The sequence below is a fragment of the Achromobacter sp. 1L-A-4-B-C2 genome, from assembly GCF_057291955.1.
In genome coordinates, this window is record NZ_JBXAWP010000004.1 from 739,948 (window position 1) to 787,484 (window position 47,537).

General features: G+C 62.1%; 42 protein-coding genes and 3 tRNA genes (1 of these 45 running past the window's edge). 31 read left to right on the top strand and 14 right to left on the bottom strand.

Annotation, left to right across the window (positions count from 1 at the left end; genetic code table 11):
* On the bottom strand, positions 1 to 189 hold the 5' end (the start) of the coding sequence (gene dnaA / locus AC0Z35_RS21930; protein WP_104142377.1) for a chromosomal replication initiator protein DnaA. The gene continues 1,269 nt to the left of window position 1, outside the view; the window shows 189 of its 1,458 coding nt (coding positions 1-189); its start codon is at positions 187 to 189; its stop codon lies off the left edge, out of view.
* A 405-nt stretch (positions 190 to 594) separates the two neighbouring features.
* On the opposite strand from dnaA, the gene rpmH reads away from it, so the two are divergent.
* From rpmH to AC0Z35_RS21955, 5 genes are all read left to right on the top strand, one after another.
* A complete protein-coding gene (gene rpmH, locus AC0Z35_RS21935) occupies positions 595 to 729 on the top strand; it encodes a 50S ribosomal protein L34 (RefSeq protein ID WP_003816025.1) in 135 nt (44 codons plus the stop codon).
* A 115-nt stretch (positions 730 to 844) separates the two neighbouring features.
* Positions 845 to 1,216, top strand: coding sequence for a ribonuclease P protein component (locus AC0Z35_RS21940; protein ID WP_046806088.1), 372 nt, complete (start codon positions 845 to 847; stop codon positions 1,214 to 1,216).
* Entirely contained in the window at positions 1,216 to 1,488 is a 273-nt protein-coding gene (gene yidD / locus AC0Z35_RS21945) for a membrane protein insertion efficiency factor YidD (RefSeq protein WP_485132723.1), read from the top strand. The genes AC0Z35_RS21940 and yidD overlap by 1 nt, the downstream gene beginning before the upstream one ends.
* Positions 1,489 to 1,536: 48 nt before the next feature.
* The gene (yidC, locus tag AC0Z35_RS21950; RefSeq protein ID WP_046806087.1) at positions 1,537 to 3,216 is read left to right on the top strand and encodes a membrane protein insertase YidC; all 1,680 of its coding nucleotides are present in this window, start codon (positions 1,537 to 1,539) and stop codon (positions 3,214 to 3,216) included.
* 281 nt (positions 3,217 to 3,497) lie between these two features.
* A complete protein-coding gene (locus tag AC0Z35_RS21955; RefSeq protein WP_485132694.1) occupies positions 3,498 to 4,943 on the top strand; it encodes a catalase in 1,446 nt (481 codons plus the stop codon).
* Positions 4,944 to 5,042: 99 nt separating this feature from the next.
* Here the strand turns inward: AC0Z35_RS21955 and AC0Z35_RS21960 are convergent, their stop codons facing one another.
* The 10 genes from AC0Z35_RS21960 to AC0Z35_RS22005 all read right to left on the bottom strand — a co-directional run bounded on the left by AC0Z35_RS21960 (position 5,043) and on the right by AC0Z35_RS22005 (position 15,844).
* Positions 5,043 to 5,921 (bottom strand): ABC transporter permease, encoded by an 879-nt coding sequence (locus tag AC0Z35_RS21960; protein WP_314355917.1) that lies wholly within the window; start codon positions 5,919 to 5,921, stop codon positions 5,043 to 5,045.
* Between the two features lie 14 nt (positions 5,922 to 5,935).
* The gene (locus AC0Z35_RS21965) at positions 5,936 to 6,772 is read right to left on the bottom strand and encodes an ABC transporter ATP-binding protein (RefSeq protein WP_046806084.1); all 837 of its coding nucleotides are present in this window, start codon (positions 6,770 to 6,772) and stop codon (positions 5,936 to 5,938) included.
* A 1-nt stretch (position 6,773) separates the two neighbouring features.
* Positions 6,774 to 7,742: an ABC transporter substrate-binding protein gene (locus tag AC0Z35_RS21970; RefSeq protein ID WP_255594223.1), complete on the bottom strand. Its 969-nt coding sequence runs from the start codon at positions 7,740 to 7,742 to the stop codon at positions 6,774 to 6,776.
* A 120-nt stretch (positions 7,743 to 7,862) separates the two neighbouring features.
* Positions 7,863 to 8,771, bottom strand: a complete 909-nt coding sequence (locus AC0Z35_RS21975; RefSeq protein WP_485132695.1) for a TauD/TfdA dioxygenase family protein — start codon at positions 8,769 to 8,771, stop codon at positions 7,863 to 7,865.
* Positions 8,772 to 8,958: 187 nt separating this feature from the next.
* Positions 8,959 to 10,158 carry a M20 aminoacylase family protein gene (locus tag AC0Z35_RS21980; RefSeq protein ID WP_485132696.1) on the bottom strand — a complete coding sequence of 400 codons (1,200 nt, stop codon included), beginning with the start codon at positions 10,156 to 10,158 and terminating at the stop codon, positions 8,959 to 8,961.
* A 138-nt stretch (positions 10,159 to 10,296) separates the two neighbouring features.
* A complete protein-coding gene (locus AC0Z35_RS21985) occupies positions 10,297 to 11,316 on the bottom strand; it encodes an ABC transporter ATP-binding protein (protein ID WP_319307209.1) in 1,020 nt (339 codons plus the stop codon).
* On the bottom strand, positions 11,313 to 12,323 hold the full coding sequence (locus AC0Z35_RS21990) for an ABC transporter ATP-binding protein (protein WP_046806079.1): 1,011 nt from the start codon (positions 12,321 to 12,323) through the stop codon (positions 11,313 to 11,315). Before AC0Z35_RS21990 ends, AC0Z35_RS21985 begins: the two co-directional genes overlap by 4 nt.
* 11 nt (positions 12,324 to 12,334) lie before the next feature.
* Entirely contained in the window at positions 12,335 to 13,264 is a 930-nt protein-coding gene (locus AC0Z35_RS21995) for an ABC transporter permease (RefSeq protein ID WP_046806078.1), read from the bottom strand.
* Positions 13,261 to 14,235 carry an ABC transporter permease gene (locus AC0Z35_RS22000; RefSeq protein ID WP_046806077.1) on the bottom strand — a complete coding sequence of 325 codons (975 nt, stop codon included), beginning with the start codon at positions 14,233 to 14,235 and terminating at the stop codon, positions 13,261 to 13,263. Before AC0Z35_RS22000 ends, AC0Z35_RS21995 begins: the two co-directional genes overlap by 4 nt.
* A 22-nt stretch (positions 14,236 to 14,257) precedes the next feature.
* Complete coding sequence (locus tag AC0Z35_RS22005; protein ID WP_485132697.1) at positions 14,258 to 15,844, bottom strand: ABC transporter substrate-binding protein; 1,587 nt, start codon at positions 15,842 to 15,844, stop codon at positions 14,258 to 14,260.
* Between the two features lie 115 nt (positions 15,845 to 15,959).
* Between AC0Z35_RS22005 and mnmE the strand changes: the two genes are divergently transcribed.
* Together mnmE and AC0Z35_RS22015 are read left to right on the top strand one after the other, a co-directional pair.
* The gene (gene mnmE, locus AC0Z35_RS22010; RefSeq protein WP_314355921.1) at positions 15,960 to 17,312 is read left to right on the top strand and encodes a tRNA uridine-5-carboxymethylaminomethyl(34) synthesis GTPase MnmE; all 1,353 of its coding nucleotides are present in this window, start codon (positions 15,960 to 15,962) and stop codon (positions 17,310 to 17,312) included.
* A gap of 368 nt (positions 17,313 to 17,680) precedes the next feature.
* Positions 17,681 to 17,875, top strand: a complete 195-nt coding sequence (locus tag AC0Z35_RS22015) for a hypothetical protein (RefSeq protein WP_485132698.1) — start codon at positions 17,681 to 17,683, stop codon at positions 17,873 to 17,875.
* 122 nt (positions 17,876 to 17,997) lie between these two features.
* Here AC0Z35_RS22015 and AC0Z35_RS22020 read toward each other — a convergent pair whose 3' ends face one another.
* A complete protein-coding gene (locus AC0Z35_RS22020; protein ID WP_485132699.1) occupies positions 17,998 to 19,392 on the bottom strand; it encodes a ClcB-like voltage-gated chloride channel protein in 1,395 nt (464 codons plus the stop codon).
* 489 nt (positions 19,393 to 19,881) lie between these two features.
* Here AC0Z35_RS22020 and AC0Z35_RS22025 point away from each other — a divergent pair, with 489 nt between their 5' ends.
* From AC0Z35_RS22025 to AC0Z35_RS22045, 5 genes are all read left to right on the top strand, one after another.
* Positions 19,882 to 20,559 carry a response regulator gene (locus AC0Z35_RS22025; RefSeq protein WP_046806072.1) on the top strand — a complete coding sequence of 226 codons (678 nt, stop codon included), beginning with the start codon at positions 19,882 to 19,884 and terminating at the stop codon, positions 20,557 to 20,559.
* A complete protein-coding gene (locus tag AC0Z35_RS22030) occupies positions 20,549 to 22,045 on the top strand; it encodes a sensor histidine kinase (protein ID WP_485132700.1) in 1,497 nt (498 codons plus the stop codon). Before AC0Z35_RS22025 ends, AC0Z35_RS22030 begins: the two co-directional genes overlap by 11 nt.
* 169 nt (positions 22,046 to 22,214) lie before the next feature.
* Positions 22,215 to 23,162, top strand: a complete 948-nt coding sequence (locus AC0Z35_RS22035; RefSeq protein ID WP_370512721.1) for a Bug family tripartite tricarboxylate transporter substrate binding protein — start codon at positions 22,215 to 22,217, stop codon at positions 23,160 to 23,162.
* Between the two features lie 118 nt (positions 23,163 to 23,280).
* Positions 23,281 to 23,718, top strand: a complete 438-nt coding sequence (locus AC0Z35_RS22040; protein ID WP_120157347.1) for a tripartite tricarboxylate transporter TctB family protein — start codon at positions 23,281 to 23,283, stop codon at positions 23,716 to 23,718.
* A complete protein-coding gene (locus AC0Z35_RS22045; protein WP_485132701.1) occupies positions 23,715 to 25,241 on the top strand; it encodes a tripartite tricarboxylate transporter permease in 1,527 nt (508 codons plus the stop codon). The genes AC0Z35_RS22040 and AC0Z35_RS22045 overlap by 4 nt, the downstream gene beginning before the upstream one ends.
* Before the next feature lie 99 nt (positions 25,242 to 25,340).
* Here AC0Z35_RS22045 and AC0Z35_RS22050 read toward each other — a convergent pair whose 3' ends face one another.
* The gene (locus AC0Z35_RS22050) at positions 25,341 to 26,507 is read right to left on the bottom strand and encodes a pyridoxal phosphate-dependent aminotransferase (protein WP_485132702.1); all 1,167 of its coding nucleotides are present in this window, start codon (positions 26,505 to 26,507) and stop codon (positions 25,341 to 25,343) included.
* Between the two features lie 122 nt (positions 26,508 to 26,629).
* Here AC0Z35_RS22050 and AC0Z35_RS22055 point away from each other — a divergent pair, with 122 nt between their 5' ends.
* The 8 genes from AC0Z35_RS22055 (at position 26,630) to AC0Z35_RS22090 (ending at position 36,646) form a co-directional block, all read left to right on the top strand.
* Positions 26,630 to 27,655: an AbrB family transcriptional regulator gene (locus AC0Z35_RS22055; protein WP_485132703.1), complete on the top strand. Its 1,026-nt coding sequence runs from the start codon at positions 26,630 to 26,632 to the stop codon at positions 27,653 to 27,655.
* A gap of 246 nt (positions 27,656 to 27,901) precedes the next feature.
* Positions 27,902 to 28,108 carry a cold-shock protein gene (locus tag AC0Z35_RS22060; protein ID WP_046806066.1) on the top strand — a complete coding sequence of 69 codons (207 nt, stop codon included), beginning with the start codon at positions 27,902 to 27,904 and terminating at the stop codon, positions 28,106 to 28,108.
* A 2,311-nt stretch (positions 28,109 to 30,419) separates the two neighbouring features.
* Positions 30,420 to 32,339: a tRNA uridine-5-carboxymethylaminomethyl(34) synthesis enzyme MnmG gene (gene mnmG / locus AC0Z35_RS22065; RefSeq protein ID WP_485132704.1), complete on the top strand. Its 1,920-nt coding sequence runs from the start codon at positions 30,420 to 30,422 to the stop codon at positions 32,337 to 32,339.
* The gene (gene rsmG / locus AC0Z35_RS22070; RefSeq protein ID WP_485132705.1) at positions 32,336 to 33,049 is read left to right on the top strand and encodes a 16S rRNA (guanine(527)-N(7))-methyltransferase RsmG; all 714 of its coding nucleotides are present in this window, start codon (positions 32,336 to 32,338) and stop codon (positions 33,047 to 33,049) included. Before mnmG ends, rsmG begins: the two co-directional genes overlap by 4 nt.
* Positions 33,046 to 33,846: a ParA family protein gene (locus tag AC0Z35_RS22075; RefSeq protein ID WP_046806063.1), complete on the top strand. Its 801-nt coding sequence runs from the start codon at positions 33,046 to 33,048 to the stop codon at positions 33,844 to 33,846. Before rsmG ends, AC0Z35_RS22075 begins: the two co-directional genes overlap by 4 nt.
* A gap of 10 nt (positions 33,847 to 33,856) precedes the next feature.
* Positions 33,857 to 34,681 (top strand): GNAT family N-acetyltransferase, encoded by an 825-nt coding sequence (locus AC0Z35_RS22080; RefSeq protein WP_485132706.1) that lies wholly within the window; start codon positions 33,857 to 33,859, stop codon positions 34,679 to 34,681.
* A gap of 44 nt (positions 34,682 to 34,725) precedes the next feature.
* Positions 34,726 to 35,649 (top strand): ParB/RepB/Spo0J family partition protein, encoded by a 924-nt coding sequence (locus tag AC0Z35_RS22085; protein WP_046806062.1) that lies wholly within the window; start codon positions 34,726 to 34,728, stop codon positions 35,647 to 35,649.
* The gene (locus AC0Z35_RS22090) at positions 35,642 to 36,646 is read left to right on the top strand and encodes an asparaginase (RefSeq protein WP_485132707.1); all 1,005 of its coding nucleotides are present in this window, start codon (positions 35,642 to 35,644) and stop codon (positions 36,644 to 36,646) included. The genes AC0Z35_RS22085 and AC0Z35_RS22090 overlap by 8 nt, the downstream gene beginning before the upstream one ends.
* Positions 36,647 to 36,657: 11 nt before the next feature.
* Here the strand turns inward: AC0Z35_RS22090 and AC0Z35_RS22095 are convergent, their stop codons facing one another.
* Positions 36,658 to 37,551, bottom strand: a complete 894-nt coding sequence (locus AC0Z35_RS22095; RefSeq protein ID WP_046806060.1) for a LysR substrate-binding domain-containing protein — start codon at positions 37,549 to 37,551, stop codon at positions 36,658 to 36,660.
* Between the two features lie 116 nt (positions 37,552 to 37,667).
* Between AC0Z35_RS22095 and AC0Z35_RS22100 the strand changes: the two genes are divergently transcribed.
* The 11 genes from AC0Z35_RS22100 to AC0Z35_RS22150 form a co-directional block, all read left to right on the top strand.
* Positions 37,668 to 38,255: a cysteine dioxygenase family protein gene (locus tag AC0Z35_RS22100; protein ID WP_485132708.1), complete on the top strand. Its 588-nt coding sequence runs from the start codon at positions 37,668 to 37,670 to the stop codon at positions 38,253 to 38,255.
* Between the two features lie 2 nt (positions 38,256 to 38,257).
* Positions 38,258 to 39,448, top strand: a complete 1,191-nt coding sequence (gene metC / locus AC0Z35_RS22105) for a cystathionine beta-lyase (protein ID WP_485132709.1) — start codon at positions 38,258 to 38,260, stop codon at positions 39,446 to 39,448.
* Entirely contained in the window at positions 39,448 to 41,043 is a 1,596-nt protein-coding gene (locus AC0Z35_RS22110) for a rhodanese-like domain-containing protein (RefSeq protein WP_485132724.1), read from the top strand. The genes metC and AC0Z35_RS22110 overlap by 1 nt, the downstream gene beginning before the upstream one ends.
* A 169-nt stretch (positions 41,044 to 41,212) precedes the next feature.
* Positions 41,213 to 42,253 carry a Bug family tripartite tricarboxylate transporter substrate binding protein gene (locus AC0Z35_RS22115; protein WP_120157338.1) on the top strand — a complete coding sequence of 347 codons (1,041 nt, stop codon included), beginning with the start codon at positions 41,213 to 41,215 and terminating at the stop codon, positions 42,251 to 42,253.
* Between the two features lie 194 nt (positions 42,254 to 42,447).
* On the top strand, positions 42,448 to 43,833 hold the full coding sequence (locus AC0Z35_RS22120) for a glutamine synthetase family protein (RefSeq protein WP_046806055.1): 1,386 nt from the start codon (positions 42,448 to 42,450) through the stop codon (positions 43,831 to 43,833).
* Between the two features lie 37 nt (positions 43,834 to 43,870).
* A complete protein-coding gene (locus AC0Z35_RS22125; protein ID WP_485132710.1) occupies positions 43,871 to 45,259 on the top strand; it encodes an aldehyde dehydrogenase family protein in 1,389 nt (462 codons plus the stop codon).
* Positions 45,260 to 45,314: 55 nt separating this feature from the next.
* Positions 45,315 to 46,478 carry an iron-containing alcohol dehydrogenase gene (locus tag AC0Z35_RS22130; RefSeq protein WP_485132711.1) on the top strand — a complete coding sequence of 388 codons (1,164 nt, stop codon included), beginning with the start codon at positions 45,315 to 45,317 and terminating at the stop codon, positions 46,476 to 46,478.
* A gap of 112 nt (positions 46,479 to 46,590) precedes the next feature.
* Positions 46,591 to 46,677 (top strand) — tRNA-Tyr (locus AC0Z35_RS22135).
* A 149-nt stretch (positions 46,678 to 46,826) separates the two neighbouring features.
* Positions 46,827 to 46,900: transfer RNA gene (locus tag AC0Z35_RS22140), tRNA-Gly, on the top strand.
* 12 nt (positions 46,901 to 46,912) lie between these two features.
* Positions 46,913 to 46,987: transfer RNA gene (locus tag AC0Z35_RS22145), tRNA-Thr, on the top strand.
* A 56-nt stretch (positions 46,988 to 47,043) separates the two neighbouring features.
* A partial coding sequence (locus AC0Z35_RS22150; RefSeq protein ID WP_485133316.1) for a GTP-binding protein occupies positions 47,044 to 47,537 on the top strand: 494 nt, incomplete at its 3' end.

A 47,537-nucleotide genomic window follows, 5' to 3' on the forward strand; every position in this document is an offset into this window, starting at 1 on the left:
CGCTTCGATCTGGTGGGAAAAATTCTTGCGCACCCAATCCAGCTTGAAGCGGTTGGGCGCGGCAACGCGCAGCACCGCCTGCGTTTCGTCGTACGCAAGCGGGACCAGCGGTCGTATCCACGCGCTGATTTGTTGGGGGGGGAGTTCCTGCTCAAGACGACTGACGCAGGTCTGCCAGAATTCTTTCATGTCGCTCTTATTCAAACCTCGATTCTACCTTGCCTGGGCTGGGGTTATCCACAGGGTAGGACATAAGCGTCTACACTGCCCTGGCTTAACTGTTTGACAAGACAGGGAAAACTTGCTGAAATGGTGGGCTTTTCCGAATTCTGTCTGTCAGAAGGTTTCACAGAGAGCTTAGCCGGAGTTGTGGCAAGTACCCTCCTTTCATAGGTTTGGGCGCTTACTGCACTGTCCGGTTTTTAGCTTTGCTGAATAGGTCGCCTGGGGAGAAATCCCTTGTCCAGAGCCCCGTCTATGCGTTGTTTTTTGCACATGTTGCAAAAATGCTCACTAGATACCCGCTTCTGAATCCGCGACCTGGAACCCTCCGGGCAGGTCCCTTCTGACTTTTGTTCTTTTTGTGGATCGTCCATGAAACGTACCTACCAACCTTCCGTCACCCGCCGCAAGCGCACCCATGGCTTTCGCGTGCGCATGAAAACCCGCGCTGGCCGCGCCATCCTGAACGCCCGCCGCGCCAAGGGCCGCAAGCGTCTGGCTGTCTAAGTTCTGGTTTTCCGGTTCCTTTCCGGAAAAACCTGACTATTTGCACGGACCGGCCATATTGCAAGACCTCTCGCAATCTCGTTCTGGTTCCGCGCAAACGCCTGACCCGCAGTCCATGCCGCGCTCCACGCTTCCCCCGGAGGCGCGGCTGCATCGCCCCTCCGAGTTCGCCGCTGCCCTGAAAGGCCGGCGTCTTGCTCGAGGGGCGTTATTCATTGTGACTTCGGCTCCCAATGATCTGCCCCCCGGCCAGGATGCCTGTGCACGACTGGGGCTGATCATCGCCAAGCGCTTCGCCGCCCACGCCAGTACGCGCAACGCCATCAAGCGGGTCATCCGCGAAGCGTTCCGCCACCGGCGTCTGGCGTTGCCGGCCAAGGACTACGTCGTGCGTTTGCATAGCAAAGTCGCGCCCACTTCGCTCACCTCGCTAAAACGCTTGGTCAGAGCCGAAGTGGACGCTCACTTTGAGCGGATCCTGCGATGATTTTCAAAGCACTGCTCATTCTTCCGATCCGGTTCTACAGGTTCTTCCTGAGTCCCTGGATCGGCAGGCAGTGCCGCTTTACCCCCACTTGCTCGGCGTACGCGATTGAAGCAATCGAACGCCATGGCGCCTGGCGCGGCTTTTGGTTGGCGGTCCGGCGCATAGGCCGTTGCCATCCATGGTCGCCCGGCGGCTGGGATCCGGTTCCGCAATCCAAGGGAACCAATGGCCCCGCGTGCTGCTCCCACAGCCACCGCACCGAGCACGATTGACGCTAAACTGGCGGGCTTTGCTGGCCCGTATTCACTTCAGTAGGCACCATGGATATCCGACGAACCGTCCTCTGGATGATTTTTTCCTTTTCGCTGTTGCTCCTCTGGAACAACTGGCAAATCCATAACGGCAAGCCGTCCCTGTTCGGGGGCCCGACGCCCGCGGCCAGCACGGCTGAACCGCAGGCCGGCGCCAATAACGCCACGCCTTCGGTGCCCAGCGCCCCCACATCCACGGCCACCGCGCCGTCGGCCGTGCCCGGCGCCACCGCACCCGCTGCCGCGCGTTCGGAAGAAGTCGTCATCACTACGGACGTGCTGCGCCTGACCTTCGACACCATGGGCGCCCAGTTGGTGCGCGCCGAGCTGCTGAAGTACCCGGCAACCGGCCAGGCCGACAAGCCCACCGTGCTGCTGGACCGTTCGGCTGGCTTGAACTACGTCGTGCAGTCCGGCGTTGTCGGCGCGCCCAATGGCCAGAGCTTCCCCACGCACCAGACGCCTTTCCGCGTCACGTCCACCGAACGCCAGATGACCGGCGACAACCTGGTCGTGTCGTTCGAAGGTGAATCGGGTGGCGTGAAGGTCACCAAGACGTTCACCCTGCACAAGGGCCGCTACGACATTGACGTGCGCCACGACCTGGCCAACGTCGGTTCTGCCCCCGTCACGCCCGCGCTGTACCTGCAGCTGGAACGCGACGGCAACGACCCGGCCGACACGTCCAGCTTCTATCACACGTTCACCGGTTTCGCCGTCTACTCCGAGCAGGACAAGTTCCAGAAGAGCACGTTCAGCGACATCGAGAAGAAAAAGGCCAACTACATCAAGCAGGCGGACAACGGCTGGATCGCTGTGGTGCAGCACTACTTCGCCACTGCCTGGGTGCCGCCGCAAGGCAAGCCGCGTACGAACGAACTGCTGGAAGTCCAGAAGAACCTGTACGCCGCCCGCAGCATTGAAGCCGTTGGCGAAATCGCCCCCGGTTCGGCCTCGCGCGTGGACTCGCACCTGTGGGTCGGTCCGCAAGACCAGAAAGCCATGGCGGCGCTCGCCCCCGGCCTGGAACTGGTGGTCGACTACGGTTGGCTGACCATCATCGCCAAGCCGCTGTTCACGCTGATGACCTGGCTGCACTCGTTGCTGGGCAACTGGGGCTGGACGATCGTGGCGCTGACCGTGCTGATCAAGGCCATCTTCTTCCCGCTGGCCGCCGCAAGCTACCGCTCGATGGCTCGCATGAAGCAAGTGGCTCCGCGCCTGCAAGCCCTGAAGGAAAAGTACGGCGACGACAAGCAAAAGCTGAACGCCGCCATGATGGAGATGTACCGCACCGAAAAGATCAACCCGCTGGGCGGCTGCTTGCCGATGGTGGTGCAGATCCCGGTGTTCATCTCGCTGTACTGGGTGCTGCTGGCCAGCGTAGAAATGCGCGGCGCGCCTTGGATTCTGTGGGTCCATGACCTGTCGATCCGTGACCCGTACTTCATTCTGCCCGCCATCATGATGGCCACCATGTTCCTGCAGATCAAACTGAACCCCACGCCGCCGGACCCCATCCAGGCCAAGGTCATGATGATCATGCCGCTGGTGTTTGGCGGGATGATGTTCTTCTTCCCGGCCGGCCTGGTGCTGTACTGGTGCGTGAACAACACCTTGTCGATCGCGCAGCAGTGGTCCATCACCCGCTCCATGCAGCGCAAGACCGAAGCGGCGGCAAACCGGTAAATCCGATCTGCCTGACCTTTGAAGTCTCAAAAAAACCGGTCCTTGTGGCCGGTTTTTTTTATGCGCCGGGCGTCCCGGCGCCACAGACCGTTCCTGGAGATGAGTCCATAGTCGATAGGTTTTAATAATCGACAATGCTGTTTCAATCAACTTCACAAACGCAACCTTGGCCCCTATGATGTGTCCCACATACTGCCCTGCGCCGCGCGCCGGGCGGTATCCACAACACGGCACGGGCCCGCACCGGCTCGCGCCTCCCAGAATTACGTACGGAGTGTGCTATGACCGACAAGAAGAATCTGACCACCGCCTCAGGCGCCCCGGTGGCAGACAATAACAACACGCTCACCGCCGGCCCGCGCGGCCCCGCGCTGTTGCAGGACTTCTGGCTGATTGAGAAACTGGCCCACTTCGACCGCGAACGCATCCCCGAACGCGTGGTTCACGCCAAGGGCTCCGGCGCCTACGGCACCTTCACCGTCACGCACGACATTTCGCGCTACACGCGCGCCAGCATCTTTTCGCAGGTCGGCAAGCAAACTCCGTTGTTCCTGCGCTTTTCGACCGTGGCCGGCGAACGCGGCGCGGCGGACGCCGAACGCGACGTGCGCGGCTTTGCCATCAAGTTCTACACCGACGAAGGCAACTGGGATCTGGTTGGCAACAACACTCCGGTCTTCTTCATCCGCGACCCGCTGAAGTTTCCCGACTTTATCCACACGCAAAAGCGCGATCCCAAGACCAACCTGCGCAGCGCCACCGCCGCCTGGGATTTCTGGTCGCTCAGCCCCGAATCGCTGCACCAGGTCACCATCCTGATGAGCGACCGCGGCATTCCCGCCAACCTGCGCCAGCAGCACGGCTTTGGCTCGCACACGTTCAGCTTCGTCAACAAGGACGGCGAACGCTTCTACGTGAAGTTCCACTTCAAGTCGCAGCAGGGCGTGGTCTGTATGAGCGACGAAGAAGCCGCCCAGGTCGTTGCGCATGACCGCGAAAGCTCGCAGCGCGATCTGTTCGAGAACATCGAAAACGAGAACTTCCCGAAGTGGACGCTGAAGGTGCAGATCATGCCCGAGGCGGAAGCCGCGACGTATCACATCAACCCGTTCGACCTGACAAAGGTCTGGCCGCATGGCGACTACCCGCTGATTGAAGTGGGCGTGCTGGAACTGAACAAGAACCCCGAAAACTATTTCGCGGAAGTGGAGCAGGCCGCCTTCACGCCGGCCAACATCGTGCCGGGCATCGATTTTTCGCCGGACAAGATGTTGCAGGGACGCCTGTTTTCCTACGGCGACACGCACCGCTACCGCTTGGGGATCAATCACCACCAGATTCCGGTGAACGCACCGCGCTGCCCGTTCCACAGCTTTCACCGCGACGGCGCGGGCCGTGTCGACGGCAACGTGGGCGGCACGCTGAACTACGAGCCCAACAGCGCCGGCGAGTGGAAGGAAACGCCGTCCGCCGGCGAACCGCCGCTGGCACTGGACGGCCAGGCCGCGGCACGTTGGAACCATCGTGTGGATGACGACTACTACTCGCAGCCGGGCAATCTGTTCCGCCTGATGACGCCGGAAAAGCAGGAGCTGCTGTTCGGCAACATCGGCCGCCACATGGCGGGCGTGCCGGAAGAAATCCAGCGCCGTCAGCTGGAACACTTCAAGAAGGCCGATCCGGCCTACGCGGCGGGCGTGGCCAAGGCGCTGGGGCTGACGCTGTAACGCTATAAGGCGATAGAGCGATAAGCCTGTAAGCCCGGCAAGCTGCCATCCCGTGGCACGAGAAAAAAGGGCGGTTCCACATGGAATCGCCCTTTTTATTTAACGCTGCATGCCCCAGCGCCGCACCGTCAAACGCTCCAACGTGTCGAACGCCAGGTTTTCCACAAGCAGGCCGATAACCACCACCGCGGCCAGCCCGGCGAACACGCGATCTGTGTATAACTCGTTGCGGTTCTGAAAGATGTACCAGCCCAGGCCGCCCTTGCCGCTGGACGCGCCAAAGACCAGTTCCGCAGCAATCAACGTGCGCCATGCGAATGCCCAGCCAATCTTCAGCCCGGCCAGGATCGCCGGCAGCGCGGCCGGCACCAGAATCTGCAACACATAGCGCAGCCCCGTCAGCCCGTAATTGCGGCCTGCCATGCGCAGCGTTTCGGATACGCCCAGAAAGCCCGCATACATGTTCAGCGCCAACGCCCACAGCACGGAATGGATCAGCACGAACACCAGGCTGCCTTCTCCCAGGCCGAACCACAGCAGCGCCAGGGGCAGCAGGGCAATAGCCGGCAGCGGGTTGAACATGGCCGTCAAGGTGGAAAGCAGATCGCGGCCAAAGCGCGTCGACACGGCCAGCGTGGTCAGCACGAAGGCCAGCACCACGCCCGCCAGATAACCCTGCACCAAGACGCGCAACGACTGGCCGGCGCGCGCCAATAGCTCGCCGTTGGCAATGCCCTGGGCGAACGCCTGCGCGGTCTGCCACGCGCCGGGCAGCAGCAGGTCGTTATCGGTATAGCGCGCCGCCAGCTCCCACACGCAGGCCAGCAACACCAGGATGAACGTTTTGCGCAAGGCGGCGTGCTGCCACAGCCGCTCTTGCCAGGGCAGGGGCGTCTGGGCGGTCTGCGCGGGCAAGGGCGGCAGGTCGTATTCCACCTCGGCGCGGATCGGGGGCGTGGCGGCGTGTAGCGTATTCATCGGTCGCCCCAGCCTTAAGCCGCCGCGCGCTCGGCCACCGCAGGGGAAGCCGCCGGCGATTCGAACAACAGGTCGTGGATGCGGCGCGCGGCAGCCTGAAAGCCGGCGGAGCCCTGCGTCTGCAAGCCATAGGCGTGCGCATTCAGTTCCGCCCGCACCCGACCCGGATGGGGTGACAGCAACAGCACCCGGCTCCCCAATACCAGCGCCTCTTCGATCGAATGCGTGACGAACAGCAAGGTAAAGCGCACGTCATCCCATAGCGCCATCAGTTCTTCCTGCATGCGTCGACGCGTCAGGGCGTCCAGCGCGGCAAAGGGCTCGTCCATCAGCAGTACTCGCGGTTGCATGGCCAACGCCCGTGCAATCGCCACTCGTTGCTTCATGCCGCCCGACAGCGTGTGCGGATAGGCGTCGGCAAACGCGGCCAGACCCACCTTGTCCAGATAGTGCATGGCGCGTTCATCCGCTTCGCGCCGCCCCAGCCTGCGCGACGCCACCAGCGGAAACGCCACGTTCTGACGCAAGGTTTTCCAAGGTGGCAACTGATCGAATTCCTGGAAGACGACAATGCGGTCGGGCCCGGGCCCCGTTACGGCCTGCCCATCAATCGCGATGCGGCCGTCCGTGGGTGGGATGAAGCCGGCCACGGCCTTGAGCAGCGTCGATTTGCCGCAACCCGACGGCCCCAACAGAATGAATCGATCCGCTGCATGCACGTCAAAACTGACCTCGTGCGTGGCGCGCACGCGCCTTTCACGCGTCTTATATTCGATCGTCACCTTATCCACAGCCAGCAAGGGCGACGCTTTTTGAACGTTATCCACAGGGCCGGGCGCGATCGATGACATGTCAGCTTCCTTGCGCGGTCACCGCGTCGTCGAAGAAGTAGTCACGCCAGCTGGCCGGCGCGTTCTTGATGGCGCCCACCTGATGCATGAATTGCGCCAGCGCGTACGTGTTCTGCGGTTCCAGCTTGAATTGCACGTCCGGGTTCTTGATGACCTTGATCAAGAACTCGCGGTCCTGTTTGGCGCCGGTCACGCGCAAATACGTGTCGGCGGCCTTCTCGGGATTGGCGGCGGCGAACGCGGCCGCTTCTTTCAATGCCGCCTGGAACGCCTTGTACGTCTTGGGGTTGTCGCGGCGGAATTTCTCGGTGGCGAACAACACGGTGGACGAACTGGGCCCGCCCAGCACGTCATAGGAATTGAGCACGATGCGCGCGTTGGGATTTTCGGCCAGCTCTTGCTCCTGGAAGGGCGGGTTGCCGAAATGCCCGGTGATTTCGGTGCCGCCCGCAATGATGGCGGCGGCGGCATCCGGGTGCGGCAACGCCACCGAAATCTTGTCCAGCTTGTTGAATTGCGCGTCGCCCCAGAGCTTGGCCGACGCCAGCTGCAATACCCGCGACTGCACCGATACGCCCACCGCGGGCACCGCGATGCGGTCCTTGTCGGTGAAGTCGGCAATGGTTTTCACATTGGGGTTGTTGGTGACCAGGTAATAGGGAAAATTGCCCAGCGACGCCACGCCCTTCACGTTCTGCTTGCCGCGCGTGCGGTCCCAAATCGTCAGCAGCGGTCCCACGCCTGCGCCCGCGATATCCACCGCCCCGGACAACAGCGCGTCGTTCACGGCCGAGCCGCCCGACAGCTTTGCCCATTCAACCGAGATATCCACACCTTCGGCCTTGCCGTGCTTTTCGATCAGTTGCTGGTCGCGCGCCACATTCAGCAGCAGGTACACGATGCCGTATTGTTCCGCGATGCGGATGCGCCCTTCGGCCATGGCCGGCGTGGGCGAGGCCAGCGCCAACATCGCCAAGACCAACGCCAGACCCGCGCCGGTAGCGGTTTGGATCAGACGATCCCGAAGTGCAGATGACATGCGCATGGTGTTCCCTGTGGATAAGTGCTTTGTGTCGGCGCCGGCGCGTTTTCAGAACGGCACATCGCCTTCGATGGTCGTGCGGTACAGCTTTCGGCGCAGGTGGTCCGGCGTGCCGCCCGCCAGATGGATCAGCGAGCGGTTGTCCCAGAACACCAGATCGTGCGGCTGCCAACGGTGGCGATAGATGTGTTCGGGGCGCACGCTATGCGCGAACAGTTCCGCCAGCAACGCCCGGCTTTCGTCTTCGGGCAGTCCGACGATGCGCGTCGTGAATCCTTCGCTGACGAACAACGCGCGACGGCCGTTTTCGGGATGCGTGCGCACGACCGGATGCACCACCTCTTGCACCTGCGCAATCTGTTGCGCGCTGAGGTTAGGCCGCCAGTTGCCTTCTTTTTGCAGCTGCCCGTACTGCGCCAGGTACGAGTGCACGGCCCGCTTGCCGACGATGGCATTGCGCAACGCCGCGGGCAGCGTGTCATACGCCAGGTGCATGTTTGCGAACAAGGTATCGCCGCCTTCGGAGGGCAGTTCCTGCGCGTGCAGCAACGAGCCCAGGCTGGGCAATTCCTTGTACGAAATATCCGAATGCCAGTACTTGCCCGCATCGCCCAGGCCGATGGGCTTGCCGTCTTCCACGATGTTGGACACGGTAAGGATTTCGGGATGGCCAGGCAGATGAAACTGATGCAGCACATGGATCATCAGCGGACCAAAGCGGCGGCTGAAATCGATATGCTGTTGCGGCGTGATGCGTTGGTCGCGGAACACCAACAGGTGGTGGTCCAGATGCGCCCGATGCACGCGAGAGAAGTCCGCCGTGGTCAGCGCCTGAGACAGATCCAGGCCAATGAGCTCCGCGCCGACGGGGCCGGACAGGGGCTTGATATCAAATGACTGCGCCCGAAGGGCGGGGGCGGCGTCTACTTCGCGCCGCAGGGCGTTGCTCTGGGACATCGATCGCTCCGTGTTGCCTTGCGGCCTATCTGGAACGATCGATTATGGAAACCTCGCCTTGTATCTCAAACGAAGTTATCGGCGTTTGATCAAAGCTGCACGTCATATAGAAAAAGCCGCGAGACAAAGGCTCGCGGCTTCATGCCTATCGCGTATTAGCAAATAGCCGATCGGTTATTGGCGGGCGTTACGCAGCCAGCAAATAGGCCTCGACCAGCTTCACCCAATACGTGGCGCCCACCGGCAACAAGGCGTCGTTGAAGTCATAGTTCGGGTTGTGCAGCTGGCACGGACCCATGCCGTGATAGCTTTCCATGCGGTGATCGCCATCGCCATTGCCCAGGAACAGGTACGCGCCGGGGATCGCTTCCAGGAAGAAAGAAAAATCTTCCGCGCCCATGAAAGGCGGCATGTCGCGCAACACGTTTTCCGCGCCGAACGCGTCTTCAGCCACCTTGGCCGCAAAGGCCGTTTCGTTTTCCCAGTTCACCAGCGGCGGATAGGCGCGCACGAAATCCAGCTCGCCCGTGCCGCCATAAACCTGCGGCAAGGTCGTGGCGATGCGGCGCATGTCGGCCTCGATCTTATCCAGCGTTTCCACCGAATACGTGCGCACGGTGCCGCGCAGCACGGCCTCTCCGGGAATCACGTTGTAGGCATCGCCCGCGTGAATCTGCGTGATCGACAGCACGGCCTGTTCCAAGGGGTTCTTGCTGCGCGAGATCACCGTCTGCAAGGCGTGCACCATGTCGGCCGCCACGATGATGGGGTCGACCGACGCATGCGGTTGCGCGGCGTGGCCCCCCACGCCCTTGATGACGATGTCCCACCGGTTGCTGGAGGCCATCGTGGGGCCGGCCCGAAAGCCAAACTGGTTGACCGGCATGCCCGGCATGTTGTGGATGCCGAATACCGCGTCGCACGGAAACTTGTCGAACAGCCCGTCCTGCATCATGGCGCGCGCGCCGGCGTTGCCGCCTTCTTCGGCCGGCTGAAAAATGAACACGACGGTGCCGTCGAAATTGCGATGGGTGGACAGGTATTGCGCCGCACCCAGCAGCATGGCGGTATGCCCGTCATGGCCACAGCCGTGCATGCGGCCGCTGATGGTGGACTTGTGCGCAAAGCGGTTGTGCTCGGGCATGGGCAGCGCGTCCATGTCGGCGCGCAAGCCGATCGTCTTCTTGCCGCTGCCGCCGCGCAACACGCCGACCACACCGGTCTTGCCTAGGCCCGTATGCACTTCCAGGCCCCATGCGCGCAAGCGTTCCGCTACCAGATTGGACGTGCGCGTCTCTTGGAAGGCCAGTTCGGGATGGGCGTGGATGTCCCGTCGCAAGGCAGTCAACTCGCCGTGCGCGCGTTCGATTTCGTCTATGGTTTTCATGGCGTTGGAATTAGGAATTAGGAGATTCAGATACGGCTTTCAATCGCTCAATCGCGGGCGTGCGATGCAAACACGCGTTTTCATTGAAGGATTCTCGCGCTTCGCCTCGTTCGCGTCCAGTACGGCCATGCATGTGGGCTAGGCCATATCGTTCAAGTGGCAGGCGCTGTACTGGCGCGGCGATATCTCGCGCAACAGGGGGCGCTCTTCTTTGCAGCGCGGCATCGCATGCGGGCAACGCGGATGAAACGCGCAACCGCTGGGCGGATCCAGGGGCGACGGCAGCTCGCCCTTGATCGGCTGATATGTGCGCCGCCCGGGCGTCAACGTCGGCAGCTCCTTCAACAGAGCCTGCGTGTACGGATGATTGGCGCGTTGAAAAACGGTGTCGGTCGGGGCAAGCTCGACCACGCGGCCCAGATACATGATGGCCACGCGGTCCGAGATATGACTCACGACGCTCAGGTTGTGGCTGATGAACAGATACGTCAGGTCCAGGTCGTCGCGCAGCTGTTCAAACAGGTTCAGCACCTGTGCCTGGATGGACACGTCCAGCGCCGCGACGGCTTCGTCGCACACGATCACGGATGGCTTTAAAGCCAGCGCCCGCGCAATCCCGATACGCTGGCGCTGCCCGCCTGAAAACTGATGCGGATAGCGTTGCGCGAAGGACGGGTCCAAGCCCACCTGCCGCATCAACCCCGCCACGTAGTCGGCCTTGTCGCGGGACCGAATCAAGCCGTGCGCAACGGGCGCCTCGCCGATGATCTCGCGCACGCGCATGCGCGGGTTAAGCGATGCGTAGGGGTCTTGGAAAATCATCTGCACGCCAAGCTCGTAGGCGCGCCGCTGTGTGCCCGTCATGGACTTTACGGCTTTGCCCTGATAGTGCACGTCGCCGGAAGTGGGCGGCAAAATGCCGGACACGACACGGCCCAGCGTGGATTTCCCGCAGCCCGACTCCCCCACAATGCCGATGACTTCACCCGGCTGCACGTCCAGGTCCACGCCGGCCACGGCATGCACCACTTGCGTCTTCAAGCCCGCGCCCAGCAGGTTGGCGATGCGGCCGGCCAGGTCCACGGGCTGCACAAAGCGCAGCGCCACGTCGCGCAGGGACAGGATGGGGGTGGCGGCGTCGCGTTGTGCTTCGCTCATTTGGGGTCTGGGTCTCCGGCATGCCAGCAGCGCACCCATTGCGCCGGGCGAACTTCAACGGGCTGCGGTTCGATCAGACAGGCGTCGGTAGCGCGCGGACAGCGCCCCCGGAACGCACAGCCTTGCGGCAGGTTCAACAGCGAGGGGGTCATGCCAGGAATCGGCACCAACGGCTTGCCACGCGATTCCGGCGTGGGGATGGATGCGATCAAGCCATGCGTGTACGGATGCATGGGATGCGTGATGACGTCGTGCGTGCTGCCCGTTTCCACGACGCGCCCCGCGTACATGACGGACACGCGGTCCGCCAGGCCGGCCACCACCGCCAGGTCGTGCGTAATCCAGATCAGGCCGGTGCCGGTCTCGCGGCACAGCTTCTGCACTTCAAAAAGAATCTGCCCCTGAATGGTGACGTCCAGCGCGGTAGTGGGCTCGTCGGCAATGATCAGGCGCGGGGAATTAAGCAGCGCGATGGCGATCGCGACACGCTGGCGCATGCCGCCCGACAACTGATGCGGATAGGCGCGCAGGCGCTCTTGCGGCGACGGAATGCCCACCATCGTCAGCGTCTGCAAGGCCCGCGCGCGCGCCTGCTCGCGCGACACGTTGTGATGCGCGCGCACGGCCTCGATCATTTGCGTATCCACGCGCAGAACAGGGTTCAGCGTCATCATCGGGTCTTGGAAGATCATCGCGATCTCTTCGCCGCGCAGTTGACGCCAGCGCGCGGGCGTCGCGCCGCGCAGATCTTCCCCATTCAGGCGCAGGTGACCTTCAACGATGCGGCCGGGCTCATCCAGCAGGCCCATCAACGAGAAGCCCGTGATGCTCTTGCCCGATCCCGATTCGCCGACCAGCCCCAGGATCTCACCTTCAGCCAAGGTCAGGTCCACGCCGTCAACGGCTTTCACCACGCCATTGCGCGTGAAGAAATGCGTTTTAAGTCCCTGGACCTCAAGTACAGGCCGGGCCACGGCCAGGGGCGATTGCACGGCGTTTGTCTGCATCGCGTTCGCCCTTAATTTGCGTGACGCGGGTTAAGCACGTCGCGCAGGTGGTCGCCCACCAGGTTGATGGCGATGATGGCCAGCGCCAGCGCGATGCCGGGAAAAAACGATATCCAGTACTGGCCGGACAACAGGTATTCAAAGCCGTTATAGATCAGCATGCCCAACGACGGCTCGGTTACCGGCACGCCCACGCCCAGGAACGACAACGTGGCTTCCAGCGCGATGGCGTGCGCCAGGTCGATGGTGGCGATGACGATCAGGGGAGGCATGCAGTTGGGCAGCACATGGCGAAACAGCACGCGGCCCCACGACAAGGACATGCAGCGCGCCGCTTCCACATATTCCTTGCCGCGTTCCACCAGCGCCGCGCCGCGCGCGGCGCGCGCGAAGTACGCCCACTGCACAACAATCAGCGCAATGATCACCTTATCCACACCCTTGCCCAGAATCGCCAACAGCATCAGCGCAACGAGGATGGCGGGGAAGGACAACTGGATATCCACAATCCGCATGAGCAACGCATCGATGCGGCCGCCAAAATAGGCGGCGATCAGGCCCACCGTGGCACCGATGCCAAACGCTGCCAGCACCGAGATCGTGGCCACCATCAAGCTGGTGCGCATGCCGTACAGGATGGCCGACAGCAAGTCTCGCGCTTGGCCATCCGTGCCCAGCCAGTGATGCATGGACCCGTCACTGCTTTCGCTGCCGGGCTTGAGCTTGGAATCCATGATGTCCAGCGATGCCAGGTCGTACGGGTTCTGCGGCGCGATCCACGGCGCCAACACCGCCGCGCCGACGATGACCAGCAACATCACCAGGCCCAGGGTGGCAAGCTTGCTGGCGAAAAAATCAGAGACGAAGCGGCGCCAGGGCGTTTGTTCTTTTTTGGCAGCGATGGGCACGGCGGGGCTGGCGGGGCTGACGGGACTATTCATCGGCGGCTATCCAAGCGTACGCGCGGGTCCAGCACCGTGTAGATGATGTCCACCACCAGGTTCAACATGACCAGAAAGAACACGATCAAGAGCAGGTAGGCCACGACCACGGGGCGGTCCAGGTTGATGATGGAATCGATCAGCAGCTTGCCCATGCCGGGCCACGAAAAGACCGTTTCGGTGACCACGGCAAACGCCATCACCTGGCCAAATTCCAGGCCTGCGACGGTCACGACGGGGATCAGGATGTTCTTTAACAGATGCACGCCCAGCACGCGTTTTTCCGACAGGCCCTTGGCGCGCGCGAACTTGATGTAGTCCATCGGCAGCGCTTCGCGCGTGGCGGCCCGCGTCACCCGGATGATCATGGCGCACTTGGCGATGGCGATCGTTGCGGCGGGCAGCGCCAGGCTCATCCACCCGCTTAAGGTCAACACGCTGAGCTGCAACGAGCCGATGCTGACGGTCTTGCCGCGCCCACCGGCGGGCACCCACCCCAGCATCACGGCGAACACCATGATGAGCATCAGGCCGACCCAGAAGTTGGGCAAGGAAAAGCCCAGCACCGACCCCGTCATGATGGCGCGCGAGCCGGGCGCTTGCGGCTTCAAGCCCGCCAGGATGCCCAGCGGCACGCCGATCAGCACGGACAGCAGCATGGCCACACAGGCCAGTTCCACGGTGGCCGGCATGCGCTCAAGGATGAGGTGCATGGCGGGCTCGCCCGTCAGGAAGCTGTTGCCGAAATCGCCGCGCACCGCCTGGCCCATGAAGATCAGATATTGCCGCCACAGCGGCAGATCCAAACCCAGCGATGCGCTGATGGCGGCGCGCTGCGCCTCGGTGGCTTCCGGGCTGGCCAGCATCGAGACCGGATCGCCCACCATGTAGATGCCCGCAAAGACCAACGCCGACATGACCAGCATGACGACGATGGTTTGCAGCAGTCTTCTTACGATTGTTGCCAGCACTGGAGACCGCCCGCGTTGCGCGTTACTTCTTCAGGGTTGCGAACTGCGCAAGCGTGACCTGGTCGGGGCGGCCCTGGTAGCGGATGTCGCCCTTCATCGCCCATACCGACAGTTCAAAGTGCACCGGCAGCATGGCGTAATCGTCCATGGCCATGTTGCTGGCCTTGGACAGCAACTCGGCGCGCTTGGCATCATCCATGGTGGAAGACGCTTCCTTGACCAGTTCGTCCATCTTGGGATTGGAATAGCGGCTGCGGTTGGTCGTGCCCAGACCCGCTTCCGGGTTGCGCGTGACCAGCAAGGACGTCAGCGCGTTGGACATTTCACCGCTGGTCACGGACCACCCTGCCAGATAGGCCGAGAACTGATAGCTGTCGCGATTCTTGAAGAACACCGGCGGCGCCATCGCGTCCACGCTGGTCTTCACGCCGATGCGCGTCCACATCGATGCGATGGCTTGCGCCACCTTCGAATCGTTGACGTAGCGGCCCGACGGCGACCCCAGCGTGATCGAAAAGCCGTTGGGATAACCGGCTTCCTTAAGCAGGGCCTTGGCCTTTTCCACATCGGCCTTGGGTGCCTTCGAATGCTCTTTGCTGGAGCCGAACATGGGGTAGGGCAGCAGGTTGCCGGCGGGCAGCGCCACGCCCCCCATCACGCGTTCCACCAGGGCATCGCGATTGATGGCCAGCGACAGCGCTTCACGCACGCGCTTGTCCTTCATGGGGTTCTTGTCGGTGCCCTGGATGCCGGGTGACGGCTCGGCGTACTGGTCCAGCGCCACGTACACGACGCGCACCGACGGCGTCTCTTCCACAAAGAGCTTTTTGTCCGCCTTGAGCTTGGGCAGATCGTCGGTGGGGGGGTCCTCGATCATGTCGACGTCGCCGGCAAGCAATGCGGCCACGCGCGCGGCGGCATTGCTGATCGGGCGATACACCACACGGTCCCACTCGGGGTTCTTGCCCCAGTAATTCTCATTGCGCGCCAGCACGAATTCAGCGCCGCGTTTCCATGACACGAACTTGTACGGACCCGTGCCCACCAGGCCATCGCCGCTATTCAATTCGGTGGTGGTCTTGCCTTCAGCCGCCGGGCCCGACGCGGCCTTTTTCGACATGATGGGCAACTGCGCAAGGTTCACCAGCAGGTTGGGCGCGACTTCCTTTGTGGTGATGCGTACGGTCATGGGATCGACCGCTTCGGTCTTCGCCACCGAGCCAAGATACAGCGTGAAGGGCGAGGGGCTGTTGGGTACTTTGGGGACTCGGTCGTAGGTAAATACGACGTCTTCCGCGGTGAACGGCGTGCCGTCCGAAAACTTGACGTTGGGGCGCAGCTTGAACGTCCAAACCTTGCCGTCAACCGTCCACGATTCGGCCAACGCGGCCTTCGGTTTCAACTGGGCGTCGGTAGCAACCAGGGTGTCGAAGATGGTTTGGGAGATTTGCGTGTTGGGCGTCAACGCGTGATACTGCGGATCCATCGATGAGGGCTCGGTCTTCAAAGCGATCACCAGATCGCGAGCCATAGCGGAACTGAATGTGCCAAAGGCCAACATCACCGCGGCCGAGCCGCAGGCCAAGACACGCGAAAACCGAGATGCCATCGTGATCTCCCAGAGTTGTTTCGGGTTTTGAACCTCGGGGCCACATTAACCAGCAAACAAGGAGCCGCGCAACAGTTATATTCCCCTATTGTTCTCGCTTCCCCGCCTCTCAGATATGTCCGCTTACGCCCCTATTGCCGCCATTGCCACCGCCCCCGGAAGAGGTGGCATCGGCGTCGTGCGCGTTTCTGGTGCGGACCTGTCCGAATTGGTGCGGCGCATTTTCCAACGCGAACTCACGCCGCGCCACGCGCACTATCTGCCGTTCAAATCCATCGACGGCGAACTGCTGGACGAAGGCATCGCCCTCTACTTTCGCGCACCGCATTCCTATACCGGTGAAGACGTGCTTGAGCTGCAAGGCCACGGTGGCCCCGCCGTGTTGCGGCGCGTGCTGGAAAGCTGCCTGGCGGCCGGGCGCGACCTGGGCGTGCGCCTGGCCGAACCCGGTGAATTCACGCGTCGCGCCTTTCTGAACGACCGCATGGATCTGGCGCAGGCCGAAGCCGTGGCGGACCTGATCGATGCGTCTTCCGTGGCGGCCGCGCGAGGCGCCATGGCGTCGTTGTCCGGCGAATTTTCATCGCGCGTGAACGACCTGTCCGACCGCATCATTCACCTGCGCATGCTGGTCGAGGCGACGCTGGATTTCCCTGAAGAAGAAATCGACTTCCTTGAAAAGTATCAGGCGCGCCCCACCTTGGACGCGCTGACGGCGGACCTGTCCAAACTGATCGCGCAAGCCCGCCAGGGCGTCATCCTGCGCGAGGGCCTGCATGTGGTGCTGGCCGGCCAGCCCAACGTCGGTAAATCAAGCCTGCTCAACGCGCTGGCAGGCGACGACATCGCCATCGTCACCCCCATTGCGGGCACGACACGCGACAAAGTGGTGCAGGAAATCCATATCGACGGCGTGCCATTGCACATTGTGGACACGGCCGGATTGCGCGAAACCGAGGACACGGTTGAGAGCATCGGCATCGCGCGCACCTGGCAGGAAATCGAACGGGCTGACGTTATTTTGCATCTGCAGGATGCAACGCAGCCGGGCGATGAACTGGACGCGCAGATCACCGCGCGCCTGCCGCCCCGTACCCCGGTGTTGAAGGTGTTCAACAAGGTGGACCTGTTATCCACAGCGTTCACGCCGGGCGCGGGTGAACTGGGTATCTCAGCCAAGCGCGGGGCCGGCCTGGACGCGCTGCGCGCCGAACTCTTGAACATCGCAGGCTGGAACCCCGGCGCCGAATCACCCTGGCTGGCGCGCGAACGTCACCTGCACGCCTTGCAACAGGCGGCTGAACATTTGGAATTGGCCGGCGAACACGCGGGTCAGGACGACCGGGTGCTGGACCTGTTTGCGGAAGAGCTGCGGCTGGCGCATGAAAGCCTGACCAGCATCACCGGAAAATTCACCAGCGATGATTTGCTGGGCGAGATTTTCTCCAGCTTTTGCATCGGTAAGTAGCCGGACAAGGGCCTGATTTGAAAGGCCATATAGCAGATAGCTTTCGCGATCTGCTCATCAATGCGCGTCCCTACGCCTCGTCAAGAACAGGATCTATCTCACGCGCTTATCGGACTGTTCTTATTTACCGGGTCTGGCAGTTGCTTCTAAAAGTGGTCATCGCTAATTGACGCCATCGACGACTACCAAAGTGGGTCGTCCCCAAGAGCACGCCATGCCCTCACCATCTGACCTGCCCACAGCCACCATCCGGCGGTTACTCCAAGCCCGCGCCGCTGCCGCCGCGACAAAGCCGCTGGCAAGAGACCCTGCAACCATACCGGGACTGGTATGCAGGGTTACGACGCCGGCTGGCGACGCCCTATGGGATGTTCAAGGCTCCCCTCACCATCCCGCTCTGGCTGGGCTGGCTGCTCATCAACGCATTTCCGGACAGCGTCGAGGCCTTCATCCAGTACAACGTGCCGTACACGCTGTTCCCCAAGGAAATCGATAAGTTGTGCGGCTTCGGTGAGAAGCGCAAGCCGGTGATCCGCGTAAACGGAGAACGCATTGATCCATGAAGTGCTGCCGGGCGTATGACAGACAAGGAAATCTGAGGTCCGACTGAACAAACTGAGCTTTTGCTCACGTTATCCATTCAGCTTTCTTTTCAATACCCCTTGCTAAATTTCACCTTTCGGCGTCACCTTTCGACGTCAGTTTTCGCCGCTACTTTCCACACCGCACGCTGCGCGCGCTCGTTGTTCGCCAGTGATTTCGCATACACCGATTCCGGCCGTATCCGATGTGCAATGACGTACCCCGTAATGCAGGCCAACATCAGCGGCAGCATCACTTCATAGCTCAGCGTCATCTCAAAAATCATCAGCGTCGACATCAGCGGCGCGTACGTGGTGGCGGCCAGCAACGCCCCCATGCCGACAACGGCATAGCTGGAAATTGCCGACACATCACCCGCCGGCAACAGCGCTTGCAAGCCGCTCGCATACAGCGCACCCAAGGCCGCTCCCACAAACAGCGTCGGCGTGAACACGCCGCCGACCGCGCCCGACCCCACGCTGGCGCCCGTGGCCACTATCTTCATCAGCAAGATGGCCGCCACGGCCTGCCAGGCCCATTGCGTATGCAGCATGCTGTTGACCACGCTGTAACCATTGCCCCAGACCTGGGGGTTGACGACCGATAAGGCACCGACCACCAGTCCGCCCAATGCCATCCGGAGCCAGAGCGGGAAGGGCAGCCGCGAAAACGCGGCTCGCGATAGATCCAAAAATCGCAGGAATTGAGGCGCGACCAGGCCAGCGGCCACGCCCAGGCCCAGGTAATTGATCACTTCCCACCCCGACACAAATTCAAAATGCGGCATATGGAAGACGGCGTCGTAGTGCAGGATCTGGCGCGTGACGATGTTGGCCACCACCGACGACACCACAAGCGGCACCAGCGTGGCGGACGAAATCACGCCAAAGACGATCTCGGATATGAACAAGGCGCCCGCAATGGGCGCGTTATAGGCGGACGTGATGCCTGCCGTGGCCCCACAGGCGACCAATAGCCGCAGATGGCGGGGCGGCAGCAGCAGGAATCGGCCGGTCAGCGATGAAAACATGGCGGCCAGCTGGACCATCGGGCCTTCGCGCCCGATCGACGCCCCGGAGCCGATTGAAAAAATGGACGACAGGCTGCGCGCGAGTGTCTGGCGCAGGCCAATGACGCCGCGGCCAATGGAAATGGCTTCCATATAGTCGGCTGCGCCCCGCTTTGGCAGCCACCGGGCAGCCATTTGCAGGACGAGACCGGCGACGGCGCCCCCCGCAGCGGGCAGCAGGAACCGTTGCCAGGGGTCCAGCCCCCGCGCCAGCGACACCATGCCGCGCGGAACCTCTTCGCCGCCCAGCAACATTTGCGTCCAGCCCAGCAGTTCGCGAAACACCACGGTTGCCAGGGCGCCGAACAGCCCCATCAGCGCCGCCGCACACAAGGTGGCGGGCAGATTGTCGGCCACCAAGCGGGCCCTTAACCGGTAAACCAAGCCGTGTTTCGCCCTGGATTTCATGATGCTTTTTTCTATAGCCATCGCCGGATTTTACGGCGGAAGCTGCTCACTTTTTGTTCAGTCCCCTGTCAAGAAAGCGCCGGCGCGCCCCCTCGAATGCCCGGTCGCCCAAGTGCCTCAAAAGGCGATTTTGACCCCCTGCAAGGGCGAAAAACCCGGTAGGCAACGGCCGGTTTTTCGGGGTAAAAGTGCCGCTTTCCATCCTATTTCCCATGGCCGACCCTGTGGATAACTCCTAAGTAGCCAGGTTGTGCACATTGTGTGGAGGCAAGTTGAACAAGGTGGTGTTTTTGGGGGTGGCCGAAATGTTGTCCAACTTCAACTTTTTTCCCACACAGAGTTCTTGCACAGGCAAAAACCGCTGCAAGCTGATGAAAAGAATGAGGTTTTCAAGGTTAAGGTAGTTATCCACAGGCCTTATTAATCATTAGTCTTTATATAAAGAGAAATAAAGGAAAAGCCAAACATGCTTTCCCATTCCGCCCAGCCACTCCCCCCCGGACTCCGTCCATGCGCATCCTTCTGATAGAAGACGAAGCCGAACTTGCTCGCTGGCTTTCAAGAAGCCTGGCCCGACACGCAGGCTTTGTCGTCGAATGGGCTGACGACGGATTGGTCGCCGAAAGACGGTTGGCTATCGAAGAATTCGATGCGGTCGTCCTGGATCTGGGACTTCCCGGTATGGACGGCCATGCCTTGCTGGCAAAAATTCGCGCGCGAGACGATCGAACGCCGGTGTTGGTCTTGACCGCGCGCGATTCCTTGGCCGAAAAAATTGGAACGCTGCATCTGGGTGCAGACGATTTCCTGCCGAAACCGTTTGTTGTGGAAGAGTTGGAAGCGCGTTTGATCGCACTGATTCGGCGCAGCCGGGGACGCGAACACCCGCGTCTGTCTCTGGGAAACCTGGTTTTTGAGACTGCTGCTCAAAAATTCATGGTCTCGGGACAGACTTTGCAGTTATCCCCACGTGAACATGCCGTACTTCGGGTGTTGATTCAGAAAAGTGGCGAACCCATCAACAAGCAGCAAATTCTTGACCGCATCGTCACGGACGATGCGGACATCAACCTGGAAGCCATCGAAGTGCTGGTACACCGCCTGCGCAAGAAATTGGCGGATACCGGTGTGCAGATCGTGACCATGCGCGGCATGGGCTACTGCCTGGAGAACCTTGTTGACAACTAGAAATCCGAGAAAAGCGGGTTTTTTCGCGGGAAAAAAACGTAATCGCACCCTGAAAACGCAGTTGCTCTGGTGGCTTATCCCCACGTTGGTCCTGGTGATGATGGGCGCGCTGTGGCTGTCGAACCATCAATTGCGCAACCAGGTCGACATTGCCTATGACCGATCGCTGGCTGGAGCGCTTCGCGCGATCGACCACAACATATCCACAGCCAGCGGTGGATTAGCCATGGAACAGCCTTACCTGATGCTTGAATTTTTTGAGCTGACGGCCAATGGCAGCGTTTTCTATCGCGTGGCAACCGAAGACGGGCTGGCCGAAATCGGGCATCCCGGCTTGCCGTTGCCCGAGCAGCCGCTGGAATCGGGCGAACCGCGTTTTTTTTACGCGACCTACCAGGGCGCCCCCGTGCGCGTCGCCGCGCTGGCCCGGCCGATGGATCCGCCCCTGTATGCAAACAAAGGGGGACGGGTAATCGTGCAGGTGGCCGAGGGGCTGGAAAGCCGCCAGGCGTTCATGCACCAGGTGCTGTTGCGCTCGGTGGAACGGGACCTGGCCGTGATTCTGATCAGCGTTCTGGTCATCGTCCTGGGGGTTTTCATGGCGCTGCGCCCCTTGGTCCGACTAAGGCAGGAGGTGGAAGGGCGTTCTGGAGACGATCTAAGCCCCGTCAGCGCATCCGAGATGCCGGGTGAGGTCCTGCCCTTGGTTTCGGCTGTAAACCTCCACATGGCCCGTTTTGCGGCCCAGGCGAGGGTGCAGAGCCAGTTCCTTGACGACGCCTCGCACCAATTGCGCACGCCCTTGTCCGTTTTGCGTACCCAAACCGCCTATGCCCTGCGCGAAACAGACCCCCAGGAGGTCCGTACAGCCCTTCTGGCGATGCAGGAGGGCCTGGACAGGGCCGTGCGCACCACCAACCAAATGCTCGCCCTGGCGCGCGCTAAGGACGCTTCGGTGGCCGAAGGGGGATTTACCGCAGAACCGGTGGATCTGGTCGAGCTGGCCGACGCCGTCATCCGAAGCCTGCTGCCCGCCGCGCGAGCGCGCCAGCTGGACATCGGCCTGGAAGCGGAAAGTCGGCCGGTATGCGTCAGCGGCGCGGAGTGGCTGCTGCGCGAGGCCATCACGAACCTGGTCGATAACGCCATCCGCTATGCGCGGCCGGCCGGCGAGGTCACCGTGACGGTGCACGTGGAGGGGAGCCAAGCGCGTCTGGCCGTCGAGGACGACGGCCCGGGGATGTCCGCGGACGACATCGCGCGGGCGTGCGTGCGCTTTCGCCGGGGTGCGGCAGGCAAGAACACGTCCGGGGCCGGCCTGGGCCTGGCCATTGTGGGCACCATTGCCGGAATACTGGGCGCCACCCTCGTGCTGGAAAACCGCACGCCCTTGCCGGGCTTGCGTGCGGCCCTGGTGTTTTCCCTGGCGCCCGCCCGCAACCGCGACCCCGATGCTGCGCCGCGTCACGAAATCGCGCGAAATTGAAAGGCTTTGGAAAGCTTCGATTTTGTACGGTAGGGTTCGCTGGGCCCATGCAGGCAAGGCATCGCCAGCCTGGCGGCATCAGCCATACCTAGACCTATAAAACCTGGAGAAGAGACACATGCAGACCAGCCTGAAGCTGCGCCTGGCCGCCGTAGCCGCACTTGGCGCGATGACCCTTTCCTTGGGCGCCGCCCACGCCGCCGACGAGCCGCGCCGCCCCGAATGCATCGCACCGGCGCAGCCGGGCGGCGGCTTTGACCTGACCTGCCGCCTGGCGACCGAGGGCTTGAAGCAAAGCGGCGCGATCAAGAACACGATGCGTATCGTCTACATGCCGGGCGGCATCGGCGCGGTGGCCTACAACAACATCGTGGCGCAGCACCCCAATGAACCCGGCACCATCGTCGCGTTCTCGGGTGGTTCGCTGCTAAACCTGGCGCAGGGCAAGTTTGGCAAGTACAACGTGGACGACGTGCGCTGGCTGGCGGCCATCGGCACCGACTACGGCGTGGCTGTGGTGCGCAACGATTCTCCGTATACGGACCTGAAAAGCCTGATGGACGCGTTCAAGCAGGATCCCACCAAGATCGTGCTGGGCGCCGGCGGCACGGTGGGCAGCCAGGACTGGATGAAGGCGGCGTTGACCGCCAAGGCGGCGGGCGTGGACTTCAAGAAGATGCGCTTCGTCGCATTCGAAGGCGGCGGCGAAGCGGTCACCGCGCTGCGTGGCGGGCATATCCAGGCGTACATGGGCGATGCGGCCGAAGCGTTCACCATGCTGGAAGGCGGCGCACCGATCCGCGTGCTGGCCGTGTTCAACGACCAGCGCCTGCCCGGCAAGTTGGGCACGGTGCCCACGGCCAAGGAACAGGGCTACGACATCGTCTGGCCCATCATCCGGGGCTTCTACGTGGGTCCGAAGGTGTCCGACAGCGACTATCAGTTCTGGGTCGACGCGTTCAACAAGGCGACTGCCTCGCCTGAGTTTGACAAGCTGCGCCAGCAACAGGGCCTGTTCCCCTTCAACAAGACCGGGCCCGACCTGGATGCCTACGTCAAGAGCCAGGTCAAGGTCTATGGCGAACTGGCGGATTCGTTCGGCCTGATCAAGAAGTAAGCCGGCCGCAAGGCCTTCCCACCGATCGCGCCTTGCCGGCGCCCCCGCACCGCCGAGTTTGTCGGTGGCGCGCGGGGGCGGCTGCGTCCGCGCATTCATTCACAACGGAAAGTGGATCATGAACGATCGAATCCTGGGCATCGGCGCACTGGCGCTGGCCGCCTTCATGACATCTGCCGGATGGGGCATCGAAGCCCCATTCGCCTACGAACCTGTCGGCCCGCGCGCCTTTCCCCTGTTGGTGGCGGCCATGATCGGCCTGTGTGGCCTCTGGCTGGTCTACAAGGGTGGCCACCCCGTTGAATCAAACCCGCCGGGCGCCAACGGGCGCATCGCGCTGATGATGGCGTTTACGGTCGCCTACGCGTTCCTGTTTCAGTGGCTGGGATTCATCGTTGCGACCACCCTGATGACGGTCTTCGTCGGCCGCCTGTTTGCCGGCAGCTGGATCAAATGCGCCATCGGCGGCATCGTCATGAGCCTTCTCTTTTTTGTGTTGTTCGACAAAGTGCTGGACGTCGTCCTGCCGGGCGGCTTGCTGGAGACCCTGCTATGACCAGCATTCTTGATCATCTTTCGATCGGATTCGGCGTTGCGTTTTCGCTGACCAACATTTTGGTTGCCATGATCGGTTCGTTCATCGGCACCTTGGTGGGCGTGCTGCCCGGCCTGGGGCCCGTCAACGGCGTGGCGATGCTGATTCCCATCGCGTTCGCGATGAACCTGCCGCCGGAAACCGCGTTGATCCTCTTGGCCGCGGTGTACGTGGGTGCGGAGTATGGCGGCCGTATCACGGCAATTTTGCTGAACGTACCGGGCGAGGCAAGCGCCATCATGACGACGCTTGATGGTTACCCGCTGGCGCGACAAGGCATGGCCAACGTGGCGTTGTCGCTATCGGCATGGTCGGCGTTTTTCGGCGCCATCGTGTCGGTGGTGGGCATCATCCTGCTGGCGCCGTTGTTGGCCAAATGGGCGTTGGCGTTCGGGCCGGCCGAGTACTTCGTGCTGATGATCTTCGCCTTCTGTTGCCTGACCAGCTTGCTGGGAAAACAGCCGGTCAAAGGCGTGCTGGCGGCGATGATCGGTCTGTCGATTTCGGTGGTCGGCGTGGATGCGAACTCGGGCGTATATCGCTACACGTTTGAATCGGTGCACTTGGCCGACGGTATTGATTTCGTGGTGGTGGTTATTGCGTTGTTCGCGGTCAGCGAGATGCTGGAAATGTTGGAAAAGGTGATGGCCGGGCATAGCGTCGAGGTCACGCCCAGCGGGCGCAAGCTTTTCAATCTGAAAGAGCTGGCGTTTACGTGGTGGAGCGTGGTGCGCAGTGCACTGGTGGGCTTCGGCGTGGGGGTGTTGCCGGGGGCGGGCGCAAGCGTGGCCGCGGCGGTCGCGTATTCGCAAGAAAAACGCATCATCGAAGCCAAGGACCCCGATGCCAAGTTCGGCAAGGGCGACATGCGCGGCCTGGTCGCGCCGGAGGCGGCCGCCACCGCATCGGCGATCGGTTCTTTTGTGCCGATGCTGACGCTGGGCGTGCCCGGGTCGGGCACGACGGCGGTCATGATGGGGGCGCTGACGCTCTACAACATCACGCCGGGGCCGGTGCTGTTCGATACCAAGCCCGAACTCGTGTGGGGCCTGATTGCGTCGTTGTTCGTGGCAAACGTGCTGCTCTTCGTCATGAACGTGCCGCTGGTGCGCCTGTTCTCGAAGGTACTGTCGGTGCCGGGGTGGCTGATGGTGCCGGGCATTCTGTGCATCAGCTATATCGGCGTCTATGCCATCAACGCCGGCACGTTCGACCTGCTGCTGGTGGCGGGCATCGGCGCGCTGGGATACTTCCTGCGCAAGTTTGGCGTGCCGATGGCGCCGCTGGTGCTGGGCGTCGTGCTGGGCAACATGATGGAACAGAACCTGCGCCGTGCCTTGTCGATGACCGATGGCGATGTGCGAGTGTTGTTCGCCAGTCCAGTGTCGATGTCGATGTGGGCGGCGGCGGTTGCGGTCGTCGTAGTTCCGCAGGTTCTTCGCCGCGTGCGGCGTGCGCGAAAAGCGGCGGAGAATGCGGCTTGACGTAGGCAACAGGGGCGCTTTTAAGCGCCCCTGTTGTTTGATTTATGAATATGAGTAATCGCTCATATTCCGGTGCTTTGTTTTTGGTTTGGCCTCTGGCTAGACTTGCGCCAATCGTTCCAAGGCGGCGTCCAAGGTCGCGTCTTTCTTTGCAAAGCAGAAACGGACGATATGGTGGTTGGATTCCGCCGCGTCGGGTTGGCGATAGAAAGCCGAAACGGGAATCACGGTCACGCCGTGGTTGACGGTCAGGTCGCGGGCGAAGTCGGCTTCGTTCTGCTTGGAAATCTGGCTGTAGTCCGCCAGCAAAAAGAACGTGCCCGGGCTGGGCAACGGCCGGAAACGCGTCTTGGCCAGGCCTTCCGACAAACGATCGCGCTTGGCCTGGTAGAACGCCGGCAGATCCAGATAAGGCTTGGGATTACGCATGAACTCGGCCAGCGCGAACTGCATCGGCGAGGGCACCGTGAACACCATGAATTGATGCACCTTGCGCAGTTCGGCGCTAAGTTGGCGCGGCGCGCAGCAGTAGCCGATTTTCCAGCCGGTGGTGTGATAAGTCTTGCCGAAAGAAGAAATCACGAATGCGTGTTCGGCCAGCAACGGACGACGCGCAACGCTGGCGTGCGGCTTGCCGTCAAACACGATGTGTTCGTAGACCTCGTCTGACACCAGCAAAACGCCGGTGTCCCGAACGATGGCTTCCAGCGCATCCAGGTCGCTGTCATCGAGCACGGCGCCCGTGGGGTTGTGCGGAAAGTTCAGCATCAACAGGCGCGTCTTGGACGTGATGGCGTCACGCACGCGCTGCCAATCGATGCGGTAGTAGGGGTCGGCTTCGGTGGGCGCGCGCAGCGGCACCGGTACCGCGGTGCCGCCGGCCAGACGGATCGCGGGCAGGTACGAGTCATAGCAGGGCTCGATGACCACCACTTCGTCGCCGCTGCCGACGGCGGCCAGCACGGTGGCCATCAGGGCTTCGGTGGCGCCGCTGGTCACCGTGATTTCGGTTTCCGGGTCGTAGGCGTGGCCATACAGGGCCTGGGTCTTTGCCGCGATGGCTTCGCGCAAGGGCGCCACGCCGGGCATGTACGGATACTGGTTATGCCCGTTCGCCATGGCCTGCGTGACCAGCGCGCACAGCGCTGGGTCGGGATCAAAGTCGGGAAAGCCCTGACCCAGGTTGATGGCCTTGTGCTCGATGGCCAGGCGGCTCATGACGGTGAAGATGGTGGTGCCAACGTCGGGAAGTTTGGATCGGATCATGGTGGATGCGAGGGAATGCGCGATGGGCGAAGAGAGTTTTCGTAAGTATCCCACTAACTCATAATTCGTTTTTTTCGCAATGAGCGAAAGCGATAAACGTGGATGGGATCGTGCGGCGGAACATGTTGTTGAGGGTGGCGGGGGGATTGTCGATTGCGTCGGTGGGCGCGCTGTTGGCGGTGTGGGTGCAACTGCCCTTGCCTTGGATGCTGGGCGCCTTGCTGGCGACGGCTGCAACGCGCATTGCTGGCGTGGGAACCGCCTGCCCGCGCGCGGCGCGCAATGGGGGCCAGTGGGTGATCGGCACGTCGCTGGGTTTGTATTTCACGCCGCAGGTGGTGGAACACATCGGCAGCAACGCCGGCCCCATCATCGTCGGCATGGTGTTCGCCCTGGGGCTGGCGTTCATGGGTACCGCGATGCTTCGCCGCTATACGGATGCCGACTTCAAGACTGCCTGGTTTGCATCGGCCATCGGCGGGGCGAGCGAAATGGCCAGCCTGGCGGAACGCCACGGCGCGCGCATTGACCGCGTTGCCACAGCCCATAGCGTGCGCGTCCTGCTGGTGGTGATAACGGTGCCGTTTATTTTCCAGTGGTGGGGCGTGGCCGGCCTGGATCCGACGGTGCCTGGACCCCAGAGGGTGCACGCCTCGGGCCTGGCCGCATTGGTGCTGCTGACGTGCTTGGGCGGGCTGGCATTCATGAAGCTGCGCTTGCCAAATCCGTGGGTGCTCGGGCCCATGCTGGTGGCAATGCTGTTAACCGTTTTCGGCATTGAACTGTCCGCGCTGCCCGACTACGTGCCTAAGGCGGGGCAGCTGCTGATCGGCTGGTCGCTAGGAGACCGTTACCGCCCGGATTTCTTTCGCGCGGCGCCGCGTTTTATTGCGGTGGTGGGCGCCTTCACGCTGGGCGCCCTGGTGCTGGCTTTTGGTTTGGGCGCACTGCTGTCGTATTGGTCGGCCGCCCCGGCCCCGACGCTGATATTGGGGACGACGCCGGGGGGCATTGCTGAAATGGCCATCACGGCCAAGGTGCTGCAACTAGGCGTGCCGGTGGTCACCGCGTTTCACGTTACGCGCATGGTTTTTGTCGTGACTGTGACGGGGCCGATTTACGCCGTTCTTGCGCGGCGGCAAGCCTAATTCCGCAGTGCGGGCCTTGGGCCGAGTCTGAAAAATGCGACATTGGGGTAAACAACAATATGAGTCGCCGATGCCGGATGAGTATGCTGATTCCGCAGTTGATTCAAGCAGCGCGCGGACTCGTTCTGTTGCTTGGCGACGAGCGAGAACACAGCGGCAACGCAGGGTTTTATACCGGTCGTTCAGTTCTCACGGCGTCCCCCTTGATTCATTGCATTTCAAGTTAATTACAGGACGCTAGAGAAAATGGCTCAGAAGGGCAAAGTTAAGTGGTTCAACGCTGACAAGGGTTATGGCTTCATCACCCCGGATGTTGGCGGAACCGAAGTTTTCGCACACTTTTCCGCCATCCAGGGCCGCGGCTATCGCAGCCTGAACGAAGGCCAGGAAGTCGAATTCGAAGTTAAGGATGGTCCGAAAGGACCTCAAGCGGCCGAAATTCGCCCGCTCTAAATCGGGAAATCCCTTTTCCCGTCTGCCAGGTCCAAACCTGGCTACAACGCCCCAAGATCTCCGGATCTGGGGCGTTGTTTCATTTGTGCGGCCTTATGGTCAGCAACGCCTGTGGGCCAGCGACAGCTTAATGTTAGTGTCCACTAACATGTTCTCAAACCTTGGATAACTCTGTGGATAATTATTTTTGAGCATCGAGGTTTGGGTGCTCATTAATGAAGCACCGTGCTCGGCATATACGGGGTTTTGCACAGATTTTTGGCTTTTACCATTTACTCGATGGCGCCGGCCAAGCAAGGCTCAAATGGCGGCCTGCCATGTCCTCGTACCAGAAGAAAACCAGCATTTCCCCAGGGAAAACGGGCGCTTGGCGGCACTTTTCAATGGGGCCGTCTTTCGGATGGGGCCGCCGTCGGTGAGGGGTTTAGCGGCCGTTTAGACCGGCCTTTTTTTCATTTCGGCGCGGTTGTTCACAAAGATATCCCCATCCCGGTTATGCACAGATTCTTGCCCGAAAGCCGCCGAAATAGCCTGCTCAGCCTGTGGATAGAATTGGGGATAGGAACGCGGGCCGGCCCGTTTTGGCATCGCGTCCAGCCCGCCAGATTGTGCTTTCGCTGTTCGCTGCGGGACTTTTCTGCCCAGGCCGCGTCAATCGCGAAACAGGTTCTCTCCAAGTGCGGAGGAACTCTGCGAAGCCGGCCCAGCGAGTTTTCCACAGGGGGTTCACATGAAACCGCCGCCTCTCCTCCAAATGGATGATGGCGCACGTCGTTTCCGCCGGGCAAGATACTTGTGCAATCAATAATTGCTGCGCCCGTGCTTGCGGAAAATACGCGTGACAAAAACGGTAAGTCCGCACAAGTTTGTGGATAAACCGTGCGCGAGTTTTCGTCGCAATTTGACTTGCCGCTGCGGATCTAGTTCCCGGCAATGGCGATCGCTTCAAATTAATAGTTGGCAGGACTTGTGGGTGGTATTGCGTGCGGATTGGCATCTTATCCACAAAGTTGTCCACGTGAAAAATAGCGTTCGCTTGGGTTTGGCTGAATGCCAGATTACTCGCGCGTCTGACGGGGAATTCCTCTTATTTGAAGCGGGTTCTCCTATGAACCACGCTCTAGTAATGTAAATGCCAATGCTGATGTTGCCGTCGCGGAGGGGCTGGTTTGAATCACGGTAAGGCCCGGTGGTTGTCGTCGGCCCAACAAGTTATCCCCAAAGTTGTTCCACGTGAGTTCGCCTGCGGTTATTAGATTTTCAGCTCGCCAGTTGTTGATAAGTCGTTCGTCTGGGTTTCAGGAATGGAGTCGACTTACTCACATGACCGTGTGCATAACCTGGAGCCATTAGGTGGCCTCCGACTGATTGGCCCGTCCTCGGAAGTTCGACGCTGGCGCGACCGTGAGAGTTCGAATTCGGGAGCTGTACACAAATGCTCTGTCGGACTTATTGCATGGCGATGCAAGCGGTGATATTTCCTGGGCTCGATTTTTGCTGTACAGAAAAGTTTGCCTTCGCGCTCTCCGTGGTTTTGTCGGTGGACGGTTTACCTAAATAAGAAAATAACGGCTTGTTCTGGGTAAGGGGTAGGGTAGGGGGTAGAAAACGCATTTTTTTAGATATGGGCGTTGCGTTTTCTTTGCAGTTAATTGGCCGAGTCATCGCGCGCTCAAGGCCGATCAAGTCGATGCAACGTTGCAAGTTTGGATAGACGTCGGCATACACGCGAGGATGTTCCACGTGAAACACCCGCGTTATGGCGATTACGCGTCAACGAGCGCGCGGGTGTTTCACGTGGAACAAATACCGCAGGCATGATTGAAGAGATTGTTGTCCTTTCCCCTCGGGCGCTTAACCGATGTTTCACGTGAAACGTCGCCCGCTACTACTCCATCGGACCGTGGATACAGGGCAACCATTCCACGCGAAACGGACCGCTGTTTTCTTTGCCCACCACGTTCGGCATGGGTTCGATGTTTCACGTGAAACATCGCGGACGCTCGGTTGTTCCACGTGAAACATCGAGGGGGTTCAAGATCAAGGGCGAGGATCCTCCACGCCGGCCCCTCTCCAGCTCGCCAGCGTGCTATTCGTTCTTCACATCCGGCGATATGTTCCACGTGAAACACCGAGCGGGACGCCGGCACTTGCCGACATATTCGTCGATCGCACCTCCCGGGCGTTGCCAATAACGGACGCCGCAGCGCCAACAGGCCGCTCAATCTGAGTGCCGGAATGTTTCACGTGAAACATGCAATCCCTGCCTCTATAATGAGCACCGAACGCCTTCTTATCTTTCCTTCCCATCATGGACTATCCCCGCGAATTCGATGTCATCGTCGTCGGTGGCGGCCACGCCGGCACTGAAGCGGCACTGGCTGCTGCCCGCGCTGGCGCGCGCACGTTGCTGTTGACGCACAACATCGAAACCCTAGGCCAAATGTCTTGCAATCCCTCCATTGGCGGGATCGGCAAGGGCCATCTGGTTAAAGAAGTCGACGCCCTGGGTGGCGCGATGGCTTTGGCCACGGACGAAGCGGGGATTCAATTCCGCATTCTCAACGGCTCGAAGGGGCCGGCTGTGCGCGCCACGCGCGCCCAGGCCGACCGAGTCCTGTACCGTCAAGCGATCCGGGGCCGCCTGGAGAATCAGCCGAATCTCTGGCTGTTCCAGCAAGCGGTGGAAGACCTGATGGTGGAAGGGGACCGTGTCGTTGGCGCTGTGACGCAGGTTGGCCTGAAGTTTCGTGCAAAGACCGTTGTCCTGACGGCCGGTACCTTTCTGAACGGCCTGATTCACGTGGGACTGCAAAACTATTCGGGCGGTCGGGCGGGTGATCCTCCCGCCATTTCCCTGGGCCAGCGACTGAAAGAACTGAAGCTGCCGCAGGGGCGCCTGAAGACCGGAACGCCCCCGCGCATCGACGGGCGGACCATCAACACCAGCATCCTGGAAGAGCAACCCGGTGACCTGGACCCGGTCCCCGTGTTCTCTTACATGGGCAATGTGTCCATGCACCCCCGCCAGCTTCCCTGCTGGATTACGCATACCAACGCGCGTACCCACGACATCATCCGCGGTGGCCTGGACCGTTCCCCGATGTACAGCGGCGTCATCGAAGGGGTGGGCCCGCGATACTGCCCGTCCATCGAAGACAAGATTCATCGTTTCGCCGACAAGGAATCGCACCAGGTCTTCCTGGAACCCGAAGGGTTGGACACGCACGAGGTCTATCCCAACGGCGTCTCCACCAGCCTGCCGTTCGATGTGCAGCTAGAGCTGATCCACTCTCTGCGGGGGCTGGAAAACGCGCACATCATGCGCCCGGGCTACGCAATCGAATACGACTACTTTGATCCACGTGGATTGAAGAGCACCCTTGAGACCAAAGCGATTGGCGGTTTGTTTTTCGCGGGTCAGATCAACGGTACGACCGGGTACGAAGAAGCTGCCGCGCAAGGCCTGCTGGCAGGCGTCAACGCCGCGCTGCTTTCCCTTGGCCGGGACCAGTGGACGCCGCGCCGCGACGAAGCCTACCTGGGTGTGCTGGTGGATGACCTGGTCACGCGCGGCGTGACCGAGCCCTATCGCATGTTCACCTCGCGTGCGGAATACCGGCTAAGCCTGCGCGAAGACAACGCTGACCTGCGCCTGACCGAAATCGGTCGACAGCTGGGTATTGTTGACGACGCCCGTTGGGACGCCTTCAACCGCAAGCGGGACGCTGTGGCGGCGGAAGTGGAACGGCTGAAGTCCTCGTGGGTAAATCCGCGAGTCATGCCGGTAGAGATTGCCGAGCCGTTGTTGGGCAAGGCGATTGAACGTGAGTACTCACTAGCTGATCTGTTGAAGCGCCCGAATGTTTCCTATGAAGCATTGATGGCCGTGCAAAACGCCGACGGCTCATTGTTGGCCGGCCCCGGCGTGGTCGGCGACGACATCCTGGCCGAACAGGTCGAAATCCAGGTGAAGTACGCCGGCTACATCGCGCGGCAGCAAGATGAAGTCCAGAAGCAGATCTCGCACGAGCTGCAGCCCATTCCGGCGGACGTCGATTACGACGCCGTGACCAGCCTGTCGTTCGAAGTGCGCCAGAAGCTCAAGACGCATCGCCCCGAAACCGTCGGCCAGGCCGCGCGTATCTCGGGCGTGACCCCGGCCGCGATCTCGCTGCTGCTCATACACCTGAAGCGCCTGCACTACGGCTCGCGCAAGCAAGCCGCATGACCGCCCACACCGATCAGGCCGGCGCTGACATGGCCGGCCGCCTGTCTCGTGCGTGCGAGCAGCTGGGGCTGCCTGCCGATGCAGATCAGCAAGCCAAGCTGCTGAACTACATGGCGCAGATGCAGCGCTGGAACCGCACGTACAACCTCACCGCCATCCGCGATCCGCAACAGATGTTGATCCAGCATCTGTTCGACAGCTTGTCGGCCGTGGCGCCGTTCCACAAGGCGCTGGGCGACGCGGGCGTATCGGCCAAGGTCTACGACGTGGGATCGGGCGGCGGCTTGCCAGGCGTCGTTCTGGCCATCATGCAGCCGGCATGGTCGGTGACCTGCATCGACGCCGTTGAAAAGAAAACCGCATTCGTGCGTCAGATGAGCGGCGCGCTCAGCCTGCCGAATCTGCACGCACTGCATGCACGCATCGAAACGCTGGAGCCCGCCGAGTGTCACATCGTGACCTCGCGGGCCTTTGCGTCGCTGGACGATTTTGCGCAGCTTGCAGGTCGCCACGTGCGCAACGATGGTACCCTCGTCGCGATGAAGGGCAAGGTCCCCGAAGAAGAAATTCTTGCGCTGCACGCGCGCGGGGACTGGCAGGTCGATCACATTGAGCCGCTTCGCGTGCCGGAGCTGCAAGCAGAACGCTGCCTGATCTGGATGCGCCGCAATGAAGGGCGCGGCGAAGGACGCAGTCAAGGAACCCTATGAAGAACTTACCCCCCAGCACAGCCGCCCGCGTCTTCTGCATCGCCAACCAAAAGGGCGGTGTGGGCAAGACGACGACCGCCATCAATCTGGCGGCGGGCCTTGCCACGCACAATCAGCGCGTGCTGCTGGTGGACCTGGACCCGCAGGGCAATGCCACGATGGGCAGCGGCATCGATAAGAATGCGCTGGAATCGAATCTGTACCAAGTGCTGATTGGCGAGGCCACCATTGAACAGGCCCGCGTGAAGTCCGAATCCGGCGGCTATGACGTGCTGCCGGCCAATCGCGAACTTTCCGGCGCCGAGATCGACCTGGTTCAGATGGAAGAGCGCGAGCGCCAGCTGAAAAGGGCGATCGATACTGTTTCGGGCCAGTACGATTTTGTATTGATCGATTGCCCGCCCACGTTGTCGCTGCTGACGCTTAACGGCCTGGCCGCGGCGCACGGCGTCATCATCCCGATGCAGTGCGAATACTTCGCCCTTGAAGGCTTGTCCGATCTGGTCAACACCATCAAGCGCGTTCACCGCAACATCAACGATGATTTGCGCGTGATCGGATTGTTGCGCGTCATGTTCGATCCGCGCATGACGTTGCAACAGCAAGTGTCCGCGCAACTTGAAGCGCACTTTGGAGACAAGGTGTTCAAGACGGTCGTGCCCCGCAACGTGCGCTTGGCCGAAGCACCCAGTTACGGCATGCCGGGTGTCGTGTATGACCGCGCGTCACGCGGCGCGCAAGCCTATATCTCGTTCGGCGCCGAAATGATCGAGCGCGTCAGAAAGGATCTGGATTAAGCCTTTCGCCATGTCCGTCACCGCGCTCTTTTCCCGCCCCGTATCGCCCACGTATCGCCCGCCGCCTGCCGACGAGCGCGACCGCCTGCGCGTGCGCCTGGAAGAGGCCGCGTTGAATGCCACGGCGGTGCGCGCGCAGCTGCTCTATGATGGCTGGCTCGTGCGTTTTGCAGCGTCGCCCGCCAAGCGCGTGCGCAGCGTCAACGTGCTGGGGTTATCCACACGTCCGCTGGACGAGCGGCTGGCGTATTGTTCTTCGTTGTATGCGCGCCAGGGCTTGCCCATGGTGCTGCGCATAACCTCCATCGGCCCCGATTTTTCGCTGGATGCCGAGCTGGAGGCCCGAGGCTATACCTACACCGGTGAGACCCGAGTCATGAGCATGTCGCTCGCCCCCAGACTCAGCGCCCGGGGCGGCCTGTCTTTCAGGAACGTCGACACCGATCGCTTCGCGCAAGCGGTCGGCGCCATGCGTGGGTCTACGCCTGAGCACATCGTCGAACACCAGGCGCGGCTGCAAGGACTGGCTGTGGATAAGCTGCCCGTGCTGGCATTCGATGCCGCCGGGCAATGCGTCGCCGCAGGCCTGGCAGTCCGCGACGACGACTTGGTGGGCCTGTTCGACATCGTCACCGATCCCGCGCAACGGCGTAAAGGCTATGCCGATGCCTTGATGGATCACCTATTGAGCCAGGGCGCCTGCGGCGGCGCCACGACGGCATATTTGCAAGTCGAGCCGGACAATACCGCCGCGCGCGCCCTGTATGGCCGCTACGGTTTCAAAGACTGTTACGCGTATTGGTACCGCTTGCCCGCCGAGCAGCGGCACGCCTGAGCTTCGGCCCAGGATACAAAAACAGAAGGAAAGAGGATTTAACTATGGCCACCAAGAAACCCAAGGGATTGGGTCGCGGACTGGACGCCTTGCTTGGCGCGGACGCGCCTGCGATCGACAACATCGGCAAGGCCGCCGCGGCCAAGCCCGAGGGTCCGCCATCCACCTTGCCCATCTCGAAGATGCGCGCCGGCAAGTATCAGCCGCGTACGCGCATGGACGAGGGCGCCCTGGGTGAGCTGGCCGAATCGATCCGCACGCAAGGCATCATGCAGCCCATTCTGGTACGCGGGCTGGGCGATTCCGCGCCTGGCCATTACGAGATCATCGCGGGCGAACGCCGTTTTCGCGCCGCGCAACTGGCCGGCTTGAAGGAAGTGCCTGTGCTGGTGCGCGAGGTGGCCGACGAAAACGCGGCCGTCATGGCGCTGATCGAAAACATCCAGCGCGAAGACCTGAATCCGCTTGAAGAGGCGCATGGCGTGCGCCGTCTGCTGGACGAATTTGGTCTGACGCACGAGCAGGCCGCGCAGGCGATCGGACGTTCGCGATCGGCCACCAGCAACCTGCTGCGCCTGTTGAACCTGGCGGCGCCCGTGCAAACGATGCTGCTTGCCGGCGACGTAGACATGGGCCACGCGCGTGCGCTGCTGGCGGTGGATGCGGCCACGCAGATCCAGTTGGCCAACCAGATCATCGCGCGCCGCCTGTCGGTGCGCGAAGCCGAAAAGCTGGTCGCCAAGACCGCCAAGGACGCCGAGTCTGCCTCGTCGCCGCGCAAGAAGGCCAACGGCGCCTCGCGCGACCTGACGCGTCTTGAAGAAGCGCTGTCCGACCATCTGGGCACGCGCGTTGCCTTGAAGGTGGGCGCCAAGGAAAAAGGCCAGATCGTCATCGACTTCCATGGTTGGGAACACCTGAATTCGCTGCTGGAACGCCAGGGCTTGTCCGGGGTCGTGGATGCCTGAGCACGCGTTGCCGGTCATTGCCGTATTGGCCACGGGCGGCACCATCGCGGGCGCTCAATCCGACGCGACGTCGGCCGGCTACAAGGCCGGTTCGTTTTCGGTCAATGACCTGCTGGGCGCGGTGCCGCAGCTGGCCCGCATTGCGGATATCCGCGCGGAACAAATCGCCAACGTAGGCAGCCAGAACATGACGCACGCGGTCTGGCATGCGCTCGCTGCGCGCGTTGACGCGCTTTGCCAGGATGCCTCGGTGGCCGGCATCGTGATTACGCACGGCACCGATACGCTTGAAGAAACCGCGTACTTTCTCAGCCTGGTCATTCAACACGACAAGCCCGTGGTGCTGGTCGGCGCCATGCGCCCGGCCACGGCCCTGGGCGCCGAAGGCCCGGCCAATCTCTACAACGCAGTGGCGCTGGCGCGTCACCCCGATGCGCGCGGCCGTGGGCCGCTGGTCGTCATGAATGAAGACGTGCATTACGCGCGTGAAATCCAGAAGACCGCCAGTGCGGGACTGTGCGCCTTTGCGTCGCCCAATCGTGGTCGTGCCGGCGTGATGCATGGCGGCGAGCCATGCTTTTATTCTCGCAACACCACCGTTCATTCCGCACAAAGCGAGTTTTCACTCGCATTACTGGAAAAGTCCGGCTGGCCGCGCGTGGACGTGGTTTACGCCCATGCCGATATGCAAGGCGACGTGATCGACTTTGTTGCGCGAGCCGCCGACGGCATCGTGCTGGCCGGCGTGGGCGATGGCAATGCGACTGATCTGGCCATCGGTGCGCTGGGTCGTGCCGTGGCCGACGGCGTGGCGGTGGTGCGGTCCAGCCGCACCGGCAGCGGTTTCGTGGCCCGCGATGTCGAATTGGACGACGGGCTGCTGGGCTTCATCGCTGCACGCGACTTGAACCCGCAAAAGGCGCGCATCCTGTTGATGCTGGCCTTGTCCGTCACGCGCGACGCGACGCAGATCCAGACCATCTTCGACCGCTACTAAAAGCGCGATAGCTACGACGCGCGCGGCACTTGCGCCGCCGCGTCGGGCTGCTGCGCCAACCCCAGGTTGCTGCGCAACATGTCGTAGACCTGCCGCGTCAGCGGATTGATCAGATCGCGTCTTATCCACAGGAAATAGGTCACGTCCGGCAAGGGCGGCAAGCCTTCCTTTTCGCCCAGCACGCGCATTTCAGGCCCCAACAGCTCTACGCTGCGTGCCGTCACGCCCAGGCCGGCACGCAACGCCGCCTTGATCCCCACCAGATTCGGCGCCACGTAATTGGTATGCCAGCGTACGCGCGCCTGTTCCAGCGCGTTCAAGGCCAAGCGGCGAAAAATGCTGGGCTCGTCGGCCAGCACCAGCGGGACGGGCGCGTGCGGGTCATGCACATAGTCGGCGGACGCCAACCATACCGTGGGAGATGTACGCAGTGCGACGCCTTCGAAGTCCTGATCAAACCGCGTCGAAATCGTCAGGTCGATCTCGCCGGCGCGCAGTGCGTCCATCAGGAAAGGGCTGCGATCCACCCGAATCTCCAGCTTGACGCGCGGCGCCGACCGGGCGATGTGCGTCAACAGCGTCGGCAGGATGGTGTCCGCCACATCCAGCGGCGCCCCCAGGCGCAGGTCTCCTTCCAGTGGGCCGTCCTGCAACGCGCGCAGAGCCTCATCGTTGATGGCCAGCATGTGGCGCGCGTATTCCACCAGCCGCCGCCCATGCGATGACAGCACCTTGTTGCGCCCCTGCTTTTCAAACAACGGCAGCCCGATGGTGGATTCCAGCCGCTGCATCTGCTGTGTGATGGCCGACTGCGTCTTGTGCAGCCGGTTGGCCGCCTCAGAAAAGGTGCTGTGCTGGGCGATAGCAGTCAGTGTGCGAAGCAGATCCAGATCCAGATTGCGCATGGGGCCCTCAACGTATTAGCGATGCTAATGAGATGTTAAGGCAATTTAAATTGTTGGTGCCCGTTCCCGGCGATACAGTAATCCCAATAACTCATGCACCAAGAGGGAAAAGCAAGGTGAACAACGCACATCCAAATCAGGCGGGCATTGAGGCCGGTATTGAAAATATTAAAAAAACTGTAGGAAATAAGGGGCTGAATCGAGACAGCCTGGACGCGGTCCTGCAAGAGTTGATCGGCCTTGCCGCGCACACCGACTGGTGGACGGGTGAACGGTACGCGCCGCCCGAGGACGGCGAACGGCAGGCCCGCTACCTGATCGCCGAAGACGACGACAAAAGCTACGCGCTGTACTTGAACGTCATGCGCCCGGGCAACAAGATCGTGCCGCACAACCACACCACCTGGGCCTGTATCGCCGCCGTGGAAGGGGTGGAATACAACTACGTCTATGAGCGCCTGGATGACGGCTCCGTGCCGGGCGTGGGCCGCCTGGAAAAGACGGGTACCGTGGTGGTGGGCCCGGGCGCCGGCATTGCGTTGATGCCCGACGATATCCACGCCGTGGAAATCCAGGGCGACAGCGTCATCCGCCACCTGCACATGTACGGCCGCGCGCTGGAAACCCTGGACCAGCGCCTGGGCTTCGACCTGGAAGCCGGCACCTGCAAGGTCATGCCGATCGGCGTGAAGACGCGCCGCTGATCATGAAAAAGCCCTACCAGTCGGCGACGCGGCTGTTGCGTGCCGGGCGCCCGCATCAGGGGTGGGTGAACACTCCCGTGACGCGCGCCAGCACTTACGTGTTCGACAGCGTCGCCGCGTGGCGCGACACGCGCACGCGCCGCGAACAAGAGCGCTTGCCTTCGTACGGCGCGCGCGGCACCGACAGCACGCACGCGCTGGAAGATGCACTGGTTGAACTGGAGCAGGGCCACCGCGCCGCGCTGTATCCCACCGGGCAGGCTGCCATTGCGATGGTGCTGCTGGCATTTTTGCGCTCGGGCGATCACGTGTTGGTCACCGACGCCGTGTATGAACCCGTGCGCCGCTTCTGCGTCGAACACCTGAGCCGGTTGGGCATCGAGTACACGTTTTATCGGCCCGATGGCGTTGGTGTCGAAGCACTGATCCGGCCGAACACACGCATGATTTACGCCGAGGCCCCGGGTTCGTTGACGTACGACATGCCCGACCTTCGCGACTTATCCACAGCCGCGAAAAAACACGATTGCTGGCTGGCTGTGGATAACACGTGGGCGTCGGGGTTGATATACAAACCGCTGACCTTGGGCGCGGATATTTCCGTGATGGCGGCGACCAAATACCTGGGCGGCCATGCCGACGTGATGATGGGCGCCGTGGTCACGAATGCTCGCGCCTGGCGTGCGCTGGAACGCGCCAATATCGACTTCGGCCAGACCGTGGGCGCCGATGACGCCTTCCTGGTCTTGCGCGGCATGCGCTCTTTGCCGTTGCGCATGGCGCAGCACGCCGCCAATGCGGCGCGAGTCGCTACGTGGCTTCAAGGCCGCCCCGAAATAACGCGCGTGCTGTGTCCGGCGCTGCCCGGCGACCCTTCGCATGCGATCTGGCGGCGGGACTGCACCGGCGCCAACGGGCTGCTGACCCTTGAACTGGATGGCGCGTATACCGCGGCGGACGCCGACCGCCTGATCGACAGCCTGGAGCTGTTTGGTATCGGTGCGTCGTGGGGCGGTTTTGAAAGCCTGGTGATTCCTGTGCGGCTGGACACGCGTGCGCTGCCCGACGCAACGCCGCGCGGCGCCATGTTGCGCCTGCATATCGGCCTTGAAGACCCCATAGACCTGATCGGCGACCTTGAACAAGGGCTGTCCGCCATGACCAAAATTTCTCGTTCCCTTCGAATTCCATGATGCACGCAACCTCCGCTTCCCCCGCCGCCGACATCGACGCGCATACGCTCAAGCAATGGCTGCACGATGGCCAGGAAATCGCCTTGCTGGACGTGCGCGAACACGGCCAATATGGTGAGTCGCACCTGTTTTACGCCGCGCCCGTGCCGTACAGCCGGCTTGAAGTGGACATCGTGCGTCTGGCCCCCCGACGCAATGCGCGGGTGGTGGTGTACGACGAGGGCGGCGGTGACCAGACGGCCGCGCGCGCCGTCCGGGCGCTGAGCGACCTGGGCTATCAGCAGGTGCATCGGCTGGCCGGGGGAATCGCCCAGTGGCAGCGCGACGGTTACGCCGCCTTCGCGGGCGTGAACGTGCCCAGCAAAACGTTCGGCGAACTGGCTGAAGAAGTTTTCCACACCCCCCGTATCAGCGCGCGGGAATTGGCTGCGCGCCAAGAGCGAGGCGATGATCTGATCGTGCTTGACGGTCGGCCGTATGCGGAATACCAGAAGATGAGCATTCCCGGCGGCATCTGCTGCCCCAACGGTGAACTGGCATTGCGCGTACACACGCTGGCCAAGGATCCGAAGACCACGATCGTGATCAATTGCGCGGGCCGCACCCGCAGCATCATCGGCGCGCAGACGCTGATCAACCTGGGCGTGCCTAACCCCGTCTATGCGTTGGAAAACGGCACGCAGGGTTGGTATCTGGAAGACCTGCAACTGGAACACGGGGCACGCCGCCGTTACGAAGACGGAATCCAAACGGAAGCCTTGCCTGCGCTTGCCGAGCGTTCATCGCGGTTGGCTGCGCGCCACGGCGTGCCGATCGTGGATGCCGCCACCGTGCGGCAATGGCTGCGCGACACGTCGCGCACCAGTTTCCTGTGCGACGTGCGCAGCGCGGAGGAATTCGCGCAGGGGTCGCTGCCTGGCGCGCAGCATGCGCCCGGTGGCCAGCTGGTGCAGGCCACCGACCAGTACCTGGCCGTGCGCGGCGCGCGCATCGTCGTGTTCGACGCCGAAGGCGTGCGCGCACCCGTGACGGCAAGCTGGTTGCGGCAGATGGGTTGGGACGCCTGCGTGCTGAAAGAGGGCACCAGCGCGGTTCTTGATCCCGTCGAGCCACGGGCGGACACGCCGGCCGTCTCGATGCTGTCCGACGAGGCTCTGGCGGCGGCATTGCGCACCGGTGCACAAGCCATCGATATCCGCCCGGGCATGCGCTATCGCGCCGGGCACATCGCGGGGGCGCGTTGGTCCATTCGGCCGCGTCTTGATCGCCTGGACTTGCATGCCGGCCAACCCGTCATCCTGCTGGCCGAGGATGCCGCGTTGGCCGCATGGGCCGCCAAGGATCTGCGGGCGCTGGGCATCGCCGACATCAAGGTGAACATCGGTACGCCGGCAAGCTGGTCGGCGGCTGGCATCCCGCAGGAATCCACGCCCGACCGGCCCGCCGATAGCGAGTGCATCGACTATCTGTTCTTCGTGCATGACCGCCACGACGGCAACAAGGCGGCGGCGCGGCAATACCTGTCGTGGGAGACCAACCTGGTCAAGCAGATTGATGACCGCGAATTGGCGGGCTATCGCTTCGCGGCGGGCTGAGCCGCCGCGCTGACGCTGCCGTGACGGTCCGCAGAGACCGCGCGGCGCTTACAACGCATCAGATCGATCATTACGCCCCGGCGTTTGCGCCGGGGTGCGGACGGTTCATGGCGAACCGACATGCAGGGGACGGCCGAGTATCCGGCCGCCGACAAAAGGGGAAATCCAGATGAAGCATCAAGCACAACATGCAGGACATGCACGACACGTACAACACGCACGCGGCTGGGCCGCATTGACTGCCGCCGGTTTGCTGCTGGCCGGCGCATTGCAAGTCCAGGTCCAGGCGCAGACGCTGAAGGCGCCGGCCGACTATCCCAAGCAGGCCATCACCGTCGTGTCGCCGTTTCCCCCCGGGGGCGGCAACGACAACGTCGCCCGCCTGATCGCGCAGGAGCTGGGCGCCATCACGGGTCAGAGCGTGGTGGTCGAAAATCGTTCGGGCGCCGGCGGCAACGTGGGCACTGCGCAGGTGTCCCGCGCCAAGCCCGACGGCTACACGCTAGTGATGTCGCAAACCAGTGTCATGGCGGTCAACCCGCGCCTGTACAAGAACGTCGGCTTTGATCCGGTCAAGGATTTCACGCCGATTTCGCAGATCACGTCCGCGCCGCTGGTTTTGGTGGCTCGCACCGAAAGCCCCTACAAGACACTTTCCGACTACCTGGACGCCGCGCGCAAGCAACCGGGCATCATCACGTACGCGACACCCGGCAACGGCACCATGAGCCATCTGATGGGCGCGCTGGTGTCCAAGAAGGCGGGCGTGAATCTGGTGCACGTGCCATATCGTGGCGCCGCCCCGGCCATCACGGATCTCATGGGCGGCACGGTCGACATGCTGATTACGTCGCCGGCGTCCGCTGAACCGATGGTGGCCGCCGGCAAGCTGCGCATCCTGGCCCTGAGCCACGAGAACAGCATCGGCATTTTCAAGGGGGCGCCGACCCTCAAGCAAAGCGGTCTGGACGGCATTACGGCGGACGACTGGTACGGCCTGTTCGCACCGGCGGGCACGCCGCCCGAGCGCGTGGCGTACCTGGCGCAGGCCGTGGCGCAGGCAATGAAGTCGCCCAACGTGATTGCCAAGATCAACAGCGGCGGCAGCTGGCCGGTGGGCAGCCAGCCCGACGCCTTCAAGACGCGCCTGCAGGAAGACACCGTGTACTGGGCCGACATGGTGAAAACGGCTGGCGTGTCACTGGACTGAGGCCCTGGCCCGGCTGCCCCCGACCCTGCAACCTAGGGAAAATACTGCACGCACAGGGCTGCAAATTCGCGGCAAGGTGTCTAGACTCGGAAAAACCCTGAGAGCACGCCGGTAGGTTTCCCTTGTCCCGCAAGCGGGGGCCGCGGCGTTTGCCCGCAGTCCCACGCAAGGCTTCAGCCACAAGGTGAACAAGCATGCATTCGCTAGGGGTAGCATCGGTGGAAGACGCGGAGCGGCTGGTGCAGGCCAGCGCGCTTTCGCACATCAAAGTGGGCTTGTCCGACGTCGACGGCGTCATGTTGGGCAAGTACCTGCGGCGTGACAAGTTCCTTGGCGCGCTGCGCTCCGGCCTGGCATTTTGCGACGTGGTGCTGGGCTGGGATCTGGACGATCAGCTCTACGACAACACGCAATACACGGGCTGGCACACCGCATACCCCGACGCGCAACTGCGTATCGTGCCGCAAACCGCGCGCCGCCTGCCGCTTGAGCAAGGCCCGAACGGCGAAGACATGTTGTTGTTCCTGGCCGAGTTCGAGGGCGACGCCGCCGCCATCTGCCCGCGTCGCCTGCTGCACCGCACGCTGGACCGTGCGGCGGACATGGGGTTCGACGTCTACGCCGCGCTGGAATATGAATTCTTCATGTTCCGTGAAACGCCGCACTCGGTGCGCGCCAAGCACTATCGCAACATGGAAAACTGGACGCCGGGCAACTTCGGCTATTCGGTGCTGCGCAGTACGGTCGAAGGGGACTTCTACCGCAAGCTGCTTGATTTATGCGAGCGCATGGACATGCCCATCGAGGGCCTGCACACCGAGACGGGGCCGGGCGTGCTGGAGGCGGCGTTGGCGGTGGACCAGGCGGCCCTGGCCGGCGACAAGGCATTTCTGTTCAAGACCTTCGCCAAGGCGCTGGCGCAACAGAACGGCTTGATGGCCACGTTCATGGCCAAGTGGTCGCACGAGCATCCGGGCCAAAGCGGCCACATCCACTTGTCTTTGCGCGACAAGAAAAGCGGGCAGTCGGCGTTCTACGATAAGTCGCAGCCGCATGGAATGAGCGCGACGCAGGTTGCGTTCATGGCGGGTGTGCAGCGTTACCTGCCCGAATTCATGGTGTTGTACGCGCAGAACATCAACAGCTATTCGCGGCTGGTGCCCGGCTATTGGGCGCCGCTGGACGCCACGTGGGGCATGGAAAATCGCACCACGGCCCTGCGGCTTATCCCGGGCAGTGATAAATCGCAGCGGGTGGAAGTGCGCATCGGCTCGGCGGATGCCAATCCTTATCTGGCGCTGTCGGCCGCGCTGGCGTCCGGCCTGTACGGCATCGAACAGGGGTTGACCCCGGAACCCATGGTGCAGGGCAACGCCTACACACAACAATTTCCCGCGCATCTGCACCTGCCCACGACGTTGTGGGACGCCGCGCAGCGCCTGCGCGGGTCAGACGCGGCGCGCCATCTGTTCGGTGATGCGTTCGTCGAGCATTACGCGGCAACGCGCGAATGGGAAGAACGGCAGTTCCGGCGCCACGTCACCGACTGGGAGCTGGCGCGTTATTTCGAGATCATCTGATATCTGAACGCAAAGCCAACGCTTGCATAGGGCGACCATGACCCAGGAACTCATCACCATCAGTCCCATCGACGGGCGCGAGGTTGTGCGCCGCGCCTACGCCGACGATGCGCAGGTCGCGCGAGCGTTGGAACAGGCCCGGCAGGCTCAGCGCGCGTGGCAGGCGTTGAGCATCGCCGAGCGCGGGCGCATTGTGTCGGCGGCGGTCGACAGCTTTGTCGCGGCACGCGAGGAGATCGCACGGGCGATCACCATCCAGATGGGCCGGCCCTTGAGATACACGCCCGGCGAGGTGGGCGGATTCGAATCACGCGCGCGCCACATGATTGCGATCGCCGAGCAAGCGCTGGCGCCGATCCGCGTGCCCGAGCAATCGGGCTTTACCCGCTTCATCAGCCGCGAGCCGATCGGCGTCGCGCTGACCATTGCCCCGTGGAACTATCCGCTGCTGACCGCCGTGAACAGCATCGTCCCGGCGTTGATGGCGGGCAACACCGTCATCCTTAAACACTCCGACCAGACGCCGCTGTGCGCGGAACTGATCGATCGCGCGTTTCGGGACGCCGGCGCGCCCACGGGCGTGTTCCAGTATCTCCATGCCAACCATGACACCGTGCAGCGGCTGGTTCGCGCACCCGAGATCGGCTATGTGTCGTTCACGGGCTCGGTGCGTGGGGGGCGCAGCATCGAGGAGAGCGCGGCCGGCCGGTTTATCGGCGTGGGACTCGAATTGGGCGGTAACGACCCCGCTTACGTGCGCGAGGACGCCAAGCTGGATCACGCGGTGGAATCCCTGGTGGACGGCGCGTTCTTCAACTCGGGGCAATCCTGCTGCGGCATTCAGCGGATCTACGTGGCGCGGTCGCGGTACGACGAATTTGTCGAGCGCGCCGTTGCGCTGACGCAAGACTATGTACTGGGCAATCCGCTGCATGCCGACACGACGTTGGGGCCGGTGGTTCGCACGCGCGCGGCGGCAGAAATTCGCGACGTCATTGCAGAAGCGATATCGGCGGGTGCGCAGAACGCGATTGATCCCTCATATTTTCCTAATGCGAGCGAAGGCTCGTGTTATGTCGCGCCTGCCATCCTTACGCGAGTAAACCATCGCATGCGCGTAATGAGCGACGAGTGTTTCGGTCCCGCCGTAGGCATCATGCGGGTCGATGGTGATGACGATGCGGTCGCTCTGATGAATGACAGCCCCTACGGGCTCACGGCCGCCGTCTACACGCAGGATGAAGACGCCGCGTTATCGCTAGGCCGGCAAGTGCAGGCGGGCACGTTCTTCATGAACCGTTGCGACTACCTAGATCCGGCGCTGGCCTGGACCGGCGTGAAGCACTCGGGGCGGGGGGTGTCCCTGTCCGTAGTCGGTTACGAGCAGCTGACCCAAGCCAAGTCCTTTCATCTACGCAGCGTCTGAGACAGCGCTTTGACACGACGTTAATCAGGAATCGAACCATGTCAGGAATCGAACCATGACTGTGCCCAGCGTCAATTGGAATTACCCGACCGCGATGAAGGTCGGACCCGGCCGAATCAAGGAGCTGCCCGAGTGGTGCCGGGAACTGGGCATGCGCCGGCCGTTGCTTGTCACGGATCCGGGCTTGGCGCCGTTGCCCATGGTGTCCGACGCCGCGCGCGCCTGCCGCCAGGCGGGGCTGGACTGCGAGGTTTTTCACGAGATCAAGGGCAATCCGACAGGGCGTAACGTGGAGGACGGTGTTCTCGCCTATCGGCAGGGCGGGCACGACGGCGTCATTGCATTTGGGGGCGGATCGGCATTGGATGCCGCCAAGGCGATTGCGTTGATGGTGGGACAAGACCGCCCGCTGTGGGATTTCGAAGATATCGGCGATAACTATCTGCGGGTGAACGTGGCGGGCATGGCGCCGGTGGTAGCGGTGCCCACCACGGCCGGCACGGGGTCGGAGGTGGGCCGTGCATCGGTCATCACCGACGAGGCCGCGCAGGTCAAGCGCATCATTTTTCACGCGCGCATGTTGCCGGCCGTCGTGATCCTGGACGCCGAACTCACCGTCGGCCTGCCCGCAAGAATCACCGCCGCCACCGGTATGGACGCGCTGTCGCACAACCTGGAAGCGTATTGTTCGCCGGTCTTTCATCCGATGGCGTCCGGCATCGCGGTTGAAGGCATGCGCATCATCAAGGAATACCTGCCGCAAGCGGTGGCCGATGGCACCGACTTGCAGGCACGCCAGCAGATGTTGGTGGCCTCGACGATGGGCGCCACGGCATTCCAACGTGGCCTGGGCGCCATGCACGCGCTGGCGCATCCGTTGGGGGCGCTGTACGACGCCCATCACGGCATGCTCAACGCGATCCTGATGCCTTACGTGCTCAAAGCAAACCAGCATGCCGTCGCGCCAAGACTGGAGGCGCTGGCGCGTTATCTGGATTTGCCCGGGGATGGTCCGGGCGCGGTGCTGGACTGGGTGCTGAGGCTGCGCGAGGCGGTGGGCATCCCCCACACGCTGGCCGAGATCGGCATCGACGAAGGGCAGGTCGAGCGGGTAGGGCGCATGGCCAGCGAGGATCCCTCAGGGGGAACCAACCCCGTAAATTTCACCGCCGACGCTTATTCGCAACTTTTGCAAGCAGCAATTCGCGGAAACCTGTAAACTTCGGCCCCTCTGCGCGGAAACGCGAGTGGTTGAACAAAAGTTTTGAATATTTTCATCCGAAGCGTTTGACACCGGATTCGAAAGTGTTCATAATCTCAAGTTCTCCGCTGGAGGGGTGCCCGAGTGGTTAAAGGGGGCAGACTGTAAATCTGTTGGCCTTGCGCCTACATTGGTTCGAATCCAATCTCCTCCACCAGAGACCCAACTCTATAAATCCAGGCGATGTCTGCCTGGATTTTTAAAATTAGGCCTAGGGAACTGGGCGGCCTTCGCAAAGAAGGTTGTAAGGTTCCCCGGGCCTTGATTTTGAGGGTTTGGGATAAAGAGATGGTGAATGGGTATGCCGCGGGTGTAGCTCAATGGTAGAGCAGAAGCCTTCCAAGCTTACGACGAGGGTTCGATTCCCTTCACCCGCTCCAAGATTTTTAAATGCCCATGTGGCTCAGTGGTAGAGCACTCCCTTGGTAAGGGAGAGGTCGCGCGTTCGATCCGCGCCATGGGCACCACAAATTTCCAAGTTCTTTTCTTCAGTCTGAAGCGCAATCCAGGTCAGGAGTCAGCCATGGCAAAAGGCAAGTTTGAACGTACCAAGCCGCACGTGAACGTGGGTACGATTGGTCACGTTGACCACGGCAAAACGACGTTGACGGCAGCTATCACGACCGTTCTGTCGAACAAGTTCGGTGGCGAAGCCAAGGGCTACGACCAGATCGATGCGACTCCTGAAGAAAAGGCTCGCGGCATCACGATCAACACCGCCCACGTCGAGTACGAAACCGAAGCGCGTCACTACGCTCACGTTGACTGCCCGGGCCACGCTGACTATGTGAAGAACATGATCACGGGCGCGGCGCAAATGGACGGCGCGATTCTGGTTGTGTCGGCCGCTGACGGCCCGATGCCGCAAACGCGTGAACACATTCTGCTGAGCCGCCAGGTTGGCGTGCCGTACATCATCGTCTTCCTGAACAAGGCTGACATGGTTGACGACGCCGAGCTGCTCGAGCTGGTGGAAATGGAAGTTCGCGAACTTCTGTCCAAGTACGACTTCCCGGG

Excerpts from the sequence above, each read along its gene's own strand:
- AC0Z35_RS21965 (WP_046806084.1), bottom strand. The coding sequence starts at position 6,772 with ATGTCATCGATCGCGCCCGGCCCTGTGGATAACGTTCAAAAAGCGTCG.
- AC0Z35_RS21955 (WP_485132694.1), top strand. The coding sequence starts at position 3,498 with ATGACCGACAAGAAGAATCTGACCACCGCCTCAGGCGCCCCGGTGGCA.
- AC0Z35_RS21975 (WP_485132695.1), bottom strand. The coding sequence starts at position 8,771 with ATGTCCCAGAGCAACGCCCTGCGGCGCGAAGTAGACGCCGCCCCCGCC.
- AC0Z35_RS21995 (WP_046806078.1), bottom strand. The coding sequence starts at position 13,264 with ATGAATAGTCCCGTCAGCCCCGCCAGCCCCGCCGTGCCCATCGCTGCC.
- AC0Z35_RS22125 (WP_485132710.1), top strand. The coding sequence starts at position 43,871 with ATGACCCAGGAACTCATCACCATCAGTCCCATCGACGGGCGCGAGGTT.
- AC0Z35_RS22015 (WP_485132698.1), top strand. The coding sequence starts at position 17,681 with ATGTTCAAGGCTCCCCTCACCATCCCGCTCTGGCTGGGCTGGCTGCTC.
- AC0Z35_RS22130 (WP_485132711.1), top strand. The coding sequence starts at position 45,315 with ATGACTGTGCCCAGCGTCAATTGGAATTACCCGACCGCGATGAAGGTC.
- mnmG (WP_485132704.1), top strand. The coding sequence starts at position 30,420 with ATGGACTATCCCCGCGAATTCGATGTCATCGTCGTCGGTGGCGGCCAC.
- AC0Z35_RS22085 (WP_046806062.1), top strand. The coding sequence starts at position 34,726 with ATGGCCACCAAGAAACCCAAGGGATTGGGTCGCGGACTGGACGCCTTG.
- AC0Z35_RS22090 (WP_485132707.1), top strand. The coding sequence starts at position 35,642 with ATGCCTGAGCACGCGTTGCCGGTCATTGCCGTATTGGCCACGGGCGGC.
- AC0Z35_RS21985 (WP_319307209.1), bottom strand. The coding sequence starts at position 11,316 with ATGAGCGAAGCACAACGCGACGCCGCCACCCCCATCCTGTCCCTGCGC.
- AC0Z35_RS22020 (WP_485132699.1), bottom strand. The coding sequence starts at position 19,392 with ATGGCTATAGAAAAAAGCATCATGAAATCCAGGGCGAAACACGGCTTG.
- AC0Z35_RS22055 (WP_485132703.1), top strand. The coding sequence starts at position 26,630 with ATGTTGTTGAGGGTGGCGGGGGGATTGTCGATTGCGTCGGTGGGCGCG.
- AC0Z35_RS21990 (WP_046806079.1), bottom strand. The coding sequence starts at position 12,323 with ATGCAGACAAACGCCGTGCAATCGCCCCTGGCCGTGGCCCGGCCTGTA.
- mnmE (WP_314355921.1), top strand. The coding sequence starts at position 15,960 with ATGTCCGCTTACGCCCCTATTGCCGCCATTGCCACCGCCCCCGGAAGA.
- AC0Z35_RS22035 (WP_370512721.1), top strand. The coding sequence starts at position 22,215 with ATGACCCTTTCCTTGGGCGCCGCCCACGCCGCCGACGAGCCGCGCCGC.
- yidC (WP_046806087.1), top strand. The coding sequence starts at position 1,537 with ATGGATATCCGACGAACCGTCCTCTGGATGATTTTTTCCTTTTCGCTG.
- rpmH (WP_003816025.1), top strand. The coding sequence starts at position 595 with ATGAAACGTACCTACCAACCTTCCGTCACCCGCCGCAAGCGCACCCAT.
- metC (WP_485132709.1), top strand. The coding sequence starts at position 38,258 with ATGAAAAAGCCCTACCAGTCGGCGACGCGGCTGTTGCGTGCCGGGCGC.
- AC0Z35_RS21960 (WP_314355917.1), bottom strand. The coding sequence starts at position 5,921 with ATGAATACGCTACACGCCGCCACGCCCCCGATCCGCGCCGAGGTGGAA.
- AC0Z35_RS22040 (WP_120157347.1), top strand. The coding sequence starts at position 23,281 with ATGAACGATCGAATCCTGGGCATCGGCGCACTGGCGCTGGCCGCCTTC.
- AC0Z35_RS22075 (WP_046806063.1), top strand. The coding sequence starts at position 33,046 with ATGAAGAACTTACCCCCCAGCACAGCCGCCCGCGTCTTCTGCATCGCC.
- AC0Z35_RS22115 (WP_120157338.1), top strand. The coding sequence starts at position 41,213 with ATGAAGCATCAAGCACAACATGCAGGACATGCACGACACGTACAACAC.
- AC0Z35_RS22080 (WP_485132706.1), top strand. The coding sequence starts at position 33,857 with ATGTCCGTCACCGCGCTCTTTTCCCGCCCCGTATCGCCCACGTATCGC.
- AC0Z35_RS22110 (WP_485132724.1), top strand. The coding sequence starts at position 39,448 with ATGCACGCAACCTCCGCTTCCCCCGCCGCCGACATCGACGCGCATACG.
- AC0Z35_RS22050 (WP_485132702.1), bottom strand. The coding sequence starts at position 26,507 with ATGATCCGATCCAAACTTCCCGACGTTGGCACCACCATCTTCACCGTC.
- AC0Z35_RS22025 (WP_046806072.1), top strand. The coding sequence starts at position 19,882 with ATGCGCATCCTTCTGATAGAAGACGAAGCCGAACTTGCTCGCTGGCTT.
- AC0Z35_RS21940 (WP_046806088.1), top strand. The coding sequence starts at position 845 with ATGCCGCGCTCCACGCTTCCCCCGGAGGCGCGGCTGCATCGCCCCTCC.
- AC0Z35_RS22095 (WP_046806060.1), bottom strand. The coding sequence starts at position 37,551 with ATGCGCAATCTGGATCTGGATCTGCTTCGCACACTGACTGCTATCGCC.
- AC0Z35_RS22045 (WP_485132701.1), top strand. The coding sequence starts at position 23,715 with ATGACCAGCATTCTTGATCATCTTTCGATCGGATTCGGCGTTGCGTTT.
- AC0Z35_RS22005 (WP_485132697.1), bottom strand. The coding sequence starts at position 15,844 with ATGGCATCTCGGTTTTCGCGTGTCTTGGCCTGCGGCTCGGCCGCGGTG.
- AC0Z35_RS22060 (WP_046806066.1), top strand. The coding sequence starts at position 27,902 with ATGGCTCAGAAGGGCAAAGTTAAGTGGTTCAACGCTGACAAGGGTTAT.
- rsmG (WP_485132705.1), top strand. The coding sequence starts at position 32,336 with ATGACCGCCCACACCGATCAGGCCGGCGCTGACATGGCCGGCCGCCTG.
- AC0Z35_RS21980 (WP_485132696.1), bottom strand. The coding sequence starts at position 10,158 with ATGAAAACCATAGACGAAATCGAACGCGCGCACGGCGAGTTGACTGCC.
- AC0Z35_RS21970 (WP_255594223.1), bottom strand. The coding sequence starts at position 7,742 with ATGTTGGCGCTGGCCTCGCCCACGCCGGCCATGGCCGAAGGGCGCATC.
- AC0Z35_RS22120 (WP_046806055.1), top strand. The coding sequence starts at position 42,448 with ATGCATTCGCTAGGGGTAGCATCGGTGGAAGACGCGGAGCGGCTGGTG.